At 72.3% G+C, this 57476-nt stretch carries 48 protein-coding genes (1 of these 48 running past the window's edge); 22 read left to right on the top strand and 26 right to left on the bottom strand.

The window, feature by feature from the left end:
• A protein-coding gene (locus GSY69_RS02120; RefSeq protein ID WP_160952248.1) for a hypothetical protein crosses the window boundary here: on the bottom strand, positions 1–221 show its 5' portion. 232 nt of this gene lie to the left of the window's left edge; only the first 221 of its 453 coding nucleotides appear in the window; its start codon is at positions 219–221; the stop codon falls past the left edge of the window.
• Positions 218–1171: an oxygen-dependent tRNA uridine(34) hydroxylase TrhO gene (gene trhO / locus GSY69_RS02115; RefSeq protein WP_160952247.1), complete on the bottom strand. Its 954-nt coding sequence runs from the start codon at positions 1169–1171 to the stop codon at positions 218–220. The genes GSY69_RS02120 and trhO overlap by 4 nt, the downstream gene beginning before the upstream one ends.
• A gap of 42 nt (positions 1172–1213) precedes the next feature.
• Between trhO and GSY69_RS02110 the strand changes: the two genes are divergently transcribed.
• From GSY69_RS02110 to purL, 3 genes are read left to right on the top strand one after another with little or no spacing between them, the layout of a single operon-like run.
• Positions 1214–1993, top strand: a complete 780-nt coding sequence (locus GSY69_RS02110) for a thioesterase family protein (protein WP_160952246.1) — start codon at positions 1214–1216, stop codon at positions 1991–1993.
• A gap of 55 nt (positions 1994–2048) precedes the next feature.
• The gene (bioB, locus tag GSY69_RS02105; RefSeq protein WP_160952245.1) at positions 2049–3293 is read left to right on the top strand and encodes a biotin synthase BioB; all 1245 of its coding nucleotides are present in this window, start codon (positions 2049–2051) and stop codon (positions 3291–3293) included.
• A gap of 52 nt (positions 3294–3345) precedes the next feature.
• A complete protein-coding gene (purL, locus tag GSY69_RS02100) occupies positions 3346–5676 on the top strand; it encodes a phosphoribosylformylglycinamidine synthase subunit PurL (RefSeq protein WP_160952244.1) in 2331 nt (776 codons plus the stop codon).
• A 6-nt stretch (positions 5677–5682) separates the two neighbouring features.
• On the opposite strand, the gene GSY69_RS02095 is transcribed toward purL, so the two are convergent.
• On the bottom strand, positions 5683–6279 hold the full coding sequence (locus GSY69_RS02095; RefSeq protein ID WP_160952243.1) for a TetR/AcrR family transcriptional regulator: 597 nt from the start codon (positions 6277–6279) through the stop codon (positions 5683–5685).
• Between the two features lie 90 nt (positions 6280–6369).
• On the opposite strand from GSY69_RS02095, the gene GSY69_RS02090 reads away from it, so the two are divergent.
• Positions 6370–7587, top strand: a complete 1218-nt coding sequence (locus GSY69_RS02090) for an ABC transporter permease (RefSeq protein ID WP_160952242.1) — start codon at positions 6370–6372, stop codon at positions 7585–7587.
• A 15-nt stretch (positions 7588–7602) separates the two neighbouring features.
• Here GSY69_RS02090 and GSY69_RS02085 read toward each other — a convergent pair whose 3' ends face one another.
• Positions 7603–8280 carry a FadR/GntR family transcriptional regulator gene (locus tag GSY69_RS02085; protein ID WP_160952241.1) on the bottom strand — a complete coding sequence of 226 codons (678 nt, stop codon included), beginning with the start codon at positions 8278–8280 and terminating at the stop codon, positions 7603–7605.
• A gap of 252 nt (positions 8281–8532) precedes the next feature.
• Here GSY69_RS02085 and GSY69_RS02080 point away from each other — a divergent pair, with 252 nt between their 5' ends.
• The 3 genes from GSY69_RS02080 (at position 8533) to GSY69_RS02070 (ending at position 12438) form a co-directional block, all read left to right on the top strand.
• A complete protein-coding gene (locus tag GSY69_RS02080; protein WP_328698722.1) occupies positions 8533–10335 on the top strand; it encodes an FAD-dependent oxidoreductase in 1803 nt (600 codons plus the stop codon).
• Between the two features lie 115 nt (positions 10336–10450).
• On the top strand, positions 10451–11650 hold the full coding sequence (locus GSY69_RS02075; protein ID WP_160952240.1) for a cobalamin-independent methionine synthase II family protein: 1200 nt from the start codon (positions 10451–10453) through the stop codon (positions 11648–11650).
• A complete protein-coding gene (locus GSY69_RS02070) occupies positions 11650–12438 on the top strand; it encodes a putative hydro-lyase (protein WP_160952239.1) in 789 nt (262 codons plus the stop codon). The genes GSY69_RS02075 and GSY69_RS02070 overlap by 1 nt, the downstream gene beginning before the upstream one ends.
• Before the next feature lie 40 nt (positions 12439–12478).
• Here the strand turns inward: GSY69_RS02070 and GSY69_RS02065 are convergent, their stop codons facing one another.
• Together GSY69_RS02065 and GSY69_RS02060 are read right to left on the bottom strand one after the other, a co-directional pair.
• A complete protein-coding gene (locus GSY69_RS02065) occupies positions 12479–12841 on the bottom strand; it encodes an SdpI family protein (RefSeq protein WP_160952238.1) in 363 nt (120 codons plus the stop codon).
• Positions 12834–15107 (bottom strand): S9 family peptidase, encoded by a 2274-nt coding sequence (locus GSY69_RS02060; RefSeq protein ID WP_160952237.1) that lies wholly within the window; start codon positions 15105–15107, stop codon positions 12834–12836. The genes GSY69_RS02065 and GSY69_RS02060 overlap by 8 nt, the downstream gene beginning before the upstream one ends.
• A gap of 289 nt (positions 15108–15396) precedes the next feature.
• On the opposite strand from GSY69_RS02060, the gene GSY69_RS02055 reads away from it, so the two are divergent.
• From GSY69_RS02055 to GSY69_RS15085, 6 genes are all read left to right on the top strand, one after another.
• Positions 15397–17571, top strand: a complete 2175-nt coding sequence (locus GSY69_RS02055) for an MMPL family transporter (RefSeq protein WP_328698721.1) — start codon at positions 15397–15399, stop codon at positions 17569–17571.
• Positions 17572–17669: 98 nt separating this feature from the next.
• On the top strand, positions 17670–18719 hold the full coding sequence (locus GSY69_RS02050) for a tripartite tricarboxylate transporter substrate binding protein (RefSeq protein ID WP_160952236.1): 1050 nt from the start codon (positions 17670–17672) through the stop codon (positions 18717–18719).
• The gene (locus tag GSY69_RS02045; protein ID WP_328698720.1) at positions 18716–19522 is read left to right on the top strand and encodes a tripartite tricarboxylate transporter TctB family protein; all 807 of its coding nucleotides are present in this window, start codon (positions 18716–18718) and stop codon (positions 19520–19522) included. The genes GSY69_RS02050 and GSY69_RS02045 overlap by 4 nt, the downstream gene beginning before the upstream one ends.
• Complete coding sequence (locus GSY69_RS02040) at positions 19522–21045, top strand: tripartite tricarboxylate transporter permease (protein ID WP_160952235.1); 1524 nt, start codon at positions 19522–19524, stop codon at positions 21043–21045. The genes GSY69_RS02045 and GSY69_RS02040 overlap by 1 nt, the downstream gene beginning before the upstream one ends.
• 835 nt (positions 21046–21880) lie before the next feature.
• Positions 21881–22027: a hypothetical protein gene (locus tag GSY69_RS02035; protein ID WP_160952234.1), complete on the top strand. Its 147-nt coding sequence runs from the start codon at positions 21881–21883 to the stop codon at positions 22025–22027.
• A gap of 9 nt (positions 22028–22036) precedes the next feature.
• The gene (locus GSY69_RS15085) at positions 22037–23101 is read left to right on the top strand and encodes an HNH endonuclease signature motif containing protein (RefSeq protein ID WP_160952233.1); all 1065 of its coding nucleotides are present in this window, start codon (positions 22037–22039) and stop codon (positions 23099–23101) included.
• Between the two features lie 340 nt (positions 23102–23441).
• Here the strand turns inward: GSY69_RS15085 and GSY69_RS02025 are convergent, their stop codons facing one another.
• The 7 genes from GSY69_RS02025 to GSY69_RS01995 all read right to left on the bottom strand — a co-directional run bounded on the left by GSY69_RS02025 (position 23442) and on the right by GSY69_RS01995 (position 30398).
• The gene (locus GSY69_RS02025) at positions 23442–24737 is read right to left on the bottom strand and encodes an adenylosuccinate synthase (RefSeq protein ID WP_160952232.1); all 1296 of its coding nucleotides are present in this window, start codon (positions 24735–24737) and stop codon (positions 23442–23444) included.
• Between the two features lie 196 nt (positions 24738–24933).
• On the bottom strand, positions 24934–25398 hold the full coding sequence (locus GSY69_RS02020; RefSeq protein WP_160952231.1) for a DUF3151 domain-containing protein: 465 nt from the start codon (positions 25396–25398) through the stop codon (positions 24934–24936).
• 84 nt (positions 25399–25482) lie between these two features.
• The gene (locus GSY69_RS02015) at positions 25483–26289 is read right to left on the bottom strand and encodes a hypothetical protein (protein ID WP_160952230.1); all 807 of its coding nucleotides are present in this window, start codon (positions 26287–26289) and stop codon (positions 25483–25485) included.
• Positions 26286–27290: a glycosyltransferase family 2 protein gene (locus tag GSY69_RS02010; RefSeq protein WP_160952277.1), complete on the bottom strand. Its 1005-nt coding sequence runs from the start codon at positions 27288–27290 to the stop codon at positions 26286–26288. The genes GSY69_RS02015 and GSY69_RS02010 overlap by 4 nt, the downstream gene beginning before the upstream one ends.
• A gap of 119 nt (positions 27291–27409) precedes the next feature.
• A complete protein-coding gene (locus GSY69_RS02005; protein WP_160952229.1) occupies positions 27410–28231 on the bottom strand; it encodes an ABC transporter ATP-binding protein in 822 nt (273 codons plus the stop codon).
• Positions 28215–29063, bottom strand: coding sequence for an ABC transporter permease (locus GSY69_RS02000; RefSeq protein ID WP_160952228.1), 849 nt, complete (start codon positions 29061–29063; stop codon positions 28215–28217). Before GSY69_RS02000 ends, GSY69_RS02005 begins: the two co-directional genes overlap by 17 nt.
• 78 nt (positions 29064–29141) lie before the next feature.
• Positions 29142–30398 carry an FAD-dependent oxidoreductase gene (locus GSY69_RS01995; protein WP_160952227.1) on the bottom strand — a complete coding sequence of 419 codons (1257 nt, stop codon included), beginning with the start codon at positions 30396–30398 and terminating at the stop codon, positions 29142–29144.
• Between the two features lie 95 nt (positions 30399–30493).
• On the opposite strand from GSY69_RS01995, the gene GSY69_RS01990 reads away from it, so the two are divergent.
• Entirely contained in the window at positions 30494–31075 is a 582-nt protein-coding gene (locus GSY69_RS01990) for an arsenate reductase/protein-tyrosine-phosphatase family protein (protein WP_160952226.1), read from the top strand.
• 21 nt (positions 31076–31096) lie between these two features.
• Here GSY69_RS01990 and GSY69_RS01985 read toward each other — a convergent pair whose 3' ends face one another.
• The 5 genes from GSY69_RS01985 to fbaA all read right to left on the bottom strand — a co-directional run bounded on the left by GSY69_RS01985 (position 31097) and on the right by fbaA (position 38092).
• On the bottom strand, positions 31097–32842 hold the full coding sequence (locus GSY69_RS01985; RefSeq protein WP_160952225.1) for a dipeptide ABC transporter ATP-binding protein: 1746 nt from the start codon (positions 32840–32842) through the stop codon (positions 31097–31099).
• Position 32843: 1 nt separating this feature from the next.
• Complete coding sequence (locus GSY69_RS01980; protein WP_160952224.1) at positions 32844–33902, bottom strand: ABC transporter permease; 1059 nt, start codon at positions 33900–33902, stop codon at positions 32844–32846.
• Positions 33902–34987, bottom strand: coding sequence for an ABC transporter permease (locus GSY69_RS01975; RefSeq protein ID WP_160952223.1), 1086 nt, complete (start codon positions 34985–34987; stop codon positions 33902–33904). Before GSY69_RS01975 ends, GSY69_RS01980 begins: the two co-directional genes overlap by 1 nt.
• Before the next feature lie 169 nt (positions 34988–35156).
• Positions 35157–36794, bottom strand: coding sequence for an ABC transporter substrate-binding protein (locus tag GSY69_RS01970; protein ID WP_160952222.1), 1638 nt, complete (start codon positions 36792–36794; stop codon positions 35157–35159).
• A 275-nt stretch (positions 36795–37069) separates the two neighbouring features.
• Positions 37070–38092, bottom strand: a complete 1023-nt coding sequence (fbaA, locus tag GSY69_RS01965) for a class II fructose-bisphosphate aldolase (protein ID WP_160952221.1) — start codon at positions 38090–38092, stop codon at positions 37070–37072.
• 137 nt (positions 38093–38229) lie between these two features.
• Between fbaA and GSY69_RS01960 the strand changes: the two genes are divergently transcribed.
• The 5 genes from GSY69_RS01960 to GSY69_RS01940 all read left to right on the top strand — a co-directional run bounded on the left by GSY69_RS01960 (position 38230) and on the right by GSY69_RS01940 (position 44203).
• Positions 38230–39546 carry an MFS transporter gene (locus tag GSY69_RS01960; protein ID WP_160952220.1) on the top strand — a complete coding sequence of 439 codons (1317 nt, stop codon included), beginning with the start codon at positions 38230–38232 and terminating at the stop codon, positions 39544–39546.
• 44 nt (positions 39547–39590) lie between these two features.
• Entirely contained in the window at positions 39591–40514 is a 924-nt protein-coding gene (locus GSY69_RS01955; protein ID WP_160952219.1) for a PfkB family carbohydrate kinase, read from the top strand.
• A 110-nt stretch (positions 40515–40624) separates the two neighbouring features.
• A complete protein-coding gene (locus GSY69_RS01950; protein ID WP_160952218.1) occupies positions 40625–41818 on the top strand; it encodes an acyl-CoA dehydrogenase family protein in 1194 nt (397 codons plus the stop codon).
• 26 nt (positions 41819–41844) lie between these two features.
• A complete protein-coding gene (locus GSY69_RS01945; RefSeq protein WP_160952217.1) occupies positions 41845–43002 on the top strand; it encodes an acyl-CoA dehydrogenase family protein in 1158 nt (385 codons plus the stop codon).
• Between the two features lie 184 nt (positions 43003–43186).
• Positions 43187–44203 carry an NADP-dependent oxidoreductase gene (locus GSY69_RS01940; RefSeq protein ID WP_160952216.1) on the top strand — a complete coding sequence of 339 codons (1017 nt, stop codon included), beginning with the start codon at positions 43187–43189 and terminating at the stop codon, positions 44201–44203.
• 72 nt (positions 44204–44275) lie between these two features.
• On the opposite strand, the gene GSY69_RS14085 is transcribed toward GSY69_RS01940, so the two are convergent.
• From GSY69_RS14085 to GSY69_RS01915, 6 genes are all read right to left on the bottom strand, one after another.
• On the bottom strand, positions 44276–45343 hold the full coding sequence (locus tag GSY69_RS14085; protein WP_202410741.1) for an LppM family (lipo)protein: 1068 nt from the start codon (positions 45341–45343) through the stop codon (positions 44276–44278).
• Positions 45344–45453: 110 nt separating this feature from the next.
• A complete protein-coding gene (locus tag GSY69_RS01935; RefSeq protein ID WP_160952215.1) occupies positions 45454–46149 on the bottom strand; it encodes a TrmH family RNA methyltransferase in 696 nt (231 codons plus the stop codon).
• Complete coding sequence (locus tag GSY69_RS01930; protein WP_160952214.1) at positions 46146–47711, bottom strand: ABC transporter permease; 1566 nt, start codon at positions 47709–47711, stop codon at positions 46146–46148. Before GSY69_RS01930 ends, GSY69_RS01935 begins: the two co-directional genes overlap by 4 nt.
• Position 47712: 1 nt before the next feature.
• Entirely contained in the window at positions 47713–48579 is an 867-nt protein-coding gene (locus GSY69_RS01925; protein WP_160952213.1) for an ABC transporter ATP-binding protein, read from the bottom strand.
• A 142-nt stretch (positions 48580–48721) separates the two neighbouring features.
• A complete protein-coding gene (gene pyrE, locus GSY69_RS01920) occupies positions 48722–49294 on the bottom strand; it encodes an orotate phosphoribosyltransferase (protein ID WP_160952212.1) in 573 nt (190 codons plus the stop codon).
• Between the two features lie 318 nt (positions 49295–49612).
• The gene (locus GSY69_RS01915) at positions 49613–50452 is read right to left on the bottom strand and encodes an SDR family NAD(P)-dependent oxidoreductase (RefSeq protein WP_160952211.1); all 840 of its coding nucleotides are present in this window, start codon (positions 50450–50452) and stop codon (positions 49613–49615) included.
• Positions 50453–50513: 61 nt separating this feature from the next.
• On the opposite strand from GSY69_RS01915, the gene GSY69_RS01910 reads away from it, so the two are divergent.
• Both GSY69_RS01910 and GSY69_RS01905 read left to right on the top strand, forming a co-directional pair.
• Positions 50514–51299 carry an exodeoxyribonuclease III gene (locus tag GSY69_RS01910; RefSeq protein WP_160952210.1) on the top strand — a complete coding sequence of 262 codons (786 nt, stop codon included), beginning with the start codon at positions 50514–50516 and terminating at the stop codon, positions 51297–51299.
• Positions 51300–51342: 43 nt separating this feature from the next.
• Positions 51343–52206, top strand: a complete 864-nt coding sequence (locus GSY69_RS01905; RefSeq protein WP_160952209.1) for a septum formation family protein — start codon at positions 51343–51345, stop codon at positions 52204–52206.
• Between the two features lie 89 nt (positions 52207–52295).
• On the opposite strand, the gene clpB is transcribed toward GSY69_RS01905, so the two are convergent.
• A complete protein-coding gene (gene clpB, locus GSY69_RS01900; RefSeq protein ID WP_160952208.1) occupies positions 52296–54983 on the bottom strand; it encodes an ATP-dependent chaperone ClpB in 2688 nt (895 codons plus the stop codon).
• Between the two features lie 118 nt (positions 54984–55101).
• Positions 55102–56763 carry a Na+/H+ antiporter gene (locus GSY69_RS01895; RefSeq protein ID WP_235936211.1) on the bottom strand — a complete coding sequence of 554 codons (1662 nt, stop codon included), beginning with the start codon at positions 56761–56763 and terminating at the stop codon, positions 55102–55104.
• 135 nt (positions 56764–56898) lie between these two features.
• On the opposite strand from GSY69_RS01895, the gene GSY69_RS01890 reads away from it, so the two are divergent.
• The coding region (locus tag GSY69_RS01890) for a YbfB/YjiJ family MFS transporter (protein WP_160952206.1) at positions 56899–57476 on the top strand (578 nt) is incomplete at its 3' end.

Below are 57476 nucleotides of genomic sequence, written 5' to 3'. Positions count from 1 at the left end.
GGCGCGCCGCCGCCGGGCGGGCCGCTGCCGTAGGTCCACAGGGTGCGGTGGATGCCCTCGATGAGGCCCACCCCGATCGGGGCTCCCGCCAGCGCCGCCTCGCGGTCCCGGATGGCGCGGTGGTAGCCGATCGCCCTCGTGACCGTGACGACGACGAGCGCCATTGCCGCGAGGAAGAGGATCCCCGCGCCGACGAAGAGTGCGATGATTCCCGGGCTCATGAGGGGCTCCGTTCGGCGGTGAGCGGTTCTGCGGTGGGCGGTCGGGGTGCGAGCGGGGCGGCGGCACGAGGTGCGGCGGTGCACTGCCCGCACTCCCGCAGGCGGCCGGCAGCGGTGCACGCGGGGCAGCGCAGGAACATCCGGCGGCAGGCGGGATCGGAGCAGTTGGCGTAGTCCGCGGTGGGCTCCCCGCACGCACCGCACCGCCCCAGGGAGTGGGCGCCGGGGGCGAATTCCACGTGCATCCGGCGGTCGAAGACGTAGAGCGAGCCGTCCCACAGGCCGTCTGAGCCGAACGCCTCGCCGTAGCGCACGATCCCGCCGTCGAGCTGGTAGACCTCGGCGAAGCCGCGCCGGCGCATGAGCGCGCTGAGCACCTCGCAGCGCACCCCGCCGGTGCAGTACGTGATGACCGGGCGGTCCTTGAGGTGGTCGAAGGCCCCGGCGTCGAGCTCGGCGAGCAGGTCGCGCGTCGTCTCCGCCCGCGGGACCACCGCCCCGCGGAAGCGGCCGATCCGTGCCTCCATCGTGTTGCGCCCGTCGAACATCACGGCGTCCGGCCGCTCGGCCAGCAGCCCCGCGAGGTCCTCGGGCGCCACGCGCCGGCCGCCGCCGACCACCCCGTGCTCGTCCACGCGCACCTCGTCCGGGGCGCCGAACGTCACGAGCTCGGGCCGGACCCGCACGCTCAGGCGCGGGAAGTCGTCCCCCGCGCCGTCGGAGAGCTTGTAGTCCGCGTCCGCGAAGGCCGGGTACTGCCGGGTCTGCTTGACGTAGGCCTTGACCGCGGCGACGTCGCCGCCCACCGTCGCGTTGATGCCGTGGGCGGCGACGATGATGCGCCCGCCGAGCCCCAGCGAGGAGGCGAGCGCGCGCTGCCACAGGCGCACCGCCTCGGGGTCCGGCAGCGGCGCGAACGCGTAGAAGAGGACGATCTTCGGCACCGACATGCGCCCCAGTCTAGAGGCGGGCCTTCCGTAGGATGGGGGCCCATGAGCGTCTACTTCGAGCGCGTGGGCCGCGCGGCCTACCGCCCCACCGAGCACGTCTCCGGGGCGTGGGACCCGCGCGAGCAGCACATCTCCCCCGCCGTCGGCCTCCTCGTCCACCTCGTGGAGAGCGATCGCGACTCGCGGCGCTCCGACGGCCTGCAGATCGGCCGGATCTCCTGCGACATCCTCGGCACGGTGCCCATGGACACGATGAGCTACCAGCTCTCGGTGCTGCGCCCCGGGCGCACGATCGAGCTCGTCGAGGCCAAGCTGCTCTACGGCGGCAGGACGATCGTCATCGCCCGGATGTGGCTCATGCAGGCCGGGGACACCGCGGCGCTGGCCGCGAGCCCGCTGCCGGAGGTTCCGGGGCCGGACGAGCTGCCGGAGTGGTCGGGCAGCGAGGTCTGGCCCGGGGGCTTCATCGCCTCGACGCGGTCCCGGCGCGCGCAGCGCGAGCCCGGGCGGGCGATGACGTGGCTGCGCACGGACGTGGGCCTCGTCGACGACGCCGAGGCCACCCGGCTCGCCCAGGCCGCGGCGCTCTTCGACGGCGCCAACGGGCTCACGGTGCGCGCGGATCCGGCGCGGGTGATGTTCCCCAACGTCGACCTCACCGCCCACCTGTTCCGCACCCCGGGCGAGGGGTGGCTCGGCTATGACACCTCGGTGTCCTTCGGCCCCACGGGCCTGGGGCTCACGCACACCGTCCTGCACGACGAGCAGGGCCCGGTGGGGGCGCTCGAGCAGTGCCTGACGGTGCGGCCGCTGGCCGGGTGAGCCGGGTCGGCGCGCCCGACTTGCACCGCCCTGAACAGTGTTCAATACTTGAACGATGTTCAGTGCCTTTGCCGATGACGCCATTGCCGGCCGCCCCTTGCCCCGCGAGGCCGCCCTCGCACTCCTGCGCACCCCGGACCACCAGCTCCTCGACCTCGTGGCCGCGGCGGGGCGCGTGCGCCGCCGCTTCTTCGCCAACCTCGTGAAGGTCAACTACCTCATCAACCTCAAGTCCGGACTGTGCCCCGAGGACTGCGGCTACTGCTCCCAGCGCCTGGGCTCCACGACGGACATCCTCAAGTACTCGTGGCTCAAGCCCGACGAGGTCGTCGGGCAGGCCGGGGCCGGAATCGGCGGCGGCGCCTCCCGGGTGTGCCTCGTCGCCTCGGGGCGCGGGCCCTCCCACCGCGACATCGGGCGCGTGGCCGGCTTCACCGAGCGGCTCAAGGAGGCCCACCCCGGCGTCGAGGTGTGCGCCTGCCTGGGCTTCCTCAAGGACGGGCAGGCCGATGCCCTGCGCAAGGCGGGCGTCGACGCCTACAACCACAACCTCAACACCGCCGAGTCGCGCTATGAGGACATCTGCTCGACCCACACGTACGCCGACCGGGCGGACACGGTGGCCCGCGCCCGCGACGCCGGCCTGTCCCCCTGCTCCGGCCTCATCGTGGGCATGGGCGAGACGGACGAGCAGCTCGTCGAGGCCGTCGAGGCGCTGCGCGAGATCGGCTCCGACTCGATCCCCGTGAACTTCCTCATCCCGTTCGAGGGCACCCCGCTCGGGCACATCCGCGACCTCGACCCGCGCCGCAGCCTGCGGATCCTCGCGGTCGTGCGCCTCATGTGCCCCGACCGCGAGCTGCGCATGGCCGGCGGGCGCGAGATGCACCTGCGCACGCTCCAGCCGCTGGCCCTCCACGTCGTCAACTCCCTGTTCCTGGGCGACTACCTCACGAGCGAGGGCCAGGCCGCGCGCGCGGACATCGAGATGATCGTCGACGGCGGCTTCGAGATCCTCGGCCAGGACGCCCAGGCGCTCCTCGCCGCGCTGCCGGACGGCCCCGAGCCCGGCGTCGGCGCGGAGCCCGGCACTGACCCAGTGCACGGCCCCGGCACGGCCGCCGAGGCGCCCCTCAGCGCGGACATCCCCGCGCCGGCGGGCGCCGCCGGGTCCCCGTGCTGCGGTGCGGGCGGGGACCACGGAGCGGGCGCGGCGGCCCGCCCCACGACGAGCGGGCGCATCGAGCTGCCGGCGATCCGGCGCCGGGGAGCGGGGACGAGCGCCGCACCCAACGCCTGAGCGGCGCGGCTAGACTGAGCGCGGATCAGTTCGAGAAAGGACGCCGCCTCCCATGACGAGCCCCCAGCCCGCCGCCCCGCCCGCCGACGACAAGCAGGTCAAGGAGACCGTCGAGTACGCGGCGGCCCACCCGGACGTCGAGCAGCCCTACGCGGAGCTGGGCCTCAAGGCCGATGAGTACGCCCGGATCAAGGAGATCCTGGGCCGGCGGCCCACCTCGGCAGAGCTCGCGATGTACTCCGTCATGTGGTCCGAGCACTGCTCGTACAAGTCCTCGAAGGTCCACCTGCGCAAGTTCGGCGACTTCGTCACGCCGGAGATGACGGAGAACCTGCTCGTGGGCATGGGCGAGAACGCCGGCGTCGTCGACATCGGCGGCGGCTGGGCGGTGACGTTCAAGGTCGAATCGCACAACCACCCCTCCTACGTCGAGCCCTATCAGGGCGCCGCGACCGGCGTGGGCGGCATCGTGCGCGACATCATCTCGATGGGCGCCCGGCCCGTGGCCGTCATGGACCAGCTGCGCTTCGGGGCGATCGACAGCCCGGACACCGCCCGCGTCGCCCACGGCGTCGTGGCGGGCGTGGGCGGCTACGGCAACTGCCTGGGCCTGCCCAACATCGGCGGCGAGGTCGTCTTCGATGCGGTCTACCAGGGCAACCCGCTCGTCAACGCGCTGGCCGTGGGCGTCATGCGCCACGAGGACATCCGCCTGGCCAACGCGAAGGGCGCCGGCAACAAGGTCGTGCTGTTCGGCGCGCGCACGGGCGGCGACGGGATCGGCGGCGCCTCGATCCTCGCCTCGGAGTCCTTCGACGACACGAAGCCGGCCAAGCGGCCCGCCGTCCAGGTGGGCGACCCGTTCGCGGAGAAGGTGCTCATCGAGTGCTGCCTCGAGCTCTTCGCCGCGGATGCGGTCGAGGGCATCCAGGACCTCGGGGCGGCCGGCATCTCCTGCGCCACCTCGGAGCTCGCCGCCAACGGCGACGGCGGCATGCGCATCGCGCTCGACGACGTGCTGCTGCGCGACCCCACGCTCACGCCGGAGGAGATCCTCATGAGTGAGTCACAGGAGCGGATGATGGCGGTCGTGCGCCCCGACAAGCTCGCGGAGTTCCTCGCGATCACGCAGCGCTGGGAGGTCGAGACTAGCGTGCTGGGCGAGGTCACGGACACCGGCCGGCTCATCATCGACTGGCACGGCGACGTCATCGTCGACGTGCCACCGGAGACGGTCGCGGTCAGCGGCCCCGTCTACGAGCGGCCCTTCGAGCGCCCGTCCTGGACGGAGGCCGTGGCCGCGGACACCGTGGCAGCAGCCGGCCTGGCCCGCCCGGAGGACGGGCCAGCCCTCGGGGAGACCCTCCTGACGCTGCTCGGCTCGCCCAACCTCGCGTCGAAGGAGTGGGTGACGAACCAGTACGACCGCTACGTGCAGGGCAACACCGCCCTGGCCTTCCCGGATGACGCCGGGGTCATCCGCATCGACGAGGCCACGGGGCTGGGCATCGCGATCTCCACCGACGCCAACGGCCGCTACGGCTACCTCGACCCCGCCCGCGGTGCGCAGCTCGCGCTCGCCGAGGCCTACCGCAACGTCGCCGCGACCGGGGCGCGGCCGCTGGCCGTCACCGACTGCCTGAACTTCGGCTCGCCGGAGGACCCGGAGATCATGTGGCAGTTCGCGCAGGCCGTCGAGGGCCTGGCACGCGGCTGCCAGGACCTGGGCGTGCCCGTGACCGGCGGCAACGTCTCGCTGTACAACCAGACCGGCGGGGTGGCCATCCACCCGACACCGGTGGTGGGGGTGCTGGGCGTGCTCGACGACGTCGCCCGCCGCACCCCGTCGGGCTGGCGCGAGTCCGGGCTGACGATCTACCTGCTCGGCACCACCCGCGCGGAGGTCGACGGCTCCGCCTGGGCCGGGGTGGTCCACGACCACCTGGGCGGTGTGCCCCCGCGCTTCGACCCCGAGGCCGAGGCGACACTGGCGGACATCCTCATCAACGCCTCGCGCGACGGGATGGTCGATGCCGCCCACGACCTGTCCGAGGGCGGCCTGGCGATCGCGCTTGCCGAGGCGTGCATGCGCTTCGGCACGGGTGCGCGGGTGTGGCTCGACGAGCTGTGCGAGCGCGACGGCATCGACGCGTTCACCGCCCTGTTCTCCGAGTCCAGCGCCAGGGCGATCGTCGCGGTGCCGCGCTCGGAGGAGATCCGCTTCACCGATATGTGCACCGCCCGCGGCTTCGCCCACCAGCGCATCGGCATGACCGACGCGGGCGAGTCCGAGCCGGTGCTCGACGTCACGGGCAGCTTCGCACTGCCCGTCGCCCGGCTGCGCGAGGTCCACGCCGCGACGCTGCCGCGCCACTTCGGCTGAGCCCGCTCAGAGCCCGTCGAGCAGGGCCGCGATCGACGCGCGGCAGCGGGCGGCCGCAGTGCCGCCCAGGATCGTGGTCTGCACGAGGCACCCCTGCATGAGCGCCATGACGGCGGGGGCCAGCACGACGGCCCGTGCGGCCGCGGCCTCCTCGCCCAGCCCCGCACCGCGGGCGAACCACGCGCGCAGGTAGTCCTCGAAGCGCGCGCTGATCTCCGCGAAGATCTCCCGGGCGAGCCCGGCGAATTCCGGGTCGTAGGCCGCCTCGCCCCACACCTGGAGCGCCAGGCCGGCCGTCTCGTCCTCCCCGAGGATCCGCGCGACGAGGCGGGGGATGACCACTGCGGGGGGCTCCGGATCCGCCGCCTCGCTCATCTCCACGAGCTCGCGCAGCCGCCCCTCCATGACGCGCCGCCCCGCATCGACGGCGAGCTCGCCCTTGCCCGAGTAGTAGACGTACACGGCCCCGGCGGACAGCCCCGCCTCCTTGACGATGTCGGACATCGAGGCCCCGGCGAAGCCGCTGCGCGCAATGCAGGCGAGCGCGGCGTCCTGGATGCGCCGCCGCATCGCCGCCCGGTGCTCCTCTGTGACCTTCGGCACTCTGCCTCCCATACGAACGCTCATTCTTGACACGGAACGACCCCATCATAACAATGAACGAGTATTCGTTTTCAATCGGAGGTTTCCCCCATGCCCGAAATCCCCGCGCCGGAGCGCCGCCCCGCGCCCGTCGAATCCCCCGCCGGCTCCACCGCCTCGCACGACGTGCCCGCAACCTCGCGCCTGCACCCCGTCATGTGGCTGCGCGCCATCGGCATCGCCGTCGTCGCCGCCGCGATCGTCAGCCTCGTCCTGCTCGCCTTCAGCTGGCCGACGGTCACCGCAGAGGCGAAGAACCTCCCGGTCGCCGTCGTGGGATCGCAGAAGCAGATCGACCAGCTCGAGGACAGCGCCCCCGACGGACTCCTCGACGTCCGCGAGGCCGACAGCCGCGCCGCCGCGGTCGACCAGATCCGCCACCGCGACGTCTACGGCGCGGTCATCATAAGCGGGGACAGCCCGGAGATCCTCACCGCCAGCGCGGGCTCGCCGGCCGTCGCCCAGCAGCTGAAGACCATGGGCACGCAGATGCAGCTGAAGATCGACGCACAGGCCCTGGAGGGCATGCAGTCGGCCCTGGGCAAGATGCAGAAGGCCATGCAGTCCGCCCAGTCGGGCGCCGGGCAGGGCTCGCAGTCCTCGTCCTCACAGTCCTCGGATTCGAAGTCCTCCACGTCGAAGTCGGCGGCCAAGCAGGAGGTCCCGAACATCACGGTGACGGACATCGTGCCGCTCAACGACAACGATCCGAACGGCTCCGGCCTGGCGATCGCCGGCCTGCCGCTGACGATCGGCGGCATCGTGGGCGGCGTGCTCATCAGCACCCTGGTCCACAGCCGCCGGATGCGCGTCGTGGCCGTCATCGCCTACGGCGCCGTGGGCGGCCTCGCGCTCGCAGGCATCCTCCAGGGGTGGTTCGGCATCCTCCAGGGCTCCTTCGGACTCAACATGCTCGCCGCCGGCCTCGCGATCGCCTCCACGGCTGCGATCGTCAACGGCTTCGTCTCGCTCATCGGCCCGGCGGGCATCGCGCTGGGCGCCCTGCTCACGATGTTCGTGGGCAATCCCATCTCCTCGCTGTCCCAGCCCAAGGAGTTCCTCGCCTGGCACTGGGGTGAGATCGGGCAGTACTTCGTCCCCGGCGCAGCGGGCACCCTGCTGCGCGACCTGTCCTACTTCCCCGACGCACCGCTCGGCCAGGCCTGGTGGACGCTCATCGCATGGACGCTGGCAGGCCTCGTGCTCATCGTCGTGGGGCACCTGATCGCCAAGGCCAAGGAGCGCGGCGCCCACCGCGGCCGGCACTGAGGGGGCGGCGGCCGGCTACCGGTCGCCGCCCGCTCCACCGGAGACGCGGTGGACCTCGGTCAGGCGCAGCGCCTCGGCGCGCTCGCGGGACTCGATCGCGGCGACGAGGTCCGCGTGCACGCCCAGGCGCCGGCGCACATACGGGGCCAGGGGCTCCTCCGGGGCCGGGAGGACAGCCGTCGTGTGCTCCTCGACGATGTCGAGGAGGCTGAGGTAGATCGAGCGCAGCAGCGCGTTCGGGCTCAGCTCCGCGATGCGGCGGTGGAGCTCCCAGTTCGCGCGCACGAACTCCTCCGGGTCCGCCACCGCGGCCTCCATCCGGGCCAGCGCGGCCCGCAGCTCCGCATAGCCCGCGGGCGTGCCGTGCGCGACGGCGTCCTCGACGAGCAGGGGGTCGAGGGCGTCGCGGATCCGCACGGCCTCGCCCACGTCCGCGGCGGCCGCATCGAGGGCGAGCAGCGAATTGCCCAACCGGGCGACCGGGGTGGGCGCACCCGCGAAGAGACCACCGCCGGGCCCTGGGCGCAGCTCGACGGCACCGCTGGCGCGCAGCAGGCGCAGGGCCTCGGCAAACGTCCCCTTGGACACGCCGGCCCGCGCCTGCAGCTCGTCCTTCGTGCCGAGCCGCTGGCCGGGCTCGGCGCCCGCGAGGACACCCCTGAGCGCCTCGACCGCGTCGTCGATCCGCGACATCCGGTCCTCCTTCGTCGAGCCTCGGCTTCGTCGTCAAGCCCCCGCGCCTGCGCCGAGACCCGGCCCCACGGTAGTTGAACTGTTGACAACAGGGGGTGCGGGGCGCAGACTGCTATTCATCATAATCAATCATGATGAATAGCAGTCATGGTGAACAGCGGAGCAATGCACCCGCTCGGCACCGCAGTCTCGCAGCATCGCCGCTTCACGGCACCGCCATTTCGCAGCACCGCCACTCAAAGGAGAGCAACGGTGAACACGACAGCAGCGCACACCCCCTATGACGTCGATGTCCTCGTCGTGGGCGCCGGCCCGGCCGGCCTCACCCTGGCGAACCTGCTCGCCCGCGAGGGGGTGGACGCGCTGACGATCACCAAGTACCCATCGACCGCCCACTCCCCGCGCGCCCACATCACGAACCAGCGGGCCATGGAGGTCTACCGCGACCTGGGCCTCGAGGCTGCCGTGCGGGCCGTGGCCACGGACAACTCGTACCTGCGCAACAACGTGTGGGCCACGAGCTTCGCCGGCCGCGAGATCGCGTGCCTCGAGACCTGGGGCGCCGGCGTCGAGCGCAGCTCCGACTACGAGGCCGCGAGCCCCACCGCCATGTGCAACGTCCCCCAGCACCGCCTCGAGCCCGTCCTGCTCGACGGGGCGCTGGCCGCCGGCGCCCAGGTGCGCTTCGACACCGAGCTCATCGCCGTCGCCCAGGACGAGGCGGGTGTGACGGCGAGGGTTCGCGACCGCCGGACGGGGGCCGAGTCCGCCCTGCGCGCCCGCTACGCCGTGGGAGCGGACGGCGCGCGCAGCCGCGTCGCGAAGCAGCTGGGCTTCTCCTTCACCGGGGAGACGGACCTGGGGGCGGCGCTCAACATCTGGCTCGAGGCCGATCTCACGCAGTACTGCGAGCACCGCCGCGGCACGCTGTACTGGATGGCGCAGCCGGGCAATGACTACTGGGTGGGCTCCGGCACGTGGATCAACGTCACGCCGTTCACCGAGTGGGTCCTCCTCGTCATGTACGACCCGGCCGAGGAGCCGGACATGTCCGAGGAGGCGCTCATCGAGCGCGCCCGCCTGACGATCGGCGATCCGGACGTGGAGATCACCATCAAGAGCGCCTCGAAGTGGTCGATCAACCACCTCGTCGCCGATGACTACCGGCGCGGGCGGGCGTTCCTCGCCGGGGATGCCGCGCACCGCCATCCGCCGGCCAACGGCCTGGGCACGAACACCTCCGCGCAGGATGCGTTCAACCTGGCCTGGAAGCTCGCCGCCGTGCTGCGCGGGCAGGCCGGCGACGCGCTGCTCGACACCTACTCCGCCGAGCGCCAGCCCGTGGGCCGCCACGTCGTCGACCGCGCCCTCAAGAGCGTGGAGGACATGGCCGGGATCTCGCGCGCGCTCGGCTTCGAGCCGGGTCAGAGCGCCGAGGAGGGCTGGGCCGCGCTCGACGCGCTGTTCGGCCCCGGCGAGGCCGCGCGGGCCCGCCGGGACGAGTTCAACACGGCGATCGAGCTGCAGAACCACCAGTTCAACGCGCTCGGCACGGAGATGGACGTCCGTTACGCCTCCACCGCCGTGCTCGCGGACCCGGCCGACGAGGCTCCCGAACGCCCGGCCGACCGCGACCCCAACCTCCACTTCGAGCCCAGCGCCCGCCCCGGGGCCATGCTCCCGCATGCGCGCATCGAGCGCGAGCGCCGGGCCCAGTCGAGCATCGACGTCGTGGGCCACGGCCGCTTCGCCCTCGTCACCGGCATCGACGATGCCGCCTGGCGCCAGGCCGTCGACGAGTTCAATGCGCAGGCCGCCGCCGCGGGCCGCCCGGGACTCGAGCTCGTCCAGATCGCGCAGGGCGGCCAATGGCACGACGTCTTCGCCGAGTGGGACCGGCTGCGCTCGGTGGGCGACGCAGGGGCCCTCCTCGTGCGCCCCGACCGCGTCATCGCAGCGCGGTTCCCCGCCGCCGCCGATGCGGCCGAGGCGCGCGCCCGGCTGGGTGCGGCACTCGACGCCATCCTCGGCACCGCGCGCCTCGCGCCCGCCTGAGCCCGGGCGCCGTGCAGCCCGCGGCCGTATGACCCCGGACGTCAGCGGCCCTGGGCAGGCGGTGGCGGGCCTGGTAGACATGAGCCAGACCCGCCACGCCTACGAAGGAGCACGCATGAGCACCCAGATCCGCACCTCGCACGCGGGATCCCTGCCCCGCAGCGAGGCCCTCATCGCCGCGAACCGCGCCAAGCGGGAGGAGGGCCGGGCACCGGCGGACTTCGGCGAGCTGCTGCGCGGCAGCGTCGTGGAGATCGTCGCCCGGCAGCGCGAGCTGGGCCTCAGCGAGCCCAACGACGGCGAGTACGGGCACACGATGGCCTCGCCGCTGAACTTCGGGGCCTGGTGGCACTACTCGTTCGAGCGCACGGGCGGCCTCGAGCTCGCCGAGGGCGGCCTCTACAACGCCACCCCCGCCCCGGCGGCGGCCGGCGGGCTGGAGCTCACGAGCTTCGAGCAGCGCCGCGACCGCCAGGCCTTCCCCGGCGCCTACCGCGACGAGGCGGAGGCCATCCATCCGCGCCACAACATCGCCTTCCCCACCATCGTCGGCCCGCTGACCTACACCGGCCAAGAGGCCGTGGCCGCGGACATCGCGGACCTCAAGGCCGGCCTCGCAGCGGCGGGCTACGAGGAGTCCCGCGGGTTCCTCAACTCACTCGCCCCGGGCTCGGCCGCGCGGATCGGCAACAGCCACTACGCCACCGACGAGGAGGTCGTGTGGGCGTGGGCGGACGTGCTGCGCGAGGAATACCTCGCCATCACCGAGGCGGGGCTCATCGTGCAGATCGACGACCCGTCCATCGCGGAGAGCTGGGACCAGATCAGCCCCGAGCCCAGCTACGCCGACTACCGCGCCTACATCCAGGTGCGCATCGACGCCCTCAACCACGCGCTGCGCGGGATCGACCCGCAGCGGGTGCGGTTCCACACGTGCTGGGGCTCGTGGCACGGCCCGCACACGACGGACATCCCGTTCGCCGAGATCGTCGACCAGGTCCTCTCCGTCAACGCGGCCGGGCTGACGTTCGAGGGCGCCAACGCCCGCCACGAGCACGAGTGGCGGATCTGGGAGGACACGGCCCTGCCGGACGGGAAGTACCTGATCCCCGGCATCGTCTCGCACGCGACGAACGTCGTCGAGCACCCGGAGCTCGTCGCCGAGCGCATCGAGCGCTACGCCCGGCTCGTGGGCCCCGAGCGCGTCGTGGCCTCGACGGACTGCGGACTGGGCGGGCGCATCCACCCGGAGATCGCGTTCGCCAAGCTCGCCTCCCTCGTCGAGGGCGCCCGCCTGGCCAGCGCGCGGTTCTGATGGCCACCGCGCCGGGCGACCTGTCCCCCGCCGAGGCGCGCGCGGAGTTCCGCGCCGGGCTCGCCGTGCCCACGGCGGGGTGGTCGGCCGGCCACGCGCACGCCAACCTCCTCATCGTGCCGCGCGAGCTCGCGTTCGACGTGCTGCTCTTCGCCCAGCGCAACCCCAAGCCGTGCCCCGTGCTCGGCGTGCTCGACGCGGGCGAGACGACGGGTCCCCTGCTGGCCGGCGGCGACATCCGCACCGATGTGCCCCGCTACACCGTCTACCGCGACGGGGAGAAGACGGCCGAGCCCACGGACCTGCACGCGGTGTGGCGCGATGACCTCGTCACGTTCATCATCGGCTGCTCGTTCACGTTCGAGGCGCCGCTCCTGGCCGCCGGCATCCCGATCGCGCACATCGAGCAGGGCGTCAACGTGCCGATGTACCGGACGAACCGCCGGTGCGCGCCCGCCGGCCGGCTGGGCGGCCCGCTCGTCGTGTCGATGCGGCCCATCGCGCCGGACCGGGTGGCCGATGCCGTGCGCATCACCTCGCGCTACCCCGCCGTCCACGGCGCCCCGGTGCACGTGGGCGACCCGGCGGGACTGGGCATCGCGGACCTCGGAGCCCCGGACTTCGGGGACCCCGTGGCGATCCCGGCCGGCCACATCCCCGTGTTCTGGGCGTGCGGCGTGACCCCGCAGGCGGCGGTCATGGAGTCCCGCCCGGAGCTCGCACTGGGCCATGCGCCCGGCCACATGCTCATCACGGATGCCCGCGACGCGGACTACGCCGTACCCTGACCGCCCAGGGCGCCGGGCACGCGCTGCGGCACCCTGGGGCTCAGCGCACGTCCTTGGCGGCGAGCTGGGCGAACACGGCGGCGAAGAGCACCAGGAAGACCGCGCTCGCCAGGCCCACGAGGCCCACGGTGAGCGCCGCGGCCGGACCCGCGAGGATCCAGCCCACGACGCCGAGCACGGCGCAGCCGCCCGCCGTCCACGGCATGTAGCGCACGTAGAGCATGGCGGCCTCGTGCCCGCGCCGCCACGCCTCGGGCGAGGCCCGCGTGGCGGGCGTGCGGATGCCGAGGAAGCCGTTGGGGCCCAGCTGCCCGCGCGCGGCACGGCGCGTCGTGACGTAGCAGAGCGCGGCCACCCCCGCCTGCGCGACGAGCACCACCGCGGCCGCGATTGCGTCATCCACGCGGCACCGCCTCCGGCCGGTCAGCGCCTGATCCGCCGTGGCCTGGCCGCCCCACCCCGCCCACACCGAGCACGTCGAGGATCCACGCGTACTCGAAGGCGCGCTCGCGCCAGGCGTCGTAGCGCCCGGAGACGCCCCCGTGGCCGGCGACCATCTCCGTCTTCAGCAGCGCATCCGCTCCCACCTCGCGCAGCCGCGCAACCCACTTGGCGGGCTCGACATAGAGCACCCGGGTGTCGTTGAGCGAGGTCAGGGCCAGGATCTTCGGATAGGGGTGCTCGCCGACGTTCTCGTAGGGCGAGTAGGAGCGCATGTACGCGTAGACCTCGGGGTCGTGGAGCGGATCGCCCCACTCGTCCCACTCGATGACCGTGAGCGGCAGCTCCGGCATGAGGATCGAGGTGAGCGCGTCGACGAACGGCACGCCCGCGCTGATGCCGGCGAACCGGTCGTAGCCCATGTTCGCGACCGCACCCATGAGCAGCCCGCCCGCCGAGCGGCCGGTCGCCACGAGGCGCGCCGGCTCGGTGAGGCCCGCGGCGATGAGGTGGTCCGCGGCGGCGATGAAGTCGGTGAACGTGTTCTGCTTCGCCACCGTCTTGCCCTCGTCGTACCACCGGCGGCCCAGTTCGCCGCCGCCGCGCACGTGGGCGATGGCATAGACGACGCCGCGGTCGAGCAGCGAGAGCCGCGGGACGGAGAAGAACGGATCGACGCTCGTCTCATAGGACCCGTAGCCGTAGAGGAGGACGGGCGCCGGGGCGGCGCCGTCCGCCCAGCCGGCGGGCACGGCATCGCGGCACCAGACGAGCGAGATGGGCACCTGCGTGCCATCGGCCGCGGTGGCCCAGCGCAGCGCCTGCTCGTAGGCCGCCGTGTCCACCCCGCCCAGCACCTCCTGGCGCTTGAGCACGGTGCGCTCGCCCGTGGCGACGTCGAGGTCGAAGACGGTCGCCGGCGTCACGAGCGAGCCGTAGGCCAGGCGCAGGGTGGGCTGCGCCCACTCCGGGTTCGCCCCGAGCTCCAGGGTGCCGATCGGCTCGTCGACCTCCACCTCGTCCAAGGGCCCGTAGGGGCCGGCCTCCGCCGCCGAGGCGCCCGCCGGGCGGGCGAGCGCATCCTGGGCGGGCGCATCCTGGGCGAGCGGGATGAGGCCCACGCGGGCGAAGCCGCCGCTGCGGTAGCTCAGCGCCAGGAAGCCCTCGAATGCGTCAACGCCCTCGATGCGCTTGCCCTCGGCGGTGCCGATCACGGGCCGCTCGGGGCCCGTGGGATCGGCGACCGCGACGTCGAGGACGTCGAAGTCGACGCGGTCGCGGTTCGTCGTGATGAGGAAGCGGTCCTCACCCGCGACGACCACGTGCTCGACCGCGTAGTCGACGCCCTCGGCGCGCGGCCAGACAGGCTGCGGCTGCGCCTGGGGGTCCGCGGCGTCGACGAACCACCAACCGGAGGTGACCTTCGACTCGGTCACGAAGAAGACGAACCGCTCGGAGCGGGAGAGGAACATGCCCACGAAGTAGCGCTCGTCGGGCTCGTGGAAGACGCGCACGTCCTCACTCGCCGGGGTGCCCACCCGGTGGCGCCACACGGTGTCCGGGCGCCAGGCGGCATCGACGGTCGTGTAGAAGACGAACTCGCCGCTGCGGTCGAACTCGGCGCCGCCGAACGTGTCGGGGATGGCATCGGGGAGGTCCTCGCCGGTGCGCAGATCGCGCACGCGCAACAGGTAGCGCTCGTCGCCCGTGGTGTCCGCCGCCCACGCCAGACGGGCTCCGTCCGAGCTCAGCGAGAACGAGCCCAGGGAGAAGAACTCGTGGCCCGCGGCCTCGGCGTTGAGATCGAGGACCACCTCCTCGCCCTCCAGCGTCTGCCCGTCGCACAGGGCCGGCGGCGTCCAGTCGCCGGGGACCGCCGGGATGCGGCACTGGACGGGGTAGTCCTTGCCCTCGAACGTGCGCGCGAAGTGCCAGTGGCCGCCGCGGCGCACGGGCACGGACATGTCCGTCTCCTTCGTGCGCGCGCGGATCTCGTCGAACACGTCCTCGCGCAGCGCCGCGAGGTGGGCGGTGCGCGCGGCGGTGTAGTCGTTCTCCGCTGCGAGGTGGTCGAGCAGCTCCTGCGAGTCCTTCTCCCGCATCCACTCGTAGTCGTCGCGGAAGGCATGCCCGTGGTGCTCGCGGACCTGCGGGTGCTTGGCCGCGATCGGTGCCTGCGGTGACTCCGGTGCCTGCGGGGCGGATTCCGTGCGCGCGTCGTCAGTCATGGCACCCACCCTACGCAACGGCGCCGGGTGCCCGCGGCCGCGGGAGCGGGCCCCTTAGCCTGGCCTCACCTCGGCGGCCGGGAGCCGATATGCTGGCCGGGATGAAGACGCGCCTGCTGACCGCCCGGCCCCCGCCGCGCCGGCCCAGAACTCCGAGCCCACCGCCCCGCGCAGCACCGCGCCCGCGCAGGACCCGGCCGCGCGCACCGCCCCGCCCACGCGCCGCGCGCGCGGGCTCATCTGGACGCTGACCGCCGTCTTCATCCTGGGCTGGCTGGCCGTCTCCGGCGTGGGCGGGCCGTACTTCGGCAGGATCGGCGAGGTCTCCACCAACGACCAGAGCTCGTTCCTGCCCCGCTCGGCGGAGTCGACGCGCGCCTCGGACTGGGTGGAGCGCTTCAGCGACAGCTCCGGGCCCCCCGCCATCATCGTCGCCGAGCGGCCCAGCACGAGCTCCCCCAGCGATGCGCGCGCCGCCGACGCGCTCGAGGAGATCACCGAGCGCGCCCAGGACGCCGGGATCGTCGACGAGGCATCGCCCCCGGTGCCGTCCGACGACGAGCGCGCCTACGAGGTCATCGCCCCCATCGTCTCCGAGGATGCCGGCGAGGGGGTCGAGACCCTGCGCGCCATCATCGCCGACGCGGATGTGGAGGGGATGACGGTCCAGGTCACCGGGCCCGCCGCGTTCACCGCGGACCTCGTCGAGGCCTTCCAGGGCATCGACGGCCTCCTGCTGCTCGTGGCCGTGGGCGCGGTCTTCGCGATCCTCGTGGTCGTCTACCGCTCCCCGCTCCTGCCGATCGTCGTGCTCCTCACCTCCGTCTCCGCACTGTCCGCCGCGATCTTCGTCATCTGGCACCTGGCCAGCGCCGGCGTGCTGCCCATCAACGGGCAGGTCCAGGGCATCCTCTTCATCCTCGTCGTGGGCGCCACGACGGACTACTCCCTGCTCTACGTGGCCCGCTTCCGCGACGCGCTCGCGGTGCCGGGCGTGGGCCGCGCACGGGCCACGCTCACCGCGCTGCGCGGCGCGTGGGAGCCGATCCTCGCCAGCGGCGGCACCGTCATCGCCGGCCTGCTGTGCCTCCTGACCTCGGATCTGTCCTCGACGCGCGCCCTGGGGCCGGTGGCCGCAATCGGGCTGGTCATCGCGATCGCGGCCGCGCTCACGTTCCTGCCGGCCATGCTCGCGCTCCTGGGCCGCGCGGCGTTCTTCCCATTCGCACCCAAGCCCGGCCGGGGCACGGCCGCCCTCGGCGTCGATCCCGCGGTCGATCCGGGCTCCCGGGCCCAGCGCGTCGAGGGCCGGGGGCTGTGGGCCTCGATCGCCCGCCTCGTCGCGGCCCACCCGCGGCGGGTGTGGCTGGGCGCGCTCATCATCCTCATCATCCCCGCGCTGTGGGCGCCGCGGTTCTCCGCCGACGGGGTGTCCCAGGCCGACCTCGTGCTGGGGCAGTCGCAGACCCGCGACGGCCAGGCGACGCTCGAGAAGCACTTCCCCGGGGGCTCGGGCTCCCCGCTCCAGATCGTCGTGGACGCCGCTGAGCAGCGCCCGGTCGCCCGCGCCCTCCAGCGCCTGGACACGGTCGAGTCGCTCACGGTGACCTCGGCGGAGATGAAGTCCGGCTCGGCCTCCTTCGAATCCGACGGCCGGCTCACGAAGGTCCCCGAGCAGGCCACCGACCGCACGCCCACCGCGACCGCGTCGGACGCGGGCCCGGGGGCGCGCCGCGGGCCGCCGAAGACCGTCACCCCGAAGCCCACGACGGCGGAGGGCAGGGTGCTGCTCCAGGCTACGCTCGCCCAGGACCCCAACAGCCCGGAGGCGTGGGATTCGGTGGCCCAGGTGCGCGACGTCGTCCACGCCGAGGACCCCGATGCGCTCGTGGGCGGGCCGAGCGCCGTGGCGCTGGACTCCAACGACACGGCCGAGCGCGATCGCACCATCGCCATCCCGCTCATCCTCGCGGTCATCACGCTCATCCTCATGCTGCTGCTGCGCTCCGTGCTGGCGCCCGTGCTCCTCGTGGGGCTGACGGTCGTGAGCTTCGCGACCGCGCTGGGCACCTCCGCGCTCGTGTTCCAGCACGTGCTCGGGCTGCCCGATGCGGACCCGTCCGTGCCCCTCTACGCGTTCGTCTTCCTCGTGGCGCTCGGCATCGACTACAACATCTTCCTCATGTCGCGGGTGCGGGAGGAGGCCGTGCGGGTGGGCACCCGCCCCGGTGTGCTGCTGGGGCTCATGCGCACGGGCGGGGTCATCACGTCGGCGGGGATCGTGCTGGCGGCGACGTTCGCCGCGCTGGCCGTGCTGCCCATCATGTTCCTCGTCCAGCTCGCCTTCATCGTGGCCTTCGGCGTGCTGCTCGACGCGATCCTCGTCCGCTCGTTCCTGGTCCCGGGCCTCTTCTACGACATCGGCCGGGCCAGCTGGTGGCCGTTCGCGCGGCGCATCCGCTGACGCGAACCCCCGCGCGGGCCCCGGCGGGGGGCTAGAGTGGGCCCCACCGCGCACGGGCTCCGCGCGCGGTCCCGCAGCAGACTGGATGTGGATCGACGATGACCGACACTCAGCACACCCCGCCCGGTGAGCCCGCGCGCCCGCAGCCGGAGGGCGGCGGGATCACGCGCCGCCGCCTGGGCGCCTTTGCGTTCGGCGCCCTCGCCGTGGCGTCGGTGGGCACGGCGACGGGCTTCTCCATCAGCTCCGGCACGAAGTCCGGCGATCTGTCCGCCAACCTCACGATGATCGCGCCCGCCGGGGCCGGCGGCGGCTGGGACGGCTTCGTCCGCGAGACCCAGCAGGCCATGCGCCTGGCGGGCGTGACGAACAACGCCCAGGTGGTCAACATCCCGGGCGCCGGCGGCACGATCGGGCTGGGCCGGTTCTCCACGATGGACGGGCAGGCGGACACCATCCTCGCCACCGGCACCGCGATGACGGGCGGCATCGTGCTCAACAAGTCCCCCGTCGGCTTCGACGACGTCGCCCTGCTGGCCCGCGTGGCGGAGGACTACGACGTCCTCATCGCACCCGCGGACTCCCCCATCAAGGACCTCGACGGGCTCATCTCCGAGTGGAAGAAGGACCCGGAGCGCTTCACGTGGACGGGCGGCTCCGCGGGGTCCGTGGACCACCTGACGATCGCGCAGCTGGCCAAGGCCAACGACATCGACCCCGCGGCCTTCACCTACATTCCCAAGGCCGGCGGCGGCGAGGCGATCGCGACCCTGCTCTCGCACACCTCGGACTTCGCCTGCACCGGCTACAACGAGGTCTCCGACCAGGTGGAGGCCGGGCGCGTGAAGGCGCTGGCCATCGCGGCGCCCCAGCGGCTCGAGGGCATCGACATCCCCACCATGACCGAGCTCGGCAGCAAGGTGGACCTGACGAACTGGCGCGGCTACCTGGGCGCCCCCGGCATCACGGACGAGCAGGCGGGGCAGCTCATCGACATCCTCCGGCGCACCCGCGATTCGGCGCAGTGGCAGGACGCGCTGGCGCGCAACGAGTGGACGGACGTGTGGCTCACGGGGCCCGCGCTCGCTGACTTCATCCGGGACGACCAGAAGCAGGTCAGCGAACTCATCGGGGAGCTAAGACTGTGAGCGAGCACGACGAGACCGCGGGCAGCACCAGCGCGGGCAGGGCGAGCGCGCGCACAGGCGCGGGCGCTGGCGCGGATGCCGCTCGCACCTCGGGTGCGGGTGCGGAGCCCGCCCACACCTCGGGTGCGGCGCCCGCCCCCGTGCGCTGGGGCCAGGGCACCTGGTGGGAGGGCCGCTCGAACCTCCTGGTGCCGCTCATCATGGCGGCGTTCTCGACCTACCTCCTCGTCGGCATCCTCGTGATGCCCACCGTGGAGGACGCGGACCCGCCTGGCCCGCGCTTCTTCCCCGCCATCATCATGGTGGCCGGCTACGTGCTCGCCGTGCTCCTCGCGATCGCCTGCATCCGCCATCCCGAGCCGGTCGAGGAGACGTTCCCCGAGCCGGACGCGGACGAGCTCAAGGCCCGCGAGGCCGCCGAGGAGGAGGGCGCCTTCACCTCCCCCCTCACCACCGCGCTGGCCTCCTCGCAGCTCAACGCGCACCCGGAGGAGGGCGAGGCGGGCGGCTCCCACGGCCAGGTGAGGGTGCGCCGCTCGGCCGACCTGCGCCACCGCACGCACTCGGACTTCGCGGCGCTGGGCTGGGCGGCCGGCGGTTTCGCGGCCTTCGCCGCGCTCATCGTGCCGATGGGCTGGATCATCGCCGCGGCCATCCTGTTCTGGTGCGTGTGCCGCTCGATGGGCTCGCGGCGTCCGCTCTTCGACCTGGTGCTCGCGCTGACGTTCGCCTCGCTCGTCTACCTGGGCTTCGATGTGGCGCTGGGGCTCAACCTGCCGTCCGGCATCCTGGGAGGCCTGTGATGCAGTCCGTCCACCTGCTCATCGAGGGCTTCGGCCACGCGCTCACGCCCATCAACCTGCTCTGGGTGGTCATCGGCTGCCTGCTCGGCACCGCCGTGGGCGTACTGCCGGGACTGGGCTCGTCCATGGCGGTCGCCCTCCTCCTGCCGCTGACCTTCGCCCTCGATCCCACCGGGGCGTTCATCATGTTCGCCGGCGTGTACTTCGGCGGGCTGTTCGGCGATTCGACGATGGCGATCCTCATGAACACGCCGGGACAGTCCTCGGCGATCGCCTCGACGTTCGAGGGCCACAAGATGGCCCTGAGCGGGCGCGCCCCGCAGGCGCTCGCCACCGCTGCGATCGGCGCGTTCATCGGCGGCATCGTCTCCTGCGTGGTCGTCGTCTTCCTGGCCCCGCAGCTGGCGGACCTCTCCGCGAGCTTCGGGCCCGCCGAGTACTTCGCGCTGGCGCTGTTCGCCTTCGCCGCCACCTCGTCCGTCGTGGCCGACTCGGTGCTCAAGGGGCTCGCCGCGCTGGTGCTGGGCATCGGGATCTCCGTCATCGGGATCGACTCCGTCTCCGGCACGGAGCGCTTCACGTTCGGCGTGCCGGAGCTGTTCGACGGCGTCTCGCTCGTCACCGTGACGGTGGCCGTCCTGGCGCTCGGCGAGGTGCTCTTCACCGCCTCGCGCATCCGGCGCCAGCGCAACGACGCGACCGTCCGCTCGTCCGGCCGGCCGTTCCTCTCCCGCGCGGAGCTCAAGGAGGCCGCGCCCGCCTGGTTCCGCGGCACCGCGATCGGGCTGCCGTTCGGCGTCATCCCGGTGGGCGGCGCGGACGTGCCGACGTTCATGGCCTACGGGCTCGAGCGGCGCCTGGACCGCCGGCGCAAGGACCCGCAGTTCGGCCACGGCGCCATCCGCGGGCTCGCAGCCCCCGAGGCCGCCGGCAACGCGACGACGGGCACCGCGATGGGCGCGCTGCTGGCACTGGGCCTGCCCATCTCATCGACCGCCGCGATCATGCTCGCCGCGTTCCGGCAGTACGGGCTGCAGCCGGGGCCGCTGCTGTTCGACCGCGCCCCGGAGCTCGTGTGGGGCCTGCTCGCCTCGTTCTTCATCGCGATGGTGGTGCTGCTCATCCTCAACCTGCCGTTCGCGCCGCTGTGGGCGAAGCTCCTCCTCATCCCCGAGCCCTACCTGTACGCGGGCATCGCGGTGTTCTGCGGGCTGGGCATCTACGCGACCTCGTCGTCCGTGTTCGACCTCTTCATGCTGCTGGGCATCGGCATCCTGGGCTTCGTGCTGCGCCGCTACGGGGTGCCGTTGGCGCCGCTCATGATCGGCATGGTCCTGGGACCGCTCGCGGAGACGAACATGCGCGACGCGCTGCTGTCCTCCGACGGCGACTACGCCGTCTTCTTCCAGTCGCCGATCGCGATCGTCCTCTACATCGTGCTGCTGGGCGCGCTCGCCTACACCGGCTGGGGCCGCCTGCGCGCGCGGAGGAACGAGCGGGCGGAGGCCGAGGCGTCGGCGTGAGCCGTGGTGCGAGGGCGTCGGCGTGAGCCGAGGCGCGGGCGTGTGCGCGGGGGCGTCGGCGTGAGCGCGGGGGCGTGAGCGCGGGTCCGGGTTGTCGTGGACAATCGCCGGGTCTGGCCCGGTGCTGGGTGAGGCGCTGGGCACGGCGCTACGGCTGAGTAGCCGAAGTGCTGGGCAGGGTAATCCGGCCGCTCGGCAGTGATCGGCGGCGGGTGCCATGATCGGCGCATCATGACGGCAGAACGTCGCCGAGGAGCGAGAGACATACCTCAGTGCGACGGGGCCGGTGGTGAGGCCCTTTGGACCCAAGCTGCGAGGCACTGTGAAAGCCGTGCAGTGGAAGAGGCGCCGCCACCGGGTGCGCCCAAAGCCACTCACGAGTGCCCACGAGAAGCGCACCGACGATCCGTCTGCTCGTCCGCAGCTCTGGTCGGTTCAGCCCCGTCCGCATGCACCGACGAAACACTCCCACATGGAAAACTTCTCGATCCACAGGCTTCTAACGCGTTGCGATTGGCTTTGTGTTCGATTAGTATTCGTATACCGATCGCGATGAGGCGGTCGCGGCCTCGCGAGTTCCATCAACCTCCTCGAGGACGCGCAGCTCGGCCGTGCACACGCCCTCTGCCGCCATCTCACGACCGCGTACCTGCGCCACAATGCCCCGCTCACGGCCCGCGACCCCGAAGCCCATATCCCCGCCGATTACACACAGCTGCTGGGCGCACTGCCGGAGATCGTCTGGATCGAGCTGGCGTCGGCTCTCGACGTCACCATCTTCCGTGCCCACACGATCGCGGGCCGGGCCTTTGGCGTGACGGCAACCATGCCTCTCGTGCACGCACTGACCGTGGAGCACCGGCTCGGCTTCACCCGGCTCGAATACGCCAGCGGCAAGACCGCGACGCTGCCCCTCGGACTGCGCGGCGAGTTCGATGCACTCGTCAGCGACCTCGACGCCGCATGGGAGTGGAAGCGCTGAAAGAAGGCCGTGGACGACATCTTCGCCGCCCTGCTGCCGCCCGAGGACGCGCTCGACGATGCCCAGCGCAACCGCCGCGTGCGGTTCTGGAACAACGGAGACGGCACCGGCTGTTTGCAGTACACCGGCCCGATCGCGGATGTGACCGCGGCTTGGCGGCGCTCAACGGCATGGGCACACGCCATCGCGCTGTCGCACGCATCGCTGTTCACCGACCCTGAGACCGGGCGCCGGTTGGATCACGCGACCGCCTTCGACGAGGAGCGCTCGATCGATCAGCTGCGCTTCGACCTCGGCCTCTTCACCATCCCGACGCTGCCCCTCGAGGTCCTCGCAGCAGACGGCAGCCGGCGCTCACTCCAGCTCCAGATGCCGACGGCACGCGGCTGGCTGCGCCGACAGGCCGCCGTGTGCGTCACCATCCCATTCCTCTCTCTCATTGGGGAGTCCGAGCTGCCGGGCCACTTCGACGACGCCTCCCCCGTCTCGGCTGCGGATGCCCGGCGGATCGCCGCCTGCGCCCCCTCGATGCGGCGCCTGCTCACCGACCCCGCCACCGGGCGAGTAATCGAAGCGCTCGCCCGCACGTACGCGATCCCGCAGGCCCTGCGGACCACCGTCAACGCGAGATGGGTCTGGTGCACGGTGCCCGGCTGCTCGCGGCGCGCAACAAGCAGCGACACGGACCACATCACCCCGTTCAACCGCAGCGATCCCGCTCGGGGCGGCCCCACTCAGCTCGACAATCTCCACCCGCTCTGCCGCAGGCACCACCTGCACAAGACCAATGGGCTCTTCGCGGTCGAACGCGTGGGCGACGAGCCGGATGGCTCGGTCCGCTGGACATTCCCCGCGCCCCTCGTCGGCCCCGTTGACGCACCCTGTTCCCACATCGACATCGAGCATGCCCGCCGCGTGGCGCAGCTGTGCCGCGGTCGCTCCGAGGAGGCCGGTCGCCCATCCCGGCGAGGTTTCAGAACGGTCGTCCCAGATGATCCCTCGCGCTTATTAGCGGCCAACGGCGCAGAACCACACGAACCCGCGATCGAGGAAGACGATCCACCGCCGTTCTGACATGTTCCATTCCATTCATGGACTGCAACACCGCACTTCCCCCTCGTCGCTTTACTACCTCGAGAGTGGATGACGGGTGCACACAGGACAGCGGAGCGATTGTCTGCAGCGGGCCAACAACGGCTGGCTACGGTGGTGAGGCCCACACACCGTCTCCCGACTCCGACTGCGCACCGTGGACACCCGAAACCGCTCCCCCGCCGTTCTGACCAGCCTCGTTCTCCTCGACCAGCGTTCCGCAGGGCCGCCCAAAACTCCACGCTCCGTACCCGCCCCCACCAGCCCCCGAGCCCACAGCCGGGGCACCCCCGGGTACCGCCGGCGTCAGTCGAGGCCGGCCTCAGTCGAGCAGGTCGTGGCGCACGATGGACTGCTCGCGGTCGGGCCCCACGCCGATGACGGACATCCGGCAGCCCGAGACCGCCTCGAGCGCCAGCACGTAGTTCTGCGCGTTGACGGGCAGATCCTCGAACGTGCGGGCGGCGGAGATGTCCTCGGTCCAACCGGGGAACTCCTCGTAGATGGGCTTCGCGTGGTGGAAGTCCGACTGGCTCATGGGCAGCTCGTCGAAGCGCACCCCGTCGACGTCGTAGGCCACGCACACCGGAATCGACTCGATGCCGGTGAGCACGTCGAGCTTGGTCAGCACGTAGTCGGTGAACCCGTTGACGCGCGCGGCATAGCGGGCCACGACCGCGTCGTACCAGCCGCAGCGGCGCGGGCGGCCGGTGTTCACGCCGAACTCCCCGCCGGTCCTCTGCAGCCGCTCCCCCATCTCGTCGAACAGCTCCGTGGGGAACGGGCCCGCGCCCACGCGCGTCGTGTACGCCTTGACGATCCCCACGACGCGGCTGATCCGCGTCGGGCCGATCCCCGCCCCGATGCACGCGCCGCCCGCGGACGGATTGGACGAGGTGACGAACGGGTACGTCCCGTGGTCGACGTCGAGCATGGTCGCCTGGCCGCCCTCCATGACGACGACCTCGCCGGCATCGAGCGCCTCGTTGAGCAGCAGCGAGGTGTCGGCCACCATGGGCCGCAGGCGCTCGGCGAACTGGAGGAAGTACTCGACGGTCTCCTCGACCTCCGCTTCGCGCCGGTTGTAGACCTTGATGAGCAGCTCGTTCTTCTGCCGCAGCGCGCCCTCGACCTTCTGGCGCAGAATCGACTCGTCGAAGATGTCCTGCACGCGGATGCCCAGGCGGGCCGCCTTGTCGGAATAGGCGGGCCCGATCCCCCGGCCCGTCGTGCCGATCGCGCGCTTGCCGAGGAACCGCTCGGTCACCTTGTCGAGGACCTGGTGGTAGGGCGCCACGAGGTGCGCGTTGGCGGACACGCGCAGCTTCGAGGTGTCCGCGCCGCGGGCCTCGAGCGCGTCGATCTCCTCGAACAGCGCCTCGAGGTTGACCACGACGCCGTTGCCGATGACGGGGGTGACGTTCGGGGACAGGATGCCCGCGGGCAGCAGCTTGAGCTCGTACTTCTCCCCGCCCACCACCACGGTGTGGCCGGCGTTGTTGCCCCCGTTGGGCTTGACGACGTAGTCGACGCGGGTGCCGAGGATGTCGGTCGTCTTCCCCTTGCCCTCATCGCCCCACTGGGCGCCGACGACGATGCTGCTGGCATGGGACCTCATCACTAGCGGTGCTGCGGCGGATGCGCACCCGCCGCACGAACCCCTCGATCCTATCGCGGCAGCCGTCCCGTCAGCTCAACCCTGCCCGTCAGCTCTGCCCGGCCCGTCAGCTCTGCCCGTCCCGTCTGCTTCACCCGTCCCGTCAGCTCCGCCCGTCCCGTCTGCTTCACCCGTCCCGTCAGCTCCGCCCGGCCCGTCAGCTCTGCCCGGCCGCGATCGCATCGAGGGCCGCGGGATCGGACTCGCGCAGGAACTTCTCGATCCGCTGCGCCTCCTCGCCCTCGCCGATCGCCGCCGAGGCGCGGCCGAGCGCGTAGAGCGCGCGCAGGAATCCGCGGTTGACCTCGTGCTCGTAGGGAATCGGGCCGGCCCCGCGCCATCCCGCCGCGCGCAGCGCGTCGAGGCCGCGGTGGTAGCCCACTCGGGCATAGGCGTAGGAGTCCACGCGGCGGCCCTCGTCGAAAGCCTCGTCGGCCAGCAGCGCCCAGGCCAGCGAGCTGCCGGGCAGGTCGTGGGCGACGTCGAGGGGCTCCTCGCCGCCGTCCAGGCGCCGCCGCGCCTCCACATCGGGATGGTCGGCGGGCAGGTACGTGGGCTGGGGGCCCAGCTGGCTCGCGTCGAGGTTGCCGATGCGCTGGGGTCCGCCGATGCTCTGGCTCATGGTCGTCCTTCCTGTCATGGGCCCCGTCGCGGGTCCCGTCGCGGGTGTCTGCCTGGAACGATAGCCCGCCGGGCAGGCGTGGGCTCAGCCGGTCTGCACAGCCGCCGGCGCCACGGCGTAGGGGTTCGCGGTCAGGGCGCCCACGACCCCGCGGTCGGCGAGCCCGCTGAGCTCGTCCTTCGACCCGGCGCCCGTGACCCACACGGAGACGTCCGAGTGCAGCCACGCGTCCAGGTCCTTCGCATCGTGGGCGACGGCGGCCATCGTGATGCCCTCCGCGTGCAGGCGCTGCGCACCCACCGCGGCCGGGCCCGTGTAGAGGCCGGCGAGGCCCTTGTTCGCGGCGGCCTTGAGCACGGAGACCTCCGCCGAGCGGATGATGACGGAGTCTTTGGCGCCGTGGCCCTCCACCGCGCCGGCCACCGCGTCGAGGGTGCGGGCGTCGTCGACCTGGGGCACGAAGACCGTGTCGTCGCCGTACTCGTCCAGGGCGGCCTCCCAGGTCATGGGCGTCCCGGAGCCGCTGCCGTCCTTCGGCCCGGGCACCGAGGCGCGCTGGAAGTCGGCGGTCGAGGTCTGGTCGAGCGGCTTGGCAAGGCCGAGCGCCCGCTGCGCGGTCCGGGCGTCGGCGAGGACCACCGTGCCATCCGCGTCGAGGGCCGTGTCCACGGCCGGGAGGTAGCCGAACTTCACGTTCTCCCCGATCGCCTCCTTGGAGTTCGCGGGGTAGACATCGGAGCCGGCGCCCAGCGCGGCCACGGCGGGGTGCTGCAGGCTGTCGACGGTCAGCCGCTGCTTGGGCGCCAGCAGGCTCCACGCCACCACCGCGATCACCGCCACCACGGCGATCGCTCCCGCGAGCAGCGGGGCGTTGAAGCTCCGGCGGCTCATCGGCTGCGGTCCGCCGTGGTGCCGGCGCCCCGCAGCAGCCCGCGCAGGAAGCCCGCTCCCCAGCACAGGTGCATGGTGGGCAGGATCGCGAGGTACCACGCGCGCTCCCGCAGGCCGAGGTCCCGGGCCCGCGCGACCTCGGCGAGCAGGCCCAGCACGTAGCCGGCCGGCGCGACATAGACGAGCGAGGTGAAGCGGCGCAGGAACTTCGGCCAGCGGCGGGTGGTGCCGCTGAGCTGGGCGAGCGCCTCGAGCCCGGCGGCGGCGAGCCCGAGCACCAGCAGGGGCGGGGCGAAGTAGCGCAGGGAGTTCTTCGCACCGTGGCGGCGGATGAGCTCGGCGCGCCAGATGCCGGTGGCGCGGAACTGCTGGGCGATCTTCTTCCAGCTGGTGCGCGGCCAGTAGGTGACCTGCAGGTGCGGGTCGAACCAGATGCGCCCGCCGGCCTCGCGGATGCGCAGGTTGAGCTCCCAGTCCTGGCCGCGGCGCAGCGTGGGGTCGAACCCGCCCAGCTCGTCGAAGACCTCGCGGCGGAAGACGCCCAGGTAGGCGCTCTCGGCCTCCTGGGCGGCGTCCCCGGAGTGGTAGGCCGGCCCGCCCAGGCCCACGGGCGACATGTAGGCGCGGGCCGCCGCGCGCTGGAACGGGGTCCGGCCCCGGGCCACCATGAGCCCGCCGACATTGGCGGCGCGGGTGGTGCGCAGCACCTCGACGCCGGCGGCGGCATAGTCGGGGGTGAGCTCGGAGTGGGCGTCCACGCGGATGATGACGGGGTGGCGGGTGCGGGCCACGGCGAGGTTGAGCCCGGTGGGCGTGTCGCCCGCCGGGTTGTCGACCACGACAATGCGCGGGTCGTCGGCGGCCAGCGCGCGGGCGATCTCGTTCGTGCCGTCCTCGGAGGGGCCCAGTGCGAGGACCACCTCGCGCTGGCCCTCGTAGTCCTGCGCGAGGATCGTCGCGACGGCGGCGGAGAGGCTGTCCTCCTCGTTGAGCACCGGCATGATGAACGAGACCCCGGGCAGGGCCGCCAGCTCCGGCAGCGCCTCGGGGGCCAGCGCACTGCCCGACCGCCGCCGGGACCGGCTCTCAGACCGGCTCTCAACCCGGGTCTCGGACCGGCTCACTTGTGCTTCTCGTATTCGTCGACGACGTCGTCGGTGGCGCCGTCGGCGCGCATGTCGCCCTTCTCGATCCAGATCGTGCGGTTGCACGTGTCGCGGATCGAGCGCATCGAGTGGGAGACGAGGAAGACGGTGCCCGCCTTCTCGCGGATGCCGCGGATGCGCGCCTCGGACTTCTTCTGGAACTCGCGGTCGCCCACGGACAGCGCCTCGTCGACGATGAGGATCTCGTAGTCCTTGGCGGTGGCGATCGCGAACTTCAGGCGCGCGGACATCCCGGAGGAGTACGTGCGCATGGGCATGTCGATGAAGTCCTTGAGGCCCGTGAACTCGACGATCTCGTCGTACTTCGCCTCGATCTCCGTCCGGGTCATGCCCATGGCCAGGCCGCCCAGGATGATGTTCTGGCTGCCGGAGAGGTCGTTGATGAGCGCGGCTCCCACGCCCAGCAGGTTGGGCCGGCTCGTGGCGAACACGGCGCCGCGGGTGGGCGGGATGAGGCCCGTGATGGTCTTCATGAGCGTGGACTTGCCGGAGCCGTTCGTGCCGATGATGCCGATCGACTCGTTGGCACGGGCGACGAACGAGACGCCCTTGAGGGCGTGCACCGACTTCATCGTGCGCTTGCGCTGGAGCAGGCCCTTCGCGGTGCCGCCGTTGACGCGCTTGCCGGTGGCCAGCGTCTTGAACTCGATGTGGACGTCGTCGCAGACGACGACGGGCTGGCTCTCCGCGGGCCGGTTGGGATGGTCCTCGACCGCAGGGCCGGTCTCCTCCGGGCCCGTCTCCGCGGAGCGGGCGGGCTCAGCTGTCTCGGCCATAGCGCTCCTCGGCCTGCCAGAAGTACACGATGCCCGCGACGATGAGGACGACGGCCCAGATCGCGAGCTTCCACCAGTAGTCCACGGGCACGGTGTAGCCCGGCAGCAGCAGCCCGCGGGCGATCGTGAGGACCTCGATGAGGGGGTGCCAGTCGATGATGCCGCGGATCGTCGGGTAGTTCTCCACCATCCTGTGCGGATCGAAGAACACGCCGGAGGTGTAGAAGACCATCCGCGAGATGAAGGGGATGAACTGGCTGAGGTCGCGGAAGTGCACGGTGAGGCGGGCGAAGATGAGCCCCACGCCCTGGTTGAAGATCCAGAACAGGATGACCATGGGGATGAGCAGCAGCCACTCGAGCGAGGGCCGCGCCCCGCCGAACAGCGTGATGACGATCATGAGCACGAGCGTGGGCAGGAAGTTCAGGAGGTTCTGCGTGACGGTCGCGATCGGCAGCACCATGCGCGGGAACGGCAGCGACTGGACGAGCGAGGCGTTCGTCACGATCGACTTGGCGCCTGCGTTCATCGAGGTGTTGAAGAACTCCATGCAGAAGACGCCCACCACAACGAAGGGCACGAAGTTATGCGGCCGCGCGCCCGCCAGCACCAGGCCGAACACCAGGGCGTAGACCCCGGCGGAGAGCGTGGGGCGCAGGAGCACCCACAGCATCCCCAGCCGGTTGCGCTCGTTCTCGCTCTGGATGCGGTAGCGCGCCAGCAGGAAGGTGAAGTCCCGGCGCTGCCAGACCTGTTTGAGGTAGGCGAGGAGGGGAGGCCTGGCTCCGACTCGGCCCAGATTGTTCTGGGCTGCGATTTCGGACAGAGTCATGAACGCAAGAATACTTCCGGTCGGTGCCGTGGACACGGCAATCCTATGCGACGCGGGCCGCGCGGGGCCGCAGACGCCCTAGCCTCGGTGCGCCCTGGCCCACTGGCGCAGGTCGAACCCCTCCCGTGCCGCCTCCCCGCGGGTGAGCTGCGCCCGGCCCTCTCCCGCACCGCCCTCGAGGCGGGCGGCGAGCACCCGGCGCGCCGCGGTGTGCGCCGGCGGCGGTCCGAGCGTCTCCGCGCCTACGAGCTCGGCGTCGTCGCCCCGGGACTCGAAGAGCAGCGCCTGCCCCCGTCCCACCGAAAGGTCGCCGACGATCACCGCGTCCGGGTCCGCGGAGCTGGCCGGCATCCCCGCGGTGAACACGCGCACGGGCCCCTGGAATGACCAGTGCCAGGGCACGTCGGTCCAGGCGGCCACGGCCTCGCCAGCACCAGGCTCGTCGGGGCCTGGCTCGTCACCGCCGCCGAGGCGCGGGTCGGCCAGCCGTGCACCCAGCCAGGCGCCCTGGGACAGTGCCACGGACTCGGCTGCCGTGGGCGGATAGCCGGCCATGGGGCCGCGCAGCACGTGCGCGGCATCGCCGATCGCGTACGCGCGCCCGCCCGCGCCAATGATGCGCAGCCAGGCGTCCACTTCGGCGAAGCCGCGAACATCGGACTGCCACCCCTGGGGCAGCGGGGGCAGCGCCGGCTCCGCGCCCACCGCCGCCAGCCACAGCGGGTGTGCGGCCGGGGCCGGCTCCGGATCGTAGGGCGCGAAGCGCACACCGGCCGCGGCGTGGAGGTCGCGTACGGCGCGGGCGGTGTGCGGGTGCAGCCCCGGCAGCGGGAGGGCGCCGCGCAGGTGCACGGTGGGGGTCAGCCCGGCATCCGCGGCGCCGCGGGCAGCCTCGAGCGCCAGGAAGCCGGAGCCCAGGATGCCGAGTTCGCGCCCGGGCGCCTGTGCGCGGAGGCCGCGGGCGGCCTCGGCGTCGGAGACCAGGTGCGCGCCGCGCAGCGCGGGCGGGGCCGGGCGGGGCCGCAGCCCCGTCGCGAGCACGAGCGTGCCGTAGGGAACGGCGGTGCCGTCGGCGAGGTGCACGGCGTCCTCGGCGATGCGCTCCACGGTCCCCGCAAGCGCCTCGATGCCGGGCAGCTCGCGGGGGTGGGGCCGGAGGTCGAGGTCGTCTGCGAACAAAGACTTCGACAGTGGCGGCAGCTCCGCGGGCTCCGGGCGCGCGTCGATGAGCACGGCGCGCCCGCCCGCCGCGCTCAGGGCCTGGGCGCACGCCGTTCCGGCGGCTCCCCCGCCCACGATGACGATGCCGCCGCGCGCATCAGTGCTCTCGGCCATCGCGTCAGTAGTCTCCGCCATCGCGCTCTCCCCTCTGCCTGCTCCCAACGTACCGCCACGCCTGCGCGCGAGGGCGGGGCTGGGAGAATCGCGCCATGAGCACTCACCGCGCCAGCACCGCCACTCCCGCCAGCGCCGACGCCTCCGCCGTGGTCTTCGTCTGCACGGGCAACACGTGCCGCTCGCCGCTGGCGGAACGGCTCGCCGCGCACCTGGACCCGTCCACGGCGTTCTCCTCGGCGGGCACCCACACGATCGTCGGACAGCCCATGGACCCCGGCATGGCCGCGCAGCTCACGCGGCTCGGCGGCGACCCCGCGGGCTTCGCTGGCCGGCTCCTCGACGAGGGGATCGCCGCGCGGGCTCGGCTGCTCGTGGGCCTCACCCGGTCCCACTTCGACCTCATCACGGGCGCGTTTCCCGAGGCAGCGGGCAGGACCGTCGTGCTCAAGCCCTACGCGCGCCTCGCGGCGGCGGGCGCGGTGGCACCCTGGGAGGCGCCCAGCCTCGAGGTCCTGCGCGGCGCCGCGGGCCGGCCGGCGATCACCGGCACGGCCGACGACGACATCGCCGACCCCTACCGGCTGGGCTGGGAGGAGGCGGCCCGCGCCGCGGACGAGATCGACGCGGCGCTGCGGATGATCGTGGGCGCGCCGGGCGAACCGGCCGGCGCCTAGCGTGCGCCGGCCCGCAGCCGCTTAGCGCGCGCCGGCGCGCAGTTCCCGGGCGACCTCGCGCCGGGCCGCCTGCTCGACCGGGTCCGGGACCGGCAGCGAGGCGATGAGCCGGCGGGTGTAGTCGTGCCGGGGGCTGCCGAGCACCTGCGGGCCCGTCCCGGACTCCAGCAGCTCGCCGCGGTAGAGCACGCCGATCCGGTCGGAGAGCATGTCGACGACCGCCAGGTCGTGGCTGATGAAGAGGGCCGCGTAGTGGAAGCGCTCCTGGAGCTCCCGGAACAGGTCGAGCACGCGCGCCTGCACGGAGACGTCGAGCGCGGACGTGGGCTCGTCGGCCACGAGCAGCTCCGGATCCAGGCTGATGCCGCGGGCCAGGGAGGCGCGCTGGCGCTGGCCGCCGGACAGCTCATGAGGGTAGCGCGCGGCGTAGTCGCCGGGCAGCTGGACGGCGTCGAGGAGCTCATCGACCTTGCGCCGGCGGTCGGCGGCGGAGATGTCCGCCCGGTGAACGGCCAGTGGCTCGGCGATGCACTCGCCGATCGACAGGTGCGGGTTGAACGAGGCAGCGGGGTCCTGGAAGACGAAGCCGATCCGCTTGCGCAGGGGCCGGAAGCCCCTCTCCTTGAACCCGACCATCTCGTGGTCGAAGACGCGCAGCGAGCCGCCGGTGGCGCGCGTGAGGCCCGCGATCGCGCGCCCGATCGTCGTCTTGCCCGAACCCGATTCGCCCACGAGGCCGTAGACCTCGCCCGGGCGGATGTCGAAGCTCACGCCGCCCACCGCCTGGAAGTCCTTCTTGCCGAAGCCGCCGGGGTAGACGATCTCGAGGCCCTCGGCGACGACGAGCGGTGCGGCATCGGGGCGCGCGGGCTCGGCGGGCGCCTCGGGTGCGGTCTGGACCCGCGCCTCGGGCGCGGTGGTGGCAGGGGCGGTGGTGGAGGCGATGTCCGCGCTCGCCAGGCGCGGGACCGCGGCGAGCAGGCTGCGGGTGTACTCGTGGCGCGGGCTGGCGAACAGGTCGCGCACCCCTGCCGTCTCCACGAGGTCGCCGCGGTACATGACGGCCACGCGGTCGGCGAGGTCGGCGACGACGCCCATGTTGTGCGTGATGAGCACGATCGCGGTGTCGAAGTCGTCGCGCAGCTCGCGCAGCAGGTCGAGGATCTCCGCCTGCACGGTGACGTCGAGCGCGGTCGTGGGCTCGTCGGCCACGATGAGCTTGGCGCCCAGGGCGAGTGCCATGGCGATGACGATGCGCTGCTTCTGGCCCCCGGAGAACTGGTGGGGGTAGTAGTCGTAGCGCTCGGCGGCGTCGGGGATGCCCACCTTCTCCATCGCCTCGACGGCGCGCGCCCGCAGCTCCTTGCGGCCCAGCTTGGGATTGTGGGCGCGCAGGCCCTCCGCGATCTGCCAGCCCACGGTGTAGACCGGGTTCAGTGCGGTGGAGGGCTCCTGGAAGACCATCGCGGCATCCGAACCGCGCAGCCGGCGCAGGGCCGCCGGCCCCGCGGTGAGCACCGAGCCGCCCGCGAGCACGACGGCCCCGTCGACCACCGCGGTGTCCGGCAGCAGGCCCAGGATCGAGCGGGCCGTCACGGACTTGCCGGAGCCGGACTCCCCCACGATCGCGAGCACCTCGCCCGGCGAGACCGCGATGCTCAGGTCGTTGACCGCATGGACCTCGCCCGCGTCCGTGGAGAAGGTGACGTCGAGGTCGTCGATGGTGAGCAGGGGCGCCTGCTGTGCGGCTGACTTCTCTTCTGCCATCTCAGGCCTCCTTCGCTGCGGTGCGGCCGGTCCGGGCGCGCTGGGCCCGGGCACGGCGGGAGCGGCGCGGCTTCTTGCGCAGCCGCAGGCGCGGATCGTTGAGGTCGTTCATCGACTCGCCCACGAGCGTGATGCCGAGGACGGTGAGCACGATCGCCAGACCCGGGAACAGGGCCGTCCACCAGATCCCGGAGGTCACGTCGGACAGCGCCTTGTTGAGGTCGAAGCCCCATTCGGCTGCGGACGTGGGCTCGATGCCGAAGCCCAGGAAGCCCAGGGCCGCGAGCGTGAGGATCGCCTCCGAGGCGTTGAGGGTGAAGATGAGCGGGATGTTGCGGGTGGCGTTGCGGTAGATGTGGCGGGCGATGATGCGCGGCTTGGACACGCCGATCACCTGCGCGGACTCCACGAAGGGCTCCGCCTTCAGGCGCACCGCCTCCGCCCGCACGACGCGGAAGTACTGCGGGACGAACACGACCGTGATCGAGATCGCCGCGGCCATGACGCCGCCCACCACCTTCGACTGCCCGCCGGAGATGACGATCGTCATGACGATGGCCAGCAGCAGCGAGGGGAACGCGTAGATCGCGTCCGCGACCACCACGAGGATCCGGTCGAGCCAGCCGCCCAGGTACCCGGACACGAGCCCCAGGACGACGCCGATGATGAGCGAGATCGTCACGGCCACGACGATGACGAACACGGCCGTCCGGGTGCCCCACACCACGCGGGAGAAGACGTCGAAGCCGCCCACCGTGGTGCCCCAGAGGTGGGCGGCGCTGGGCGCCTGCTGGGTGCCGAAGTCCCCGTTCGCGTCATTCATCTGCGCGAACCCGTAGGGGGCGATGAGCGGGGCGAAGAGGGCGCACAGGAGGATGAGCGCGCAGATCACGAGGCCGCCCAGCAGCATGCCGCGCTGCAGGCCCACGGCCTGGCGGACGTGGCGGACGATCGGCAGGCGGCGCAGCGGGGACTCGCCTGCGCGCTTGGCCGCACCGGGCAGCGGCGCGGGGCCCGCGGCGCCTGGGCCGGTGGGCTGGACGGGGGCAGCGGTGCTCATCAGTACCTCACTCGCGGGTCGATGAAGGCGACGATGATGTCGACGATGAAGTTCGTCACCGCCACGATGACGGCGAGCATGACGACGATGCCCTGCACCGCCACGAAGTCGCGCGCCTGGATGTACTGGTAGAGCTGGAAGCCCAGCCCCTTCCACTCGAACGTCGTCTCCGTGAGCACGGCCCCGGCCAGCGACAGCGCGATCTGCATGCCCATGACCGTGATGATGGGGATGAGGGCCGGGCGGTAGGCGTGCTTCGTGACGAGCCGGAACTCGGAGACGCCGCGGGAGCGGGCGGATTCGACGTACTGCGAGCCCAGCGTGCCGATGAGGTTGGTGCGCACGAGCCGCAGGAACGTGCCGGCCGTGATGAGCCCCAGCGCGATCGCGGGCAGCACCGCGTGGCGCAGCACGTCGCCGGCGGCGGACATGCTGCCGATCCGCAGCGAGTCCAGCAGGTAGAGGTGCGTGGGGTTGATGACGCCGCCCAGCAGCAGCTCGGTGGCGGTGTTCGCACGGCCGGCCACCGGCAGGATGGGCCACAGGATGCCGAAGACGAGCTTGAGCAGCAGGCCGATGAAGAACACGGGCGTGGCGTAGGCGAGGATCGCGAGGATGCGCAGCACCGCATCGGGCCAGCGGTCGCGGAACTTCGCGGCGACCATGCCGAACGGGATGCCCACCGCGAACGCGACGACCAGGGAGAAGAGCACGAGCTCGAGGGTGGCGCTGCCGTAGTCCGCCAGCACCTTCGTCACCTGCTGGTGGTCGGAGACCGTGGTGCCGAAGTCGCCGGTGAGCAGCCGGCCCATGTACTCGAAGTACTGGACGATCAGCGGCCGGTCGTAGCCCGCGTCGTGCACGCGCTGGGCGAGCTGGTCCTGCGTGAGCCGGCCGCCCTGGGAGGCCGTGATGGGGTCGCCCGTGATCCGCATGAGGAAGAACACGAGGGTGGTGAGGATCCACACCGTGGGGATGATGAGGAGGAACCGGACGAGGATGTAGCGGCCCAGCCCGGAGGGGGATCTGGGGCTCTTCTTCACGGGTCCCGCCGCGAGCTCGGGGACCTCGACGCTTGCTGTCATACCGTCGCAATCTGCTGGTGGGCGGCCTGCCGGTGGCGGCTGCCAGGTGGGCGGCCTGCCGGCGGGCGGCCTGGTGGGGGCCGTCGGCGGCCGGGGCACGGAGCGGGGCCCGGAGGGGTGTCCTCCGGGCCCCGGCCCGCTCAGCGCCGTGCGGCGCTGGGAGTGGGCATCACTTGCTCAGCATCGCCAGGCGGAACTGGAACGAGGGGTCGAGGGTCTCGTCGATGCCCTGGACGTCCTTGTTCGCGATCGCGATCTGGTTGCCCTGGAGCAGCGGCAGGGTGGGCAGCTGCTTGGCCAGCTCGTCCTGGATCGTGCCCAGCGCCTGCTCGCGCTTGCCGGAGTCCGCGATCGACGCCTGGTCGGTCAGCTGCTTGTTGATCTTCTCGTCGCGGAAGTGGTTGGCGAGGAAGCTCTGGGTGTCCTTCGTGTCGTAGAAGAACGGCACCAGGTAGTTGTCCGCGTCCGAGTAGTCCGGGAACCAGCCCAGCTGGTAGACCGGGTAGTTGTCCGCGGTGCGGTCCTTCGAGTACTGCACCCACTCGGTGGACTGCAGGTCCACCTTGAACAGGCCGGTCTTCTCCAGCTGGTCCTTGACCTTCGCGTACTCATCGCCGGAGGACGGGCCGTAGTGGTCCGGGTTGTACTGCAGCTTGATGTCGACGGGCGCGGTGACGCCGGCGTCCTCGAGGGCCTTCTTCGCCTTCTCCGCATCGGCACCGCCGTCGCCGTTGCCGTAGGCGCCCTTGAGCGCCTGGTTGGCACCGGGCAGGCCGTCCGGGACGAAGCTGTAGAGCGGGGTGTACGTGTCCTTGTAGACGTCCTTGGCGATCGCCGAGCGGTCCACGGAGTCCGCCATCGCCTGGCGGATCGCCAGCGCCTTCTTGGGGTCCGGGGAGCTGGACTTGGCGCCGTAGGGCATCGTGTCGAAGTTGAAGACGATGTAGCGGATCTCGCCGCCGGGGCCCTTGTGCACGGAGAGCTTGTCGTCCTTGCCGAGGTCCTCGATGTCCGTGGCGGACAGGGAGCGCCAGGCCACGTCGATCGAGCCCTGCTGCAGGTCGAGCTTCATGTTGTTGGCGTCCGAGTAGTACTTCATCTGGACGCTGTCCGTCTTCGCCTTCTCCAGCGGTCCCTTGTAGTCCGGGTTCGCGGCGTAGGAGACGAGCTTGTTGAGGTCGTACGAGTCGATCTGGTACGGCCCGCCGAACGCCTCGGCCTTGACGATCTCGTCGTCCTTCGTCACCTTCGTCGGGGAGAACGCCTCCTCGTCGACGATGGGCCCGGCCGGGCCGGCGAGCACGAGCGGGAACGTCTGGTCGTTCGGGCGGCTGAGCTCGAACTGGACGGTCTGGTCATCCGGGGTCTTCACGGACTTCAGCGAGCCCAGCAGCGAGGAGGGGCCGTTGGGGTCGGCGATCTTCTTCTGCCGGTCGAAGCTGAACTTCACGTCCGACGAGGTCAGCTCGTGGCCGTTGGCGAACTTCAGGTCCTTCTTGAGCTTGACCTCGTAGGTCGTGGGGTTGGTGAAGTCCGCGCTCTCCGCGATGTCCGGCTGCGTCTCCGCGGTGCCCGGCTTGTAGGAGGTGAGGAAGGGGAAGACCTGCTGCATGACGAGGAACGATCCGTTGTCATACGAGCCGGCCGGGTCGAGGGAGGTGACCTTGTCCGTCGTGCCGACGGTCAGCGGCCCGCCGGAGCCGGAGTCGCCGTCCTTCTGCGTGGTCGAGGACGAGCAGCCCGACAGCACGAGGGCCGTCGCGCTCAGGGCCGCGGCTGCGGCGACGATGGTGGGCTTGAGTGCCATGGTGGGGGTGACTCGCTTTCGTCCGTGCGCTGCGGGAGCGTGCGCGGTAATGGAGGAAAGATTAAGCCAGCTCACAGCGTGTGACCTATCCCTCGTGCGCGGGACCGGACATCGAGACCGAATCGACACACAAATCCGGACGGGTGCCCCGGCCCGCCCCGGAGCCGGGTGCCCGGCCCACCCGGCTCCGGGGGCCGACTCGACTACGGAACCACCCCGGCGACGGGGGCCACCCCGCCGCCGAGGCGCGGGCCGGCCCCCGCTCCGGCCTCGGCTCAGCCCTCGCTCTGGCCCGCGGAGCCCAGGCGCTGGCAGGCCTCGACGATGCGCTGGGCCATGCCCGCCTCGGCGGCCTTGCCCCAGGCGCGCGGGTCGTAGGCCTTCTTGTTGCCCACCTCGCCGTCGACCTTGAGGACCCCGTCGTAGTCGCGGAACATGTGGTCGGCCACGGGGCGGGTGAACGCGTACTGCGTGTCCGTGTCGATGTTCATCTTGATGACGCCGTAGGACACGGCCGCCGCGATCTCGTCGGCCGTCGAACCGGAGCCGCCGTGGAAGACGAGGTCGAACGGGCGCTCGCGGCCCACCTTCGCGCCCACCTCGTCCTGGATCTCCTGGAGGATCTCCGGGCGCAGCTTCACGTGGCCCGGCTTGTAGGAGCCGTGGACGTTGCCGAACGTCAGGGCCGTCATGTAGCGGCCCTTCTCCCCCAGGCCCAGCTTCTCCACCGTCGCCAGGCCGTCGGCCGCGGTCGTGTAGAGCTTGTCGTTGATCTCGCCGGTGACGCCGTCCTCCTCGCCGCCCACGGCGCCCACCTCGATCTCGAGGATCTGCTTGGCGGCGTGGGTGAGCTCGAGGAGCTCGGCGGCGATGTCGAGGTTCGCCGGCACCTCGATCGCGGAGCCGTCCCACATGTGCGAGTTGAACAGCGGGTCCTCGCCGCGCTCCACGCGCTCGCGGCTGAGCGCGATGAGGGGCTTGACCCAGTCCTCGACCTTGTCCTGCTGCGCGTGGTCGGTGTGCAGCCCCACCGTGACGGGGTAGTTCTGCGCGACCGTGCGGGCGAATTCGGCCAGCGCCACGGACCCGGTGATGCGGTCCTTGACGGTGGAGCCGGAGGCATATTCGGCGCCGCCGAACGAGAGCTGGAGGATGCCGTCCGAGCCGGCCTCGGCGAAGCCGCGCAGGGCCGCGTTGATCGTCTGGGACGAGGTCACGTTGATGGCGGGGTAGGCGAAGCCGCGCTCCTTGGCGCGGTCGATCATCTGGGCGTACTGCTCCGGGCTTGCGACGGGCATGGCTCTCCTTCGACGGCCTGTGGCCCCCGGCTGCGCGGCGCTTGGGTCCGCCGCGCGGCGGGCGCGGGGTTCGTGCCTCCCATACTTCCATCACCGCTGGTGGCGCGCCAGCCCGCGCGAGCCCATAGAGTGCCCCTATGACAGAGGCGTCCGCACTGCCGCGCACCCGCCGGCGCACCATCATGGCGTGGGCGCTGTGGGACTGGGGCGGCTCCGCGTACTCCGCGGTCGTCGTCACGTTCGTCTTCGCGCCCTACCTCACCTCCGCGGTCGCGGCGGACAAGGACGCCGGGGCCGCCCAGCTGGGCTGGACGATGGGGATCGCCGGCGCACTCGTGGCCATCGTGGCCCCGGCGGCGGGCACTCGGGCGGACGCCGGCGGCCATCACCGCCGCTGGCTGGCCATCAACACGGGCCTCGTCGTGGCGTGCGTGCTGTGCATGTTCTTCATCCGCGACGAGCCGGCCTTCCTGTGGCCCGGCCTCGTCCTGCTGGGCGCGGCGAGCATCTTCTACACCCTCGCGGAGGTCTCCTACAACGGCCTGCTCACCCGCATCGCCACCCCCGCCAACACCGGCCGGATCTCCGGGCTGGGCTGGGGCCTGGGCTACCTGGGCGGCCTGGCGATGCTCGTGTTCGCCCTCTTCGCCTTCATCCGCCCGGAGGTGGGGCTCTTCGGCGCGGTGGACGCCGGCGGGCTGCGCTACCGGATCGTCGCCGCGGCCTCCGGTGCGTGGTTCCTGCTCTTCGCGCTGCCCATCGTCTTCCTGGCCCCCAGGGACCGCAGCGCGCCCACCGCGCCCGAGGCGGGGGCCCGGATCCGCTCGCGTGCCGGGCTCGGCTCATGGCTGGAGAGCTTCCGGCTCGTCGTCGAGCGGATCGTCGCCCTGTGGCGCGAGGACCGGCCCACGCTCATGTTCTTCGCCGCCGCGGCCGTCTACCGCGACGGCCTCACGACGATCTTCTCCGTGGCCGGCGTGCTGGCGGCCGGCTCGTACGGGTTCTCCGCCTCCCAGGTCATCTACTTGGGCGTCGCGGCGAACCTCGTGGCCGGGCTGGGCTGCCTGGCCTCGGGCTGGTTCGACGACCGGTTCGGCCCGCGTGCGGTCATCCTCACCGGCCTCGTGTGCCTCATCGCCGGCGGCCTGCCCATCGCCTTCGGCGACTCCCAGGCGCTGTTCTGGGTGTGCGCCATGTGGCTGTGCCTGTTCGTCGGGCCGGTCAACGCGTCCTCCCGGTCGTACCTGGCCCGCATCACCCCGCCCGAGCGCGCCGGGGAGGACTTCGGGCTCTACGCGACGACCGGGCGCGCGGTCAGCTTCCTGGGGCCCACGTGCTTCGCGCTGTTCATCACCCTCTTCGGCTTCCAGCGCGCCGGGGCGCTGGGGATCGTGCTCGTCCTGGCCGCCGGCCTCGTGCTCATGCGGTGGGTGCCGCGGGCGGGCGCGCGGTGAGCCCGGCCGGGCGCCCCGGGCCGGGGGCGGGGGACAATCGGGCCATGGATCCCCGCTTCCTCGTCATCGGCGAGGCGCTCATCGACATCGTCGAGACCGCCGACGGCGCGCGCGCCGAGCACCCCGGGGGCAGCCCCGCCAACGTCGCGCTCGGGCTCGGGCGCCTGGGCCACCGCGTCGAGCTCGCGTGCGCGCTCGGCGCCGATGTCCGCGCCGAGCGCATCGCCGCGCACCTGGCCGCAAGCGGCGTGGGGCTGGGCGCCTCGCTCGGGGCGATCGCGCGGACCTCGACCGCGCACGCCCGCCTGAATGCCGCCGGCGCCGCGGACTACGCGTTCGACCTCGAATGGCGCTTCGACGCAGTCGCAGCGCCGGCCGCCGACCACCTCCACACCGGCTCGCTGGCCGCCCAGCTCGCACCGGGGGCCGACGCGGTGCTCGCGCTCCTGCGCGCCCGCAGGGACGCAGCCTCCATCAGCTTCGACCCGAACATCCGCCCGGACCTGCTGGCCGACCGCGCGGCGGCCCGCGCGCGGTGCGAGGAGATCGTCGCACTGGCCGACGTCGTCAAGGCCAGCGACGAGGACCTCGCCCACCTCTACCCGGGCGTGCCCGTCGACCGGGCGCTGGCCGACTGGGCCGGCAGGGGCCCGGTGCTGGCGATCGCCACGCTGGGCGCCCGCGGGGCGCTCGCGTGCCTGCCGGGCGGTGAGCCCACTGCGCTGCCGGCGCGGCCCGTGGCGGTCGCGGACACCGTGGGCGCCGGGGACTCGTTCATGGCCGGGCTGCTCTCCGGCCTCGCCGACGCCGGCCTGCTGGGAGTGGGGGGCGGCGGGCTCCGGAAGCCGGCGGGCGCCTCGGCGGCGGGCGCGTTCACGGCGGCGCTCGGGCGGGCCACCGTGTGCGCGGCCCTCACCGTTGCCCGGGCGGGAGCGGACCTGCCCACCCGGTCCCAGCTGCCCGGCTGAGCGCCGCTGGGAACGGGCGCGCAGGCCGGGGCCGCGGCTGTTTCCCCTTACCGCCCGTACGCTCTACACTCGGAATGAACCCTTCACTGAACGAACGATCGAGGGAGATCATGGACAATCTGCTGAGCCCAGAAGAGCTCGAGTTCGCGGAGAAGATGCGCGAGTTCTACCGCACCGAGATCCCGGAGGACATCCGGTTCCGCAACGCCACCGGCCAGGAGCTGTCGAAGGACGACATCGTCACGACGCAGCAGATCCTCAACAAGCACGGCTACGCCGTGCCCAACTGGCCCGTCGAGTGGGGCGGCCAGGACTGGACGCCGGTGCAGCGCCACATCTGGCTCGAGGAGATGCAGCTGGCCAACGTGCCCTCTCCCCTGCCGTTCAACGCCTCCATGGTGGGCCCCGTCATCGCGACGTTCGGCAGCCAGGAGATCAAGGAGCGGTTCCTGCCCAAGACCGCGAACATCGACATCTGGTGGTCGCAGGGCTTCTCCGAGCCCAACGCCGGCTCGGACCTCGCCTCGCTCAAGACCACGGCCGTGAAGAAGGGCGATCACTACATCGTCAACGGCCAGAAGACGTGGACGACACTGGGCCAGTACGGCGACTGGATCTTCATGCTCGTGCGCACGGACCCGGACGTGAAGAAGCAGGCGGGCATCTCGTTCCTCCTCATCGACATGAAGTCCCCGGGCGTCACGGTGCGCCCCATCGAGCTCATCGACGGCGGCCACGAGGTCAACGAGGTCTTCTTCGACAACGTCGAGGTGCCCGTGGAGAACCTCGTGGGCGAGGAGAACAAGGGCTGGACGTACGCGAAGTTCCTGCTGGGCAACGAGCGCACCGGCATCGCCCGCATCGGCCAGTCCAAGGTCAACCTGGCCCGCGTCAAGGCCTACGCCGCGACGACGAAGACCGCCCGCGGCACCCTGCTGGACGATCCGCTGTTCTCCGCGCGCCTGACGAAGGTCGAGGCGGAGCTCACCGCGCTCGAGTTCACCCAGCTGCGCATGCTCTCCACCCAGGTGGCGGGCTCGGAGAAGCCGGACCCCCGCTCCTCGGTCCTCAAGCTGCGCGGCTCGCAGCTCCAGCAGGACATCACGGAGCTCCTCGTCGACGTGCTGGGCCCCCAGGGCCTCGACTTCGTCGACGACGCCCGCCTGCCGGGCGGCTTCACGGACCTGCCCCCGGCGGCCGTGGACGCGCTGCGCACCTACTTCAACTACCGCAAGGTCAGCATCTACGGCGGCGCCTCGGAGATCCAGCGCGGCATCATCAGCAAGGCCATCCTGGGCCTGTGAGCTTCTGAGGAACTGAGGAGAGAACCATGGATCTTGAACTCAACGACGTCCAGCGCGAGCTCGGCTCGACCGTCCGCCGGCTGCTGCGCACCAAGTACAACGCCGAGGCCCGCGATGCGCTGCTCGCCTCTGAGCAGGGCTTCAGCCGCGACATGTGGAACCAGTACGCGGAGCTGGGCCTGCTCAGCCTGCCGTTCGCGGAGGAGTACGACGGCGCGGGCATGGGCTTCGCCGAGGTCGCCGTCGTCATGGAGGAGTTCGGCAAGGCACTCGTGCTCGAGCCCTACCTCTCCACCGTCGTGCTGGGCGGCGGCCTCGTCGCCGCCGCTGGCAGCGATGCGCAGAAGAAGGACATCCTCCCGGGCATCGTCTCCGGCGAGAGGCTCCTGGCCTTCGCCGGCTACGAGCCGGCCGGCCGCTACGAGCTCAGCGCCCCGGCCACGAAGGCCGCCGAGTCCGGCGAGGGTGCGACCATCACCGGTGAGAAGACCGCCGTGCTGGGCGCCCCGGACGCCGACCTCTTCGTCGTCTCCGCGGCCACCGACTCCGGCGTGGGCCTGTTCCTCGTCGAGGCCGGCGCCGGGGGCGTGACCGTGAGCCCCCGCGTCCAGGCCGACGGCCTGCGCACCGGCAGCGTCCTGTTCGACGGCGCCCAGGCGCAGCGCCTGGGCTCCGGCGATGCGACGGCGGCGATCCAGGCCGTCATCGACACCGCCAACGCGGCCCTGGCCGCCGAGGCCGTGGGCGCGATGGAGGCCTCGCTCATGATGACCGCGGACTACCTGAAGACCCGCGAGCAGTTCGGCGCGCCGATCGGCCGCAACCAGGCGCTCCAGCACCGCGCCGCGGATGCCTACGCCACGCTCGAGGGCGCGAAGAGCATGGCGCTCTACGCCAAGCTCGCGATCACCGGCGCCGAGGGCGACGGGGCGGCCTCCGAGGCCGGCAAGGACCGCCACCGCGACATCCTCGCCGCCAAGCTCGTCATCGACCAGGCCGCGCACGAGATCAGCCAGGAGTCCATCCAGCTCCACGGCGGCATCGGCATGACGATGGAGTACCCGATCGGCCACTACGCCAAGCGGCTGACCGTCATCCCGCGCACGTTCGACGACCAGGACGGCGTCACGCAGGAGCTCGCGGCCCTCGGCGGGCTCATCGAGCCCAGCGCCATGGACGTGTGAGGAACTGAGCGGCGCTCACCCGAGCGCGGTGCGGCAGGGGCCGCGGGGAGCCAACCCCGCGGCCCCTGCCGTGTCGGCGCGGCGGCTGCCGTGTCTGGGCGCCCGCGCCCTGCCCCGCGGAGCCCGCTGCCAGCCGATGCGCGTAGGGTCGCAGCCACACGAACCGACTTCCGAGGAGTACCCCATGACGATGAACCAGCGCTATCTGCTCGCCAAGCGCCCCGAGGGCGCGCCCACCCCGGACGACTTCGCCCTGGACGAGGCACCGGTGCCCACTCCGGGCGAGGGCGAGGCGCTGCTGCGCACCCTCTACCTCTCGCTCGACCCGTACATGCGCGGGCGGATGAGCGATGCGAAGTCCTATGCCAAGCCCGTCGAGCTCGGGCAGGTCATGGTGGGCGCCACCGTCGCCGAGGTGGTGGAGACGAACTCCGACGCGGTCGCCCAGGGCGACATCGTGCTGGCCTACGGCGGCTGGCAGACCTACAGCGTGCAGGCCGCGGATCAGCTGCGCGTCCTCGACCCGGACTACCTGCCCGTCACCACGGCCCTGGGCGTACTGGGCATGCCCGGGTTCACTGCGTACTCGGGCCTCCTGCGCATCGGCGACCCGCAGCCCGGTGAGACCGTCGCCGTGGCCGCTGCCACCGGCCCCGTGGGCTCGGCCGTGGGGCAGATCGCGAAGATTAAGGGCGCGCGCACAATCGGGATCGCCGGCGGTGAGAGGAAGGTCGCCCAGCTGCGCGAGTTCGGCTTCGACGCGGCCCTCGACCACCGCGGCGACGACCTGCGCGGGGCGCTCAAGGCCGCGGCGCCGGACGGCATCGACGTCTACTTCGAGAACGTGGGCGGACCCGTCTGGGAGGCCGTCAAACCGCGTCTGAACACGTACGCCCGCGTGCCCGTCTGCGGCCTCGTCGCCACCTACAACGGAGCCGCCGACCCCAGCCCTGCCGGCTCCGCCGAGCGGCTCATGGGCCTCATCCTCACGAAGAGCCTCACGATCCGCGGCTTCATCCAGACCGAGTTCGTCGCGAGCATGGAGCGCCAGTTCCTCACGGAGATGGGCCAGTGGGTCCACGACGGCAAGGTGACCTACCTCGAGGACATCACGGGCGGCTTCGAACACACGCCGGAGACGTTCATCGGCATGCTCGAGGGCAGGAACTTCGGCAAGACGATCGTGCGCGTGGCCGACTGAGGCCCGCACAGCACGACGGCGCCGAGCCAGGCTCGGCGCCGTCGTGCATCGCGGGGCGGCTGGGCGGGTGCCTCAGGCTCCCGAGGGGCCCTGGCCGCCCTGGTTCCAGCCCTGGTTCCACCCTTGGTCTCCCGGCTGCTGGCCGTAGCCGGGCTGGGCGCTGCCATAGCCAGGCTGGGCGCCGGGGTTCTGGCCGTAGCCGGGCTGCGCGCCCTGGCCGCCATAACCGGGCTGGCCCGTGCCCTGCTGGCCATAGCCGCCCGGCTGCTGCGGGTAGCCACCGGGCTGGGCGCCCTGGCCGTAGCCCGGCTGCGAGCCGTACTGCTGGGCGCCGGGGAAGCCCCCACCGGCGGCGGGTGCGCCGTAGCCACCGGCCGCACCTGGGCCGTAGGCGCCCGGGGCGGCGGCCTGGCCGCGCTTCTTCTTCCGCCCGCGGGCGATCATGAGGATGACGACGAGCGCGATGATCGCGACGAGCACGATGCCGCCGATGAGGAAGAGGATCCACCACGGGAAGCCCGAGGCCTTCGCCGTCGCGCTGAGCTCGTCGCCGTCGAACGTCTTGAGGTCCCACGTCGCGGACTTCCCGCTGACGTCCGCACCCGGCGCGCTCTCGACCTTGCCGGGGAAGGAGAGCTTGAGCTTCGCCTCGTCGATCTGGTCCTTCACCGCCCCGCCCATGCTCGCGCCGGCGGACGACGAGGAGCCGACGCCGCCCATGCCGCCGGCCGCTGCCAGGGGGTTCTTCATGTGGAACGTCAGCGCGTTGCCGTTCTTCTGGATCTCCGGCGCGATGCCGCTCGTGCCGATGTCGCTGGGCTGGACGTGGTCCATGGTGACCTCGACCCCCACCGACTGCCCGTCCTCGATGACCTTGCCCTTGAGGCCCTTGACCGTGTCCTTCGCGACCTCCTGGCGCAGCTTCTCGGCGGAGGTGTCCGCCGACTGCCCGTAGGCCTCGATCACCGAGCGGTCGAACAGGATCGTGTACTTGCCGCTCAGCGTGGCATCGGCTTCGACGTCGAGGTCGCCGGTGAACTTCCCGCACCCGGTCAGCACGAGGGCCAGCAGGAGCAGCAGCGCTCCTGCCGCCAGCTTCGTGACCGGCCGGCGCGCGGCTGCGGGGACTGCGGTTGTCATGGGAAGGGCCCTCCTGGTGACGTGCGGCGCCGCTGGCGCGGCGCGGAAACGGTCCGTGCTGGGCTCCACGCTATGCCGAAACTCGGCAAAACGACAGTGCCGCCGCCCTCTCAGCCGGAGGCCGCCTGCCCGAACTCCCAGCGGCGCACCCAGGCGTGCATCGCGATCGCGGCCGCCGCGGCCGCGTTCATGGACCGGGTCGAGCCGAACTGCTCGATCGACAGGACGGCGGTGCAGGCGGCATGGGCCTCGGGGCTCAGCCCCGGGCCCTCCTGGCCGAAGAGCAGCACGCACTCGCGCGGGAGTGCGTACGTCTCCAGGGGCACGGAGTCGGGGAAGTTGTCGACGCCGATGAGCGGCAGGCCCCGGGCGCGGCACCAGTCGGCGAGTCCCGCGAGGTCCGCGTGGTGCTCGAGGTGCTGGTAGCGGTCGGTGACCATGGCGCCGCGGCGGTTCCAGCGCCTGCGGCCCACGATGTGCACGCTGCCCGCGTTGAAGGCGTTGGCGGTGCGCACCACGGAGCCGATGTTGAAGTCGTGCTGCCAGTTCTCCACCGCCACGTGGAAACCGTGGCGCCGCGTGTCGAGGTCCGCGACGATCGCCTCGAGGCGCCAGTAGCGGTAGCCGTCCACCACGTTGCGGCGGTCCCCGTGCGCCAGCAGCTGCGGATCGTAGCGCTCATCGTCCGGCCAGGCGCCCTCCCACGGCCCCACGCCCACCGGCGCGGCGTCCCCGGTCCCGGCAGCGGAATCGGGCGCCCCCGCGGCTGCGGAGGCGCCCGATGTCCCGGGTTGCGCTGCGGTCACTCGTCCGCGGCGGCACTGGGCTTCGCGCCCTTCGCGGCCGCCGAGGTGCCGCCCGCACTGGGCTTCGCCTTCGCCTTGGTCTTGGTCTTGGCGTCCGCGTCCTCCGCCGTGGCGCTCTCGTCCTCGGCGGCATCCGCGGGAGCCGCGTCCGCCTTGGCAGCGCCGTTCTTCGCGTCGCCGGCCTTGGCCTTGCGCGCCTTCTTCGCGGTCACGGCCTTGCCCGCCCGACCCGTGCCGCGCAGCAGGTTCGCCCGGTAGGCCGCGGCGGCCGCGGCGAAGACGATGAGCCCGGCGACCAGCGCGATCGCCACGGCGATGAGCGCCTCCCACCACTGCGCCTGGTTCGCGAAGATGCGCAGCGGCATCGCCACGGCGGAGGCGAACGGAATGTAGGAGAGGATGCGCAGCACTTCGGCGGACTTCGCGAAGACCATGGGCACGAGCACTCCGGCCACCGCGAGCACGACGGTCAGCCCGAGGAGGAAGCGCGCCGCGCGCTTGCCGGTCAGCGTGCCGGCCCACAGGAAGAGGGCCAGCGACAGGAAGACCGTGCACAGGTAGAGGCCTGCGAACCAGCCCAGGCCCGGCAGCATCGCCACGGCGAGATCGGTCTCGCCGATGATCGACATCCCCAGCAGCGCAACGCCCGCCGCGATGACGAGGTAGCCCAGGCTGAGCACCGTCAGGCCCCACACGCGCCCCCACGCCGCGGCGCGCGGCGAGATCGTGGCGGCGAGGATCTCGGTGATCCGATTCCTGCGCTCGGTGCGCAGGTTGCCGTACAGGGCGGCGCCCAGCGTGAGGATCGCAGCGAGGGCGAGCCCGCCCATCGCCCAGGCGAGCGGGACGGCCACCTCGGCCTTGACGGCCGGCTGCTCGAGGTAGGTGACGTTCATCTTCGGCTGCAGCTTCTCCATCACCGCCGTGGGCTCGGAGTTGAGCGCGATGAGCGTGGCCTCGCCCTGGCCGGTGGGATCGGAGACGTAGGCGGCGTCCACTCGGTGCTCGCGCACGAGCTTCTGCGCCTCCTCGACCGACTGCACATCCTGGACCTTGATGCCCAGCTGCTGCTCGATCATGGCGGCCTGGTCGCCCGCGCCCACGGTCGCAAGCGTGGTGTCACCGCCCTGCGGGTCGGACTTCTGGCCCACGCCGATGATGAGCCCGGCGATCACGGCCAGGCCGATGACGAGCGCGGTCACGTAGAACAGGGGGCTGCGGGAGACGACGCCCGTCTCCCGGTTCGACACGAGCCAGGCGGCCTGTCGGCCGCTCAGCTCGCGGAACTCGGCGACGAGGCCCGTCTTGGGCTCACGGCCGGCAGCGGGCGCCTCCTCGCGCAGCTCGAAGGGCACATCCTCCGAGTACTCGACGATCTCGATCTCCTCGTCATGGGGCCCATCGGCCGCCGCGCGGTCGGCGGCCGCGTCGGCCTGCACACCCGGCTCGTCGACGACGGTGTCGTCGGACCGGCCCAGACCGGCCGCGCCGATGTCCGCGGGATCCTGCGAGCGCTTGGGACGGCCGGGCTTGCGCTGGCTGTCATTCGTGCGGTCGGTCAAGTTACACCCGCTCCTTGAAGAGTTCTGCCAGGTCAGGGCCTGTGGTTTCGAAGCTGAGCACACCGGACTGGCGTGCGATGAGCGCGGCGGCGGCGGCCGCATCGGCCGCCGGGAACGCCACGTGCGCGCCCTCGGCGCGGGCGCTGGGAATCTGCGCGGCGGCCTTCTTGGCCCGCGCGCCCGATTCGAACTCCGCCCGGCACTCCACCCCGCCGCGCTGCAGCTGGGCCAGGGTGCCCGCCTCGGCGATCGTGCCGTGGCTGAGGATCGCGAAGTCGTCCGCGGCGGACTGGGCGAGCTCCCAGCGGTCCGTGGTGAAGAGGACCGGCACCCCGGAGTCGGCGTGGTCGCGCAGCAGGTCGAAGACGAGCTCGGCGCTCACGGCGTCGAGGCCGTCGAACGGCTCGTCGAGGACGACGACATCCGGATCGGCGGCGAGCAGCGCGGCGATGTCGACGCGCGCGGCCTCGGTGCCGCTGAGCTGCGAGAGCGGGGCGTAGCCGCGGTCGGAGAGGTCAAGGCGCGCGAGCAGCGTGATCGCGTTGCGCTCGGCGGCGCCCATCGTCATGCCGTGGAGGCGGGCGAAGAACACGATCTGGTCGAGGACCTTCATGTTCGGGTAGCCGCCGCGCTCGGCCGGGAGGTAGCCGAAGTTCTGGCGATCGCCGAAGCCCAGCTCCTCGCCCTCGAGCGAGATCGTGCCCGCGGCGGGCTCGATGAGGCCCACGATGGCGCGGGCCAGCTCGGTCTTGCCGGAGCCGCGGGGGCCCACGACGCCGGTGATGCGGCGCGCGGCGGCGGTCAGCGAGACGTCGTCGAGCCAGGTCTTCGAACCGGACTTCACCGTCAGATGGGAGATGTCGAGCACTGATCGTCCTTCGCGTAGCGGATTGAGCGCGCCTCCCAGTCTGTCGCGCGGGGGGCCCCTGGTCCAATCCCGGCCCGCGCAACCGGCGCACTCTGGGGCGACTCCCAGCCGCCGCGAAACGGCGCGCGGCCGGGCGCCCGCCTCAGTCCAGGCCGAGGTCTGCCGTGGTGAGCGCGGCCAGGTAGGGGATCCCCTCGGCCTCCACGCGCTCCTTGGCGCCGGTGCTGCGGTCCATGACGACGACGACGGCCACCACCTCCGCCCCGGCCTCGCGCAGCGCCTGGACGGCGGTGAGGACGGAGCCGCCGGTCGTCGAGGTGTCCTCGACGGCGACGACCTTGCGCCCGGCGACGTCAGGGCCCTCGACGCGGCGGCCCATGCCGTGCTTCTTGGCCTCCTTGCGCACGACGAAGGCGTCGACGGGGGCGCCGCGCAGCACGGAGCGCTGCATGGCGGCCGTGCCGACGGGATCGGCGCCCATCGTCAGCCCCCCCACGGCCGAGACCTCGGCCAGCAGCCCCGCCTCTTCGAGCACGTCGAGGACGAGGTCGCCCACGAGCGGGGCCGAGCGGTGGTCGAGGGTGATGCGGCGCAGATCCAGGTAGTAGTCGGCCTGCCTGCCGGAGGACAGGGTGACCGCACCACGGACCACGGCGAGTTCGTCGATGAGGGCCAGCAGCGCGGCACGGGTCTGCGCGGGAGATGATGAAGCCATGGGCCAATCCTATGGGGCCCCTGCGGGCAGCGCGCGGGGGAATGGGAAGAGGCCCGAGCGGCGCGAACGCTGCACTCGGGCCTCGCGGCACTCCCCTCGAGTACCTGGACGCATCCCCATACGCCCATTATCCGCCCGATCCCCACCGGACGGATGCCCCTATCCTGCGGCCCATCCCAATAATCGGACAAGTCTGCAGCGTCACGTTTCCGTCACGTCCGACGGCCGGACAGGGCTCCCTGCGGCCCGCCAGGGCGGGGATTGCACAGGGCGCCCTTGCCCGTGCGAGCACCGCGGAGCAGCAGGCGCCCCTGCCGCTTATGAGACCGGGGCGGCGCGCGCGGCGCGGTCGAATCCGAAGCCGGCGCTGGCCCAGCGCACGAGCGGCCGGGGCACCAGCGGGGCAACCGCCGCGAGGACCCGGTACTGGGCGCCGGGCACGCAGGTCACGGCCCCGCGGCGCGCGGCGGCCAGCGCCTCGCGCGCCACCTGCTCGGGACGCAGCCACGCGAGCCGCGGGAAGGCGGGCCGCTGCGCGCCCATGGCCGCGTGGAACTGCGTGGCGACGAAGCCCGGCAGCACCGCCGTGGCGGTGACCGGGGTGCCCGCGAGCTCCGCGGCGAGGCTCTCGGTGAAGACGGTGGCGGCCGCCTTGTCCGCCGCGTACTCCCCCATGGTCGTGAGCGCTGCCAGCGAGGTGACGGTGACGATGCCGCCGCGCCCGCGGTCGAGCATCCGCCGGGCCGCATGCCACGAGAGCACCTGCACGGCGCGCAGGAGCACCGTCGACATCGCGGCGAGCTCGGCCACCGGGGTCTCGAGCGCGGAGCTCGCCAGCCCGTAGCCCGCGTTGTTGACGAGCACGTCGATCCGCTCGGCGTCGATGACCTCCGCGACGGCGGCGATGCCCGCCTCGGTCGCCAGGTCGGCGGGCACCGCCGAGGCGCCGATCCCCCAGCGCTCGCGCAGCTGCGCGGCCTGCGCCTCGAGCCGCTGAGCGCCGCGGGCGACGAGCACGAGGTCATAGCCCTCCTGGGCGAGCTGCGCGGCGAATGCGGCGCCGATCCCGCTCGTCGAACCGGTGATGAGCGCGCGCGGGGCCGTCTCGCGCGGCGCGGCCGTGTCCAGGGGCTCTGTGTCCTTGGGGGCTGTGTCCATGGGCCCAGCGTAGGCGCGCGCTCGAGGCGGGCGCGAGGCGCCGTCCGCTAGAGTCGGCAGCGTGCGCATCGCTACCTGGAACGTCAACTCGATCCGAGCCCGAGCCGAGCGGGTGGGGGCCTTCCTCGACCGCTCGGACGTCGACGTGCTCGCCATCCAAGAGCTCAAGGCGAAGGACTCCCAGTTCCCCCGCGAGGTCTTCGACTCGCGCGGCTACGAGGTCGCCTTCCACGGGCTCAACCAGTGGAACGGCGTCGCCATCGCCTCCCGCGTGGGCCTCGCGGACGCCCGGATCGGCTTCGAGGGCATGCCCGGCTGGGGCGAGGACGACGCCGCCGAGGCGCGGGCCATCTCCGCGCTCTGCGCCGGGGTGCGGGTCCACTCGCTCTACGTGCCCAACGGCCGGGAGCTCGACCACCCCCACTACGCCTACAAGCTCGCGTGGCTCGACCGCCTGCGGGAGGCGGTGGCCGCGGAGCTCGCGGCCGATGCCGCTGCCCGGCTGGTGCTGTGCGGGGACTTCAACGTCGCCCCGCGCGACGAGGACGTGTGGGACATGGCGGAGTTCGAGGGCGCCACGCACGTCTCGCAGCCGGAGCGCGACGCATTCCAGGCGCTCCTCGACGCGGGGCTTGCCGAGGTCACCCGCGCGCACACGCCGGGCGCCTACACGTTCTGGGACTACCAGCAGCTGCGCTTCCCCAAGAAGCAGGGCATGCGGATCGATTTCCAGCTCGCCTCGCGGGCGCTGGCCGAGCGGGTCGCCGATGCGCGGATCGATCGCGAGGAGCGCAAGGGCAAGGGCGCCTCCGACCACGCCCCGGTCATCGTCGACTACGCGGACTGACGCCGCCTTCCCCGCGCGCGGGCGCACCCCGTAGGCTCGGGGCATGACCCAGCCTCCCCGCCCCGACGGCCAGCCGCGCTACCCGCAGGGCCCGCCGCCCGCCTCGGCGGCACCGGGCTTTCCGGGACAGGGGCCCGGCCCCGGGCCGCAGCCCTCCTACCGCCAGGATCCCTCCTACCGGCAGGATCCCTCTCAGCAGCAGGATCATTCTCAGCAGCAGAGCGGCTTCCAGCAGCAGGGCGGCTACCACCAGGGCTCCTACCCGCAGCAGGGCGGCTATCAGCAGCAGCCCTACGGCGCCTACCCGCCCGGAGGCGCCGCGGGCCTGCCCCCCGCGGGCCCGCGCAGGCGCCGCGGCGGGCTCATCGCCATGCTCGTCATCGCCGGCGTCATCGTCCTGGGCCTCGTCGCCGGCGGCGGCCTCGCCGCGGTGCGCGCCCTGAGCGGCCCGTCCGGTGACGAGCCGCAGGCGGGGACCGGCCCGAGCGCAGGGCAGGGCGGCGACTCCGACGAGGGCGCCTCGGGCGCGGGAGGCTCCGGCCGGGCCACCGTGGCGCTCGGCGCGCTCCAGGTGGGCGACTGCATCGCGGAGAAGCCCGGCAGCGTGCAGACGGTGGAGCGCATCGAGTGCACGCAGCCCCACTACGGCCAGGTCTACGGGTCCAAGCCCCTGGCGACGAGCTCCTACCCGGGCTCCTCGGCGCTCAAGCAGGAGGCCACGAGCTTCTGCAGCAAGCAGGCCAAGGGCGCCGTCGACAGTTCCAAGGCCGCCGGGGGCAACTACATCAGCCAGTTCAGCGCCCCGAACGAGGCCGGCTGGCAGAACGCGGAGAGCCGCGCCATCGTCTGCCTCGTCACCCGCGGCGACGGCCAGAAGATCGACGAGAACCTGCTGCCGGCCTCCTGAGCCGGCCCGCACTCAGCGAGCGGCGGGGCGCCGATCTTCCGATCGGCGCCCCGCCGCTCGCTGCGCTGGGCCTGCGCTGGGCGCTCGGCTCAGTCGTCGACGACCTCGGCGTCGACGACCCCGTCATCGCCGTCGTCGGACTGCGCACCCTCCTGGCTGTCCTCCCCGCGCGTGGCGGTCACGCTCAGGCCCACGTCCGTGGCACCGCCGGAGTGGTCGACGAGCACGGTGTCGCCGTCGTGGATCTCCCCGGAGAGGATCTCCTTGGCCAGCCGGTCGCCCACCTCGCGCTGGACGAGGCGGCGAAGCGGGCGCGCGCCGTAGGCGGGATCGTAGCCCTCGATCGCCAGCCACTCGGAGGCAGCCGGGCTGACCCGCAGCGTGATCCGCCGGTCGCTCAGGCGGCTCTGCATGGACTGGATCTGCAGGTCCACGATGTGGGCGAGGTCCTCCGTCGTGAGCGCCTCGAACATGACGATGTCGTCGAGCCGGTTGAGGAACTCCGGCTTGAAGGACTGGTGGACGATGTCCATGACCGCCCGCTCCTTCTCCTCCTTGTCCATGGACGCATCGACCATGAACTGCGAGCCCAGGTTCGAGGTGAGGATGAGGATCGTGTTGCGGAAGTCCACCGTCCGGCCCTGGCCGTCGGTCAGGCGGCCGTCGTCGAGCACCTGGAGGAGGATGTCGAAGATGTCCGGATGGGCCTTCTCCACCTCGTCCAGGAGGATGACGGAGTACGGGCGCCGGCGCACGGCCTCGGTGAGCTGGCCGCCGGTCTCGTAGCCCACGTAGCCGGGGGGCGCCCCCACGAGGCGCGAGACCGAGTGCTTCTCGCCGTACTCGCTCATGTCGATGCGGATGAGCGCGCGCTCGTCGTCGAAGAGGAACTCCGCGAGCGACTTCGCGAGCTCAGTCTTTCCCACGCCGGTGGGGCCCAGGAACAGGAACGAGCCGGTGGGGCGGTCCGGATCGGAGACCCCGGCCCGCGAGCGGCGGATCGCATCGGCCACCGAGTGCACGGCATCGCGCTGGCCGATGAGCCGGCGGCCCAGGAACTCCTCCGCGTAGAGCAGCTTCTCCCGCTCGCCCTGCAGGAGCTTGCCCGCGGGGATGCCCGTCCAGGACGAGACGACCTCGGCGATGTCATCGCCGGTGACCTGGTCGCCCACCATGGGCTTGGCGTCCTTGTCCTTCTCCTTGTCCTCCGGCTGCTCCTCGGCCTCGGCGGCGGCGATCTCGCGCTCCACAGCGGGGATCTCGCCGTAGAGCAGGCGCGAGGCCTCCGCGAGATCCGTGTTGCGGCGCGCGGCCTCGGCCTGCGAGCGCAGGTCGTCGAGCTTCTTCTTCAGCTCGCCCACGCGGTTGAGTCCCGCGCGCTGCGATTCCCACTGCGCGTTGAGGCCGGCGAGCTCCTCCTGCTTGTTCGCCAGGTCCTCGCGCAGGTGCGCGAGGCGCTCGCGGGAGGCGTCGTCGGACTCGTTGGCGAGCGCCATCTCCTCCATCTTCAGGCGGTCCACCGAGCGCTGCAGCTCGTCGATCTCCACTGGCGCGGAGTCGATCTCCATGCGCAGGCGCGAGGCGGCCTCGTCGATGAGGTCGATCGCCTTGTCCGGCAGCTGGCGGCCGGTGATGTAGCGGTTGGACAGCGCGGCGGCCGCCACGAGGGCGCCATCGGAGATCGTCACCTTGTGGTGGGCCTCGTAGCGCTCCTTGAGCCCGCGCAGGATCGCGACCGTGTCCTCGACGCTCGGCTCGCCCACGTAGACCTGCTGGAAGCGGCGCTCCAGGGCGGGGTCCTTCTCGATGTTCTCCCGGTACTCGTCGAGCGTTGTGGCGCCCACGAGCCGCAGCTCGCCGCGGGCCAGCATGGGCTTGAGCATGTTGCCCGCGTCCATGGCGGAATCGCCGGTGGCGCCGGCGCCCACGACCGTGTGGATCTCGTCGATGAACGTGATGACCTGGCCGTCGGAGTCCTTGATCTCCTCGAGCACGGCCTTGAGGCGCTCCTCGAACTCGCCGCGGTACTTCGCGCCCGCGACCATCGCGGACATGTCGAGGCTGATGAGCGTCTTGTTGCGCAGCGACTCGGGCACATCGCCCGCGACGATGCGCCGCGCCAGGCCCTCGACGACCGCGGTCTTGCCGACGCCGGGCTCGCCGATGAGCACCGGGTTGTTCTTCGTGCGCCGCGAGAGCACCTGCACGACGCGGCGGATCTCCTTGTCGCGGCCGATCACGGGATCGAGCTTGCCCTCACGGGCCTGCTCCGTGAGGTCGACGCCGAACTTCTCGAGCGACTGGAAGGTGTCCTCCGGGTTCTCGCTCGTGACCTTCTTGCCGCCGCGGACCTCCGGCAGCGCCTGCAGGAGGGCATCGCGGGTGACGCCGGCGGCCTTGAGGATGCGGCCCACCTCGCCGGTGTCGGAGGCCGCGGCGATGAGCAGGTGCTCGGTGGAGAGGTACTGGTCGCCCAGCGCCTCCATCTCCTTCTCCGCGTTATTCACGAGTTCGAGTGCGGAGCGCGAGAGCTGCGGCTGGGACACCGACGAGCCCGAGGCGGCGGGCAGGCCGGCGATGACCCGCTGGGCCTCGTCGACGATGTCCTGGGGCTTGGCGCCCAGCGCCGTGACGAGGGCCGCGGCGATGCTGTCCTTCTGGCTGAGCAGGGCGGCGAGGATGTGGGCGGGCTCCACCTGGGAGTTGCCCCGGGCGACCGCGTCCTTGACGGCCGTCGAGATCGCCTCCTGCGACTTCGAAGTGAGCTTGGCGTCCATGGTGGACTCCTTTCTGACGTGCGAATAAGTCTCTTCTCCGTGTACAACGCGCCAGACTTGAGTCTATTCCGCTCAACTTCTGGACCGGTGCTGCGGAGGCTGCGCGCTCGTGCTGCCCTCAGTCTTGCTCGCGCGCGGCGCCCGCGCCACCCCCCGCGGCCCCCGGCTGCGGCCAGTTCTCCGGCCGCTCGCGCACGAGCGGGAGCATTCCCGTGGGCTGGTCGAGCAGGGCGGTCTGGAGGTCGAGCCGGTGGAGGACCTGATCGGCGGCCGCGGGATCGACCCCGCGCTCGGAGCGGGCCCGCAGCACCTCGGCCCGGGCGGCCTTGAGCGAGAGCGCCTGCATCTGCCTGAAGGCGCCGCGGTACTGCTGCAGCTGCTTGATGGCGCCGGTGCGCTGCCCCTCCTCGTCCTCGCCCGCGAGCCGGCCCTCGAGCTGGTGCATGCGCTTGCGCAGCTCCTCGCGGACCTCCTCGGGAACGTCCGGGGCGTGCTTGAGGGCGCTGAGCGAGGCGCGCCGGGCGCGCGCGGCGATCCGCGCCTCCTGCGCGTGCTCCTTGGCCCCCGTCAGGCCCAGGCGGTTGACGAGCGCGGGGAACGTCAGGCCGGCGGCGAGCAGCGTCGTGGCGAGCACGGCGACGACGACCATGAGGATGGACGTGCGGGCCGGGAAGGGGCTGCCGTCGTCCGTCGTGTACGGCAGGGACAGGGCGAGCGCCAGGGTGGCCAGTCCGCGCATGCCGCCCCACGTCATGACCACCGTGCCCTTGAGGTAGTCCGCGAACGACCGGCCCCGCTGGGCCCGCGGGTCGATGAGGTAGGTGCCGGCGAACAGCCACGCGAACCGCGTGACGAGCATGACGGCGGAGATGACGAGGCCGCCCACGATCGCCTGGACGATGTTCGCGTCCGTGCCCATGAGGGTGATGCGCAGCTCCAGGCCGATGAGGCCGAAGGCGACGCCCGTGATGAGCATCTCCAGCACCTCCCACGTCGCGTTCTGCATGAGCCGCTCCTCGACCTGCTCCGCATCGTCGTGCTGGCGCATCTCCAGCGCCGCGACGACCACGGCGATGACGCCGGAGGCGTTGACGTGCTCGGCCACGAGGTAGACGGCGAACGGGAGGACGAGGTGGGCCATTGAGCGCGCGACGCTGTTCTGCGTGAAGCGCAGGAGGACGCGCAGGCCCAGGGAGAGGACGAGGCCGACGACCACCGCGAGCACCGCGGAGACCACGAAGCTGAGGAGCAGCTGGCCGAAGTCCACCCGGGAGCCCTCCATCGTCGCGGCCACGGCGAACTGGAAGACGACGAGGGCCGCGGCGTCGTTGAACAGGCCCTCGCTCTGGAGCACCTGGAGGATGCGCCGGGGCAGGGAGACGGACCCGGAGACCGCCTCGACGGCCACGGGGTCCGGGGGCGCGACCATGGCGCCCAGCGCGATCGCGGCGGAGAGGGTGATGCCGGGGATGAGCCACAGCGCGGTGGCGGTGACGACGGCGACGGTCGCGCCGACCAGCCCGACCGCGAGGAAGAGGATGGTGCGCCAGCGGCTGCGGAACATCGTCCAGGAGGTGCGCTGGGCGGTGGCGAAGAGCAGCGGGGGCAGGAAGAGGGGGAGGATGAGATCGGGGTCGATCTCGATGACCTCGAGGCCCGGGATGAGGGCCACCGCGGCGCCGAGGAAGACCATGAGCGCCGGCCACGGCAGCCGCAGGCGATCGCCCACGCCCACCACGAGCACCGTGCCCATGCCCAACACGATGAGCAGGATCATCATCTCCACGCCGGGCCTCCTCGGTTCTTCCGCTCCAGTATGGCAAAGGCCGGCCGGCCACGGGCCGGTGTCCGCGGGCGGGCGGCGCCCGGCTGGACTGCCCGCGGGCGGGCCGGGCGGCGGCGCTAGGGTGGCGCCATGGCCGGCCGGGGGAAGACGCTGTCGATCGCCGCCGGCTTCGCCGCCGCGATCGGCGTGGGCCGCTTCGTCTACACCCCGCTGCTGCCGCTCATCGGCGCGGACACGGGGCTCGCCCCGGCCGCGGGGGCTGCGATCGCCGCGGCCAACTACCTGGGCTACTTCGCCGGCGCGGCGCTCACCATCGCGGTGCCGCGCACCGGCGACCACCGCGGACTCCTCCGCGCCTCCCTCCTCGCCATCGTGGCCAGCGAGGCGGCCATGGCCCTGGAGCTGGGCGCGGCGAGCGTGCCCGTGTGGTGGCTGCTGCGGTTCGCCGCCGGGCTGGCCAGCGGGATCGTCTTCGTCCACTGCTCCCGGGCGATCGGGTCCAGTGCGCGCCTGGCCCGCGGGTTCGCGGGAGTGGGGGCCGGTATCGCGGCCTCCAGCTGCCTCGTCATCGCCGGCCGCGCGGCCGGGCTGAGCAGCGCGCGGCTGTGGCTCATCGCGGCCGGGCTCACCGCGATCCTCGGGCTCCTCGCGCTCCACCCGGGCCTCGCCGAGCGCGCGGCCGACGCTCCGCCGCGGGCGGCCCCGCG

Source organism: Brevibacterium rongguiense (assembly GCF_009857845.1).
GTDB lineage: Bacteria > Actinomycetota > Actinomycetes > Actinomycetales > Brevibacteriaceae > Brevibacterium > Brevibacterium rongguiense.
The sequence above is the reverse complement of the archived record's forward strand: the minus strand, read 5'-3'. Positions and strand labels throughout refer to the sequence as shown.

Bases quoted from the DNA above. Each gene is read 5' to 3' on its own strand.
- GSY69_RS01905 (WP_160952209.1), top strand. From the start codon at position 51,343: ATGACCCAGCCTCCCCGCCCCGACGGCCAGCCGCGCTACCCGCAGGGC.
- GSY69_RS02025 (WP_160952232.1), bottom strand. From the start codon at position 24,737: ATGAGGTCCCATGCCAGCAGCATCGTCGTCGGCGCCCAGTGGGGCGAT.
- GSY69_RS02000 (WP_160952228.1), bottom strand. From the start codon at position 29,063: ATGACTCTGTCCGAAATCGCAGCCCAGAACAATCTGGGCCGAGTCGGA.
- GSY69_RS02040 (WP_160952235.1), top strand. From the start codon at position 19,522: ATGCAGTCCGTCCACCTGCTCATCGAGGGCTTCGGCCACGCGCTCACG.
- GSY69_RS02070 (WP_160952239.1), top strand. From the start codon at position 11,650: ATGGCCACCGCGCCGGGCGACCTGTCCCCCGCCGAGGCGCGCGCGGAG.
- GSY69_RS14085 (WP_202410741.1), bottom strand. From the start codon at position 45,343: ATGACAACCGCAGTCCCCGCAGCCGCGCGCCGGCCGGTCACGAAGCTG.
- GSY69_RS02015 (WP_160952230.1), bottom strand. From the start codon at position 26,289: ATGAGCCGCCGGAGCTTCAACGCCCCGCTGCTCGCGGGAGCGATCGCC.
- GSY69_RS01990 (WP_160952226.1), top strand. From the start codon at position 30,494: ATGAGCACTCACCGCGCCAGCACCGCCACTCCCGCCAGCGCCGACGCC.
- purL (WP_160952244.1), top strand. From the start codon at position 3,346: ATGACGAGCCCCCAGCCCGCCGCCCCGCCCGCCGACGACAAGCAGGTC.
- GSY69_RS01895 (WP_235936211.1), bottom strand. From the start codon at position 56,763: ATGATGATCCTGCTCATCGTGTTGGGCATGGGCACGGTGCTCGTGGTG.
- clpB (WP_160952208.1), bottom strand. From the start codon at position 54,983: ATGGACGCCAAGCTCACTTCGAAGTCGCAGGAGGCGATCTCGACGGCC.
- GSY69_RS01970 (WP_160952222.1), bottom strand. From the start codon at position 36,794: ATGGCACTCAAGCCCACCATCGTCGCCGCAGCCGCGGCCCTGAGCGCG.
- GSY69_RS01975 (WP_160952223.1), bottom strand. From the start codon at position 34,987: ATGACAGCAAGCGTCGAGGTCCCCGAGCTCGCGGCGGGACCCGTGAAG.
- GSY69_RS01955 (WP_160952219.1), top strand. From the start codon at position 39,591: ATGGATCCCCGCTTCCTCGTCATCGGCGAGGCGCTCATCGACATCGTC.
- pyrE (WP_160952212.1), bottom strand. From the start codon at position 49,294: ATGGCTTCATCATCTCCCGCGCAGACCCGTGCCGCGCTGCTGGCCCTC.
- trhO (WP_160952247.1), bottom strand. From the start codon at position 1,171: ATGTCGGTGCCGAAGATCGTCCTCTTCTACGCGTTCGCGCCGCTGCCG.
- GSY69_RS02060 (WP_160952237.1), bottom strand. From the start codon at position 15,107: ATGACTGACGACGCGCGCACGGAATCCGCCCCGCAGGCACCGGAGTCA.
- GSY69_RS01960 (WP_160952220.1), top strand. From the start codon at position 38,230: ATGACAGAGGCGTCCGCACTGCCGCGCACCCGCCGGCGCACCATCATG.
- GSY69_RS02010 (WP_160952277.1), bottom strand. From the start codon at position 27,290: ATGCCGGTGCTCAACGAGGAGGACAGCCTCTCCGCCGCCGTCGCGACG.
- GSY69_RS01985 (WP_160952225.1), bottom strand. From the start codon at position 32,842: ATGGCAGAAGAGAAGTCAGCCGCACAGCAGGCGCCCCTGCTCACCATC.
- GSY69_RS01980 (WP_160952224.1), bottom strand. From the start codon at position 33,902: ATGAGCACCGCTGCCCCCGTCCAGCCCACCGGCCCAGGCGCCGCGGGC.
- GSY69_RS02020 (WP_160952231.1), bottom strand. From the start codon at position 25,398: ATGAGCCAGAGCATCGGCGGACCCCAGCGCATCGGCAACCTCGACGCG.
- GSY69_RS02085 (WP_160952241.1), bottom strand. From the start codon at position 8,280: ATGTCGCGGATCGACGACGCGGTCGAGGCGCTCAGGGGTGTCCTCGCG.
- GSY69_RS02110 (WP_160952246.1), top strand. From the start codon at position 1,214: ATGAGCGTCTACTTCGAGCGCGTGGGCCGCGCGGCCTACCGCCCCACC.
- fbaA (WP_160952221.1), bottom strand. From the start codon at position 38,092: ATGCCCGTCGCAAGCCCGGAGCAGTACGCCCAGATGATCGACCGCGCC.
- GSY69_RS02090 (WP_160952242.1), top strand. From the start codon at position 6,370: ATGCCCGAAATCCCCGCGCCGGAGCGCCGCCCCGCGCCCGTCGAATCC.
- GSY69_RS01940 (WP_160952216.1), top strand. From the start codon at position 43,187: ATGACGATGAACCAGCGCTATCTGCTCGCCAAGCGCCCCGAGGGCGCG.
- bioB (WP_160952245.1), top strand. From the start codon at position 2,049: ATGTTCAGTGCCTTTGCCGATGACGCCATTGCCGGCCGCCCCTTGCCC.
- GSY69_RS01950 (WP_160952218.1), top strand. From the start codon at position 40,625: ATGGACAATCTGCTGAGCCCAGAAGAGCTCGAGTTCGCGGAGAAGATG.
- GSY69_RS02075 (WP_160952240.1), top strand. From the start codon at position 10,451: ATGAGCACCCAGATCCGCACCTCGCACGCGGGATCCCTGCCCCGCAGC.
- GSY69_RS02005 (WP_160952229.1), bottom strand. From the start codon at position 28,231: ATGGCCGAGACAGCTGAGCCCGCCCGCTCCGCGGAGACGGGCCCGGAG.
- GSY69_RS01995 (WP_160952227.1), bottom strand. From the start codon at position 30,398: ATGGCCGAGAGCACTGATGCGCGCGGCGGCATCGTCATCGTGGGCGGG.
- GSY69_RS02050 (WP_160952236.1), top strand. From the start codon at position 17,670: ATGACCGACACTCAGCACACCCCGCCCGGTGAGCCCGCGCGCCCGCAG.
- GSY69_RS01915 (WP_160952211.1), bottom strand. From the start codon at position 50,452: ATGGACACAGCCCCCAAGGACACAGAGCCCCTGGACACGGCCGCGCCG.
- GSY69_RS01945 (WP_160952217.1), top strand. From the start codon at position 41,845: ATGGATCTTGAACTCAACGACGTCCAGCGCGAGCTCGGCTCGACCGTC.